This is a genomic window from Wocania ichthyoenteri Th78 (genome assembly GCF_000789235.1).
In the GTDB taxonomy this organism is placed as follows: domain Bacteria; phylum Bacteroidota; class Bacteroidia; order Flavobacteriales; family Flavobacteriaceae; genus Wocania_A; species Wocania_A ichthyoenteri.
On the sequence record NZ_KN525716.1, the window covers coordinates 3849591 to 3907261 of the forward strand.

50 protein-coding genes (1 of these 50 only partly in view) are annotated in these 57671 nt (G+C 30.4%); 26 read left to right on the forward strand and 24 right to left on the reverse strand.

Features of this window, described 5'->3' with window-relative positions; all coding sequences use genetic code 11:
* The 3 genes from arsC to prfB form a co-directional block, all read right to left on the reverse strand.
* Window positions 1-338, reverse strand: a 338-nt coding sequence (gene arsC, locus RG22_RS16675) for an arsenate reductase (glutaredoxin) (protein ID WP_156113437.1), incomplete at its 3' end; no start/stop codon positions are given.
* A complete protein-coding gene (locus tag RG22_RS16680; RefSeq protein WP_034045383.1) occupies window positions 338-955 on the reverse strand; it encodes an HAD family hydrolase in 618 nt (205 codons plus the stop codon). The genes arsC and RG22_RS16680, both read right to left, overlap by 1 nt.
* Window positions 952-2062, reverse strand: a protein-coding gene (prfB, locus tag RG22_RS16685; RefSeq protein WP_156113415.1) for a peptide chain release factor 2 whose coding sequence is annotated in 2 segments (ribosomal slippage) — window positions 952-1998 and window positions 2000-2062 — 1110 coding nt in all. Because the reading frame shifts where the segments join, the coding sequence is not laid out codon by codon here. The genes RG22_RS16680 and prfB overlap by 4 nt, the downstream gene beginning before the upstream one ends.
* Window positions 2063-2329: 267 nt before the next feature.
* Between prfB and RG22_RS16690 the strand changes: the two genes are divergently transcribed.
* Genes RG22_RS16690 through RG22_RS16700 form a run of 3 tightly spaced genes read left to right on the forward strand, consistent with a single transcriptional unit; the run spans window position 2330 to window position 4997 of the window.
* A complete protein-coding gene (locus RG22_RS16690) occupies window positions 2330-3346 on the forward strand; it encodes a glycosyltransferase family 2 protein (RefSeq protein WP_034045387.1) in 1017 nt (338 codons plus the stop codon).
* A 24-nt stretch (window positions 3347-3370) separates the two neighbouring features.
* Complete coding sequence (locus RG22_RS16695; RefSeq protein WP_034045389.1) at window positions 3371-4339, forward strand: ATP-grasp domain-containing protein; 969 nt, start codon at window positions 3371-3373, stop codon at window positions 4337-4339.
* Entirely contained in the window at window positions 4329-4997 is a 669-nt protein-coding gene (locus tag RG22_RS16700) for an HAD family hydrolase (protein ID WP_034045392.1), read from the forward strand. The genes RG22_RS16695 and RG22_RS16700 overlap by 11 nt, the downstream gene beginning before the upstream one ends.
* 6 nt (window positions 4998-5003) lie before the next feature.
* Here the strand turns inward: RG22_RS16700 and RG22_RS17430 are convergent, their stop codons facing one another.
* Window positions 5004-6041: a glycosyltransferase family 2 protein gene (locus RG22_RS17430; RefSeq protein ID WP_052143805.1), complete on the reverse strand. Its 1038-nt coding sequence runs from the start codon at window positions 6039-6041 to the stop codon at window positions 5004-5006.
* 150 nt (window positions 6042-6191) lie between these two features.
* On the opposite strand from RG22_RS17430, the gene RG22_RS16710 reads away from it, so the two are divergent.
* Both RG22_RS16710 and RG22_RS16715 read left to right on the forward strand, forming a co-directional pair.
* Window positions 6192-6899: a hypothetical protein gene (locus tag RG22_RS16710; protein ID WP_034045393.1), complete on the forward strand. Its 708-nt coding sequence runs from the start codon at window positions 6192-6194 to the stop codon at window positions 6897-6899.
* 38 nt (window positions 6900-6937) lie between these two features.
* Window positions 6938-7654, forward strand: a complete 717-nt coding sequence (locus RG22_RS16715; protein WP_034045395.1) for a hypothetical protein — start codon at window positions 6938-6940, stop codon at window positions 7652-7654.
* 33 nt (window positions 7655-7687) lie between these two features.
* On the opposite strand, the gene RG22_RS16720 is transcribed toward RG22_RS16715, so the two are convergent.
* Entirely contained in the window at window positions 7688-8377 is a 690-nt protein-coding gene (locus tag RG22_RS16720; protein WP_052143806.1) for a hypothetical protein, read from the reverse strand.
* A gap of 194 nt (window positions 8378-8571) precedes the next feature.
* On the opposite strand from RG22_RS16720, the gene RG22_RS16725 reads away from it, so the two are divergent.
* Together RG22_RS16725 and RG22_RS16730 are read left to right on the forward strand one after the other, a co-directional pair.
* Window positions 8572-9588, forward strand: a complete 1017-nt coding sequence (locus RG22_RS16725; RefSeq protein WP_034045397.1) for a glycosyltransferase — start codon at window positions 8572-8574, stop codon at window positions 9586-9588.
* Window positions 9589-9797: 209 nt separating this feature from the next.
* Entirely contained in the window at window positions 9798-10814 is a 1017-nt protein-coding gene (locus tag RG22_RS16730; RefSeq protein ID WP_034045400.1) for a threonine aldolase family protein, read from the forward strand.
* 18 nt (window positions 10815-10832) lie between these two features.
* Here the strand turns inward: RG22_RS16730 and RG22_RS16735 are convergent, their stop codons facing one another.
* Entirely contained in the window at window positions 10833-11156 is a 324-nt protein-coding gene (locus tag RG22_RS16735; RefSeq protein ID WP_034045403.1) for a YbaB/EbfC family nucleoid-associated protein, read from the reverse strand.
* 85 nt (window positions 11157-11241) lie between these two features.
* On the opposite strand from RG22_RS16735, the gene RG22_RS16740 reads away from it, so the two are divergent.
* The 3 genes from RG22_RS16740 to capB all read left to right on the forward strand — a co-directional run bounded on the left by RG22_RS16740 (window position 11242) and on the right by capB (window position 16048).
* Window positions 11242-13302 (forward strand): S9 family peptidase, encoded by a 2061-nt coding sequence (locus tag RG22_RS16740; protein ID WP_156113417.1) that lies wholly within the window; start codon window positions 11242-11244, stop codon window positions 13300-13302.
* Window positions 13303-13381: 79 nt separating this feature from the next.
* The gene (gene capA, locus RG22_RS16745) at window positions 13382-14422 is read left to right on the forward strand and encodes a cysteate synthase (RefSeq protein ID WP_034045406.1); all 1041 of its coding nucleotides are present in this window, start codon (window positions 13382-13384) and stop codon (window positions 14420-14422) included.
* 366 nt (window positions 14423-14788) lie between these two features.
* The gene (capB, locus tag RG22_RS16750) at window positions 14789-16048 is read left to right on the forward strand and encodes a cysteate-C-fatty acyltransferase (protein ID WP_034045409.1); all 1260 of its coding nucleotides are present in this window, start codon (window positions 14789-14791) and stop codon (window positions 16046-16048) included.
* Between the two features lie 52 nt (window positions 16049-16100).
* On the opposite strand, the gene RG22_RS16755 is transcribed toward capB, so the two are convergent.
* Both RG22_RS16755 and RG22_RS16760 read right to left on the reverse strand, forming a co-directional pair.
* Window positions 16101-17222, reverse strand: coding sequence for a GNAT family N-acetyltransferase (locus RG22_RS16755; RefSeq protein ID WP_034045411.1), 1122 nt, complete (start codon window positions 17220-17222; stop codon window positions 16101-16103).
* Between the two features lie 24 nt (window positions 17223-17246).
* Window positions 17247-18257, reverse strand: a complete 1011-nt coding sequence (locus tag RG22_RS16760) for a transporter (protein WP_034045413.1) — start codon at window positions 18255-18257, stop codon at window positions 17247-17249.
* Window positions 18258-18427: 170 nt separating this feature from the next.
* On the opposite strand from RG22_RS16760, the gene RG22_RS16765 reads away from it, so the two are divergent.
* From RG22_RS16765 to RG22_RS16780, 4 genes are all read left to right on the forward strand, one after another.
* Window positions 18428-18682 (forward strand): DUF4834 family protein, encoded by a 255-nt coding sequence (locus RG22_RS16765; protein ID WP_034045415.1) that lies wholly within the window; start codon window positions 18428-18430, stop codon window positions 18680-18682.
* A gap of 114 nt (window positions 18683-18796) precedes the next feature.
* A complete protein-coding gene (locus tag RG22_RS16770; protein WP_034045416.1) occupies window positions 18797-21250 on the forward strand; it encodes a YfhO family protein in 2454 nt (817 codons plus the stop codon).
* Window positions 21216-22520, forward strand: a complete 1305-nt coding sequence (locus RG22_RS16775; RefSeq protein ID WP_034045417.1) for a glycosyltransferase — start codon at window positions 21216-21218, stop codon at window positions 22518-22520. The genes RG22_RS16770 and RG22_RS16775 overlap by 35 nt, the downstream gene beginning before the upstream one ends.
* Window positions 22520-23992 (forward strand): MATE family efflux transporter, encoded by a 1473-nt coding sequence (locus tag RG22_RS16780; RefSeq protein WP_034045421.1) that lies wholly within the window; start codon window positions 22520-22522, stop codon window positions 23990-23992. Before RG22_RS16775 ends, RG22_RS16780 begins: the two co-directional genes overlap by 1 nt.
* A gap of 224 nt (window positions 23993-24216) precedes the next feature.
* Here the strand turns inward: RG22_RS16780 and RG22_RS16785 are convergent, their stop codons facing one another.
* Window positions 24217-25410 (reverse strand): hypothetical protein, encoded by a 1194-nt coding sequence (locus RG22_RS16785; protein ID WP_034045424.1) that lies wholly within the window; start codon window positions 25408-25410, stop codon window positions 24217-24219.
* Between the two features lie 437 nt (window positions 25411-25847).
* On the opposite strand from RG22_RS16785, the gene RG22_RS16790 reads away from it, so the two are divergent.
* Window positions 25848-27248, forward strand: coding sequence for a Gfo/Idh/MocA family oxidoreductase (locus tag RG22_RS16790; RefSeq protein WP_034045426.1), 1401 nt, complete (start codon window positions 25848-25850; stop codon window positions 27246-27248).
* 331 nt (window positions 27249-27579) lie between these two features.
* Here the strand turns inward: RG22_RS16790 and RG22_RS16795 are convergent, their stop codons facing one another.
* Together RG22_RS16795 and RG22_RS16800 are read right to left on the reverse strand one after the other, a co-directional pair.
* Window positions 27580-28473, reverse strand: a complete 894-nt coding sequence (locus tag RG22_RS16795) for an IS982 family transposase (RefSeq protein WP_034041773.1) — start codon at window positions 28471-28473, stop codon at window positions 27580-27582.
* An 80-nt stretch (window positions 28474-28553) separates the two neighbouring features.
* A complete protein-coding gene (locus RG22_RS16800) occupies window positions 28554-29051 on the reverse strand; it encodes a hypothetical protein (RefSeq protein WP_156113418.1) in 498 nt (165 codons plus the stop codon).
* Window positions 29052-29217: 166 nt separating this feature from the next.
* Here RG22_RS16800 and RG22_RS16805 point away from each other — a divergent pair, with 166 nt between their 5' ends.
* Both RG22_RS16805 and RG22_RS16810 read left to right on the forward strand, forming a co-directional pair.
* Window positions 29218-30294, forward strand: coding sequence for a DUF3667 domain-containing protein (locus RG22_RS16805; RefSeq protein WP_034045431.1), 1077 nt, complete (start codon window positions 29218-29220; stop codon window positions 30292-30294).
* A gap of 249 nt (window positions 30295-30543) precedes the next feature.
* Window positions 30544-36168: an ATP-binding protein gene (locus RG22_RS16810; protein WP_034045433.1), complete on the forward strand. Its 5625-nt coding sequence runs from the start codon at window positions 30544-30546 to the stop codon at window positions 36166-36168.
* Between the two features lie 8 nt (window positions 36169-36176).
* Here the strand turns inward: RG22_RS16810 and uvrA are convergent, their stop codons facing one another.
* A complete protein-coding gene (gene uvrA / locus RG22_RS16815) occupies window positions 36177-38960 on the reverse strand; it encodes an excinuclease ABC subunit UvrA (protein ID WP_034045435.1) in 2784 nt (927 codons plus the stop codon).
* 234 nt (window positions 38961-39194) lie between these two features.
* On the opposite strand from uvrA, the gene RG22_RS16820 reads away from it, so the two are divergent.
* Entirely contained in the window at window positions 39195-39779 is a 585-nt protein-coding gene (locus RG22_RS16820; protein ID WP_034045437.1) for an RNA polymerase sigma factor, read from the forward strand.
* A 235-nt stretch (window positions 39780-40014) separates the two neighbouring features.
* On the opposite strand, the gene RG22_RS16825 is transcribed toward RG22_RS16820, so the two are convergent.
* A complete protein-coding gene (locus RG22_RS16825) occupies window positions 40015-40674 on the reverse strand; it encodes an endonuclease III domain-containing protein (RefSeq protein ID WP_034045438.1) in 660 nt (219 codons plus the stop codon).
* Between the two features lie 35 nt (window positions 40675-40709).
* Here RG22_RS16825 and bcp point away from each other — a divergent pair, with 35 nt between their 5' ends.
* A complete protein-coding gene (gene bcp, locus RG22_RS16830) occupies window positions 40710-41162 on the forward strand; it encodes a thioredoxin-dependent thiol peroxidase (protein ID WP_034045439.1) in 453 nt (150 codons plus the stop codon).
* A 47-nt stretch (window positions 41163-41209) separates the two neighbouring features.
* On the opposite strand, the gene RG22_RS16835 is transcribed toward bcp, so the two are convergent.
* Window positions 41210-42688, reverse strand: coding sequence for a nicotinate-nucleotide adenylyltransferase (locus RG22_RS16835; RefSeq protein ID WP_034045441.1), 1479 nt, complete (start codon window positions 42686-42688; stop codon window positions 41210-41212).
* A gap of 94 nt (window positions 42689-42782) precedes the next feature.
* Here RG22_RS16835 and RG22_RS16840 point away from each other — a divergent pair, with 94 nt between their 5' ends.
* Together RG22_RS16840 and RG22_RS16845 are read left to right on the forward strand one after the other, a co-directional pair.
* Entirely contained in the window at window positions 42783-43544 is a 762-nt protein-coding gene (locus tag RG22_RS16840) for an MBL fold metallo-hydrolase (protein ID WP_034045442.1), read from the forward strand.
* 10 nt (window positions 43545-43554) lie between these two features.
* The gene (locus RG22_RS16845; protein ID WP_034045444.1) at window positions 43555-44055 is read left to right on the forward strand and encodes a hypothetical protein; all 501 of its coding nucleotides are present in this window, start codon (window positions 43555-43557) and stop codon (window positions 44053-44055) included.
* Here the strand turns inward: RG22_RS16845 and RG22_RS16850 are convergent, their stop codons facing one another.
* Both RG22_RS16850 and RG22_RS16855 read right to left on the reverse strand, forming a co-directional pair.
* Window positions 44056-44427: a hypothetical protein gene (locus RG22_RS16850; protein WP_034045446.1), complete on the reverse strand. Its 372-nt coding sequence runs from the start codon at window positions 44425-44427 to the stop codon at window positions 44056-44058.
* 37 nt (window positions 44428-44464) lie between these two features.
* The gene (locus RG22_RS16855) at window positions 44465-44833 is read right to left on the reverse strand and encodes a helix-turn-helix domain-containing protein (protein WP_034045448.1); all 369 of its coding nucleotides are present in this window, start codon (window positions 44831-44833) and stop codon (window positions 44465-44467) included.
* A gap of 293 nt (window positions 44834-45126) precedes the next feature.
* On the opposite strand from RG22_RS16855, the gene RG22_RS16860 reads away from it, so the two are divergent.
* Window positions 45127-46272, forward strand: coding sequence for a M14 family zinc carboxypeptidase (locus tag RG22_RS16860; RefSeq protein ID WP_034045451.1), 1146 nt, complete (start codon window positions 45127-45129; stop codon window positions 46270-46272).
* 73 nt (window positions 46273-46345) lie between these two features.
* The gene (locus tag RG22_RS16865) at window positions 46346-46825 is read left to right on the forward strand and encodes an Lrp/AsnC family transcriptional regulator (protein ID WP_034045454.1); all 480 of its coding nucleotides are present in this window, start codon (window positions 46346-46348) and stop codon (window positions 46823-46825) included.
* 848 nt (window positions 46826-47673) lie between these two features.
* Here RG22_RS16865 and RG22_RS16875 read toward each other — a convergent pair.
* From RG22_RS16875 to RG22_RS16900, 6 genes are all read right to left on the reverse strand, one after another.
* Window positions 47674-48798 carry a TlpA family protein disulfide reductase gene (locus RG22_RS16875; protein ID WP_244462157.1) on the reverse strand — a complete coding sequence of 375 codons (1125 nt, stop codon included), beginning with the start codon at window positions 48796-48798 and terminating at the stop codon, window positions 47674-47676.
* Window positions 48795-49649: a substrate-binding domain-containing protein gene (locus RG22_RS16880; protein ID WP_034045459.1), complete on the reverse strand. Its 855-nt coding sequence runs from the start codon at window positions 49647-49649 to the stop codon at window positions 48795-48797. Before RG22_RS16880 ends, RG22_RS16875 begins: the two co-directional genes overlap by 4 nt.
* Window positions 49650-49664: 15 nt before the next feature.
* Window positions 49665-50528, reverse strand: a complete 864-nt coding sequence (locus tag RG22_RS16885; RefSeq protein WP_034045461.1) for a nucleoside phosphorylase — start codon at window positions 50526-50528, stop codon at window positions 49665-49667.
* Window positions 50518-51459 carry a DUF1835 domain-containing protein gene (locus tag RG22_RS16890; protein WP_034045462.1) on the reverse strand — a complete coding sequence of 314 codons (942 nt, stop codon included), beginning with the start codon at window positions 51457-51459 and terminating at the stop codon, window positions 50518-50520. The genes RG22_RS16885 and RG22_RS16890 overlap by 11 nt, the downstream gene beginning before the upstream one ends.
* 3 nt (window positions 51460-51462) lie before the next feature.
* Complete coding sequence (locus RG22_RS16895; protein ID WP_034045463.1) at window positions 51463-51792, reverse strand: translation initiation factor; 330 nt, start codon at window positions 51790-51792, stop codon at window positions 51463-51465.
* An 83-nt stretch (window positions 51793-51875) separates the two neighbouring features.
* Window positions 51876-52826 carry an isopenicillin N synthase family dioxygenase gene (locus RG22_RS16900; protein ID WP_034045464.1) on the reverse strand — a complete coding sequence of 317 codons (951 nt, stop codon included), beginning with the start codon at window positions 52824-52826 and terminating at the stop codon, window positions 51876-51878.
* A 134-nt stretch (window positions 52827-52960) separates the two neighbouring features.
* Between RG22_RS16900 and RG22_RS16905 the strand changes: the two genes are divergently transcribed.
* Together RG22_RS16905 and RG22_RS16910 are read left to right on the forward strand one after the other, a co-directional pair.
* Window positions 52961-54964 carry an alpha-ketoacid dehydrogenase subunit alpha/beta gene (locus RG22_RS16905; protein ID WP_034045467.1) on the forward strand — a complete coding sequence of 668 codons (2004 nt, stop codon included), beginning with the start codon at window positions 52961-52963 and terminating at the stop codon, window positions 54962-54964.
* 8 nt (window positions 54965-54972) lie between these two features.
* Window positions 54973-55845 (forward strand): sterol desaturase family protein, encoded by an 873-nt coding sequence (locus RG22_RS16910; RefSeq protein WP_420804786.1) that lies wholly within the window; start codon window positions 54973-54975, stop codon window positions 55843-55845.
* Here RG22_RS16910 and RG22_RS16915 read toward each other — a convergent pair.
* On the reverse strand, window positions 55842-57134 hold the full coding sequence (locus tag RG22_RS16915) for a dipeptidase (protein ID WP_034045471.1): 1293 nt from the start codon (window positions 57132-57134) through the stop codon (window positions 55842-55844). The two genes, RG22_RS16910 and RG22_RS16915, sit on opposite strands and share 4 nt — an antisense overlap.
* Window positions 57135-57229: 95 nt before the next feature.
* On the opposite strand from RG22_RS16915, the gene RG22_RS16920 reads away from it, so the two are divergent.
* Window positions 57230-57643, forward strand: coding sequence for a 3D domain-containing protein (locus RG22_RS16920; RefSeq protein ID WP_244462158.1), 414 nt, complete (start codon window positions 57230-57232; stop codon window positions 57641-57643).
* A 12-nt stretch (window positions 57644-57655) separates the two neighbouring features.
* Here the strand turns inward: RG22_RS16920 and RG22_RS16925 are convergent, their stop codons facing one another.
* Window positions 57656-57671, reverse strand: partial view of an ExbD/TolR family protein gene (locus tag RG22_RS16925; protein WP_034045476.1) — the final stretch only. The gene runs 536 nt beyond the window's last position; the window shows 16 of its 552 coding nt (coding positions 537-552); the start codon falls outside the window, past its right edge; it ends in the stop codon at window positions 57656-57658.

The following is a 57671-nucleotide window of genomic DNA, read 5'->3' on the forward strand; positions in this document are numbered from 1 at the left end:
ATAATATCTAATATTAATTCTGGAGGCCTTCCAATTACAGCCTTATCCCCGTTTATTACAATGGGGCGTTCAATAAGTTTCGGGTTTTCTACCATGGCTTGAATAATTTCGGCATCCGTTAATGTTTTTCCTTTAAAGTTTTCTTTCCAAATGGTTTCGTTTTTTCTAACTAAATCTATTGGATTTATTTTTAATAAGGCCATTATTTCTTTTAACGCTTTCGCGGAAAGGGTATCATCTAAATATTTAATAATTTCGAATTCTTTACCTGAATTTTCCAGTATTTCTAATCCGCAACGCGATTTACTACAGCGATTGTTATGGTATATTTTTATCATTATAATTTGATATTATAAGTTTTTAATTGTTGAATAAGTTGTTCTGCAGATTTAAAATGAATGCCATTAATACCCAAATTATTAGCAGCTTCAATATTCCGTAAATTATCATCTATAAAAATAGAATGTTCTGCTTTTATATTGAATCTATTTAGAGTTAAATGATAAATCTCGTCAAAAGGTTTTCTAGTTTTTTCTTCGCCTGAAACTATAATACCTTCAAACCAATGTAGAAAATCAAACTTTTTTAAAGCAATAGGAAAAGTTTCTGCACTCCAATTTGTAAGTGCTACAACTTTATAATTGTTAGATTTTATGAGCTTATCGAGAATCTCCACCGTTTCAGAAATAGCATCACCCAGCATATCTTCCCAACGCCCGTAAAACATTTTAATTTCGCTTTCCCATTCAGGAAAAAGCGCAATTCGTTCTTCTGTAGCTTTAGCCATTGGATAGCCTGCATCTTGATTTTCGTTCCAATCGTTAGTACAAATATTATCGAAAAACCATTGCATTTTTTCGCGATTACTATTAAACACGTCTAAATAAACATATTCTGGATTCCAATCGATTAATACACCGCCTAAATCAAAAATTATAGTATTTATTGTTTTCATAAAGTTGAAGTATCTTCTTCTTTTTGTCCCATCATCATTAAATACGCTTTTAAAAAGGCGTTGATATCGCCATCCATAACCGCATCTACATTTCCAGTTTCATGGGCTGTTCGTACATCTTTTACTAATTTATACGGATGCATCACATAATTTCGAATTTGACTTCCCCATTCAATTTTCATTTTACCTGCTTCAATATCATCACGCTGCGCTAATTGTTTTTGCAATTCAATTTCATATAGCTGAGATTTAAGCATTTGCATTGCACGAGAGCGATTATCGTGCTGTGAGCGTGTTTCTGAACATGATATTTGAATACCTGTTGGTTTGTGTGTTAGCTGTACTTTGGTTTCTACTTTATTTACGTTTTGTCCGCCAGCACCACTAGAACGTGCGGTTGTAATATCTAAATCTGCTGGGTTGATGTCAATTTCAATAGTATCATCAACAAGCGGATACACGTAAACCGATGCAAAACTGGTGTGGCGTTTCGCATTACTGTCAAAAGGAGAGATACGTACCAATCTGTGCACGCCATTTTCGCCTTTAAGCCAACCAAAAGCAAAGTCGCCTTCAATTTCTAAAGTTACCGTTTTTATGCCAGCAACATCACCTTCCTGAAAGTTGAGTTCTTTAACTTTAAACCCGCTTTTTTCGGCATACATTAAATACATACGCATAAGCATACTTGCCCAATCGCAACTTTCTGTTCCGCCAGCACCAGCAGTAATTTGCAATACAGCACTTAAGCTATCACCTTCTTCAGAAAGCATGTTTTTAAACTCAATATCTTCTAATAGAGTGGATGCTTTATCAAACCGTGTTTGAACTTCTTCTGCGGTAGCTTCATCTTCTTTGTAAAATTCATAAAGTACTTCTAAGTCTTCAACAAGTGTTTTGGCAGTATTATAGTCTTCTATCCACTTTTTCTTTACTCGAAGCGATTTCATAATCACTTCAGCAGCTTTTGAATCGTTCCAAAAATTGGGATCGAAAGTTTGTTCTTCTTCGTTTTGTATTTCTATAAGTTTTGCATCAACGTCAAAGATAGTGCCTTAGTTTGTCAAGGCGGGTATTTAGGTTTTTAATTTGATCGGAAGTAATCATTTGTTAATTTATTTTGAACAAAAATAGAATTAATAAATCTATATTAAAACACAAACTTTCGTTAATGGGAAAATTCTACATTTTAACGGATATTTTTATAGACCTACTATTTTATAAATTATATTTGGTTGCTATTAACTTATTAGACCAGCCAATAATTTATTAAAGCTTTCATTTTTGTTTTTCAAAATTCGAATACGTAAAAGTTTATATTACTTTATTAAATAAATGTATTTGCATACTTGGTCTTAATATAAAAACTATCTATTGAGGTTAAGTATTATAATTCCTGTATACAATGTTGAACAATATATTTCTGGTTGTATTCAAAGTCTTTTAAATCAAGGCTTAAGTGCAACCGATTACGAAATTATTGTTGTTAATGATGGCTCTGAGGATAATAGTATTCAAGTGGTTAAGCAGTTTCAGCTTAAAAACACGAACATTTTTGTTTATAACAAGGAAAATGGAGGCGTGGGAAGCGCCAGAAACTTTGGTTTAAACGTAGCCAAAGGAGCCTATGTTTATTTTATTGATCCAGACGATTATTTAGCAAACAACACTTTAAAACCTATATTAGACTGTGCAGAGACTAATGATTTACAGGTATTAACCTTTATATCAAAAGGCACTGAAAAAATAGATTTATATGAGTCTGCTACAGGAGTTAATGTAGATTATAACATTTCTAAAATAAAAGGAACAAAGTACATTGCTTGTAACGGCTACAAAAATGAGGTATGGTGGTATCTAGCAAAAAAGGAGTTTTTAAATACTATTGGTTTAAAATTTATAGAAGGGCGTTGGATGGAAGATGCCATTTTTACAGCCAATTTACTTATAAGAGCAGAAAAGGTTGGGTATTTACCGATTGATGCTCATAGGCATGTTAAAGTAGTTGGGTCTGCAATGACGAGCAAAGAACCCAGTCATTATTTAAAAGTTATTTATGATAATGCAAATGCAGCATTACTGTTTAAGCTACTTATAGATGGAATAAAAAAGAATAAAGAAAATGAAGCTTGTATTGAACGTTTAAAAGCACGTCAACAATCATTTGTTTTTTTTCTAATGATTAGAATATTAAAATCGACTATTAAATTAAAGGAGGTTAAAAAAATAATAACTAGTATGCAAGAAATTAGAGCATATCCATTAAATTCATTTTTAGGAAAAGATTACAATGGTTTTATTTACACATTGCTAGTTAAATTATTTAATATAAAAAGTATATATTATGTCTTATTTATAGCATTCAATCCCATATTAAGGTTAAAAAAGTAGAATTAAATTGATTATAGAATTTATATGAACAATGTTTTAATAACGTCTGGAGGTAGAAGAGTTTCATTGGTTAAAGCTTTTATGAAAGAATTAAAAGCCATTTTTCCATCAGCAAAAGTGTGTGTGGCTGATTTTAACCCAAATCTTTCTCCAGCGGCACAAATTGCTGATAAATCAATAAAAATATGTAGAGTTGATGATGCAGATTATTCAGATTATTTGTTAAAAGTATGCATTGAGAATAATGTAAAACTTGTTATACCAACAATAGATACTGAATTATTAATTTTATCACAAAACAAAGAAAAGTTTTTAAAAAACAATATAACTATAGTAATATCAAACGAAAATTTGATAGAAGCATGTATAGATAAAATAAAAACACATACTTTATTTAAAAAATTAAATGTTAGTGTTGCCAAAACATATTCTAAGAGTAATTATAAGCTTCCAATATTTATTAAACCATTAAATGGTAGTGGCAGTAATGATAATTTTATTGTAAAAAGTGAATCACAAATTTCTGAATATCAATTTAAAAATGATTCACTAAAGTTTTTTGAATATTTTGATGCCAAATTATATGACGAGTACACCTGTGATTTATATTATGATAGAAACAGCAATTTAAAATGTGTTATACCGCGTAGACGTATTGAAACTCGCGCTGGAGAGGTAAGTAAAGGTGTTACTAAAAAAAACAAACTAAAAACTTTTATAGACGAAAATTTTTCGTTTTTAGAAGATGCAATAGGATGTATTACTGCGCAATTCTTTCTACATAAAAAAAACAACGAAATAAAAGGAATAGAAATTAATCCAAGATTTGGAGGTGGTTTTCCTCTATCATATTTAGCAGGCGGAAACTACCCAAAATGGATTATTCAAGAATATATTTTGCATGAGGAATTAGTTTACTTTGATGGTTGGGAAGAGAATCTATTAATGCTACGATATGATGATGAAATTTTAATAAAAAATCATGAAGATTAATACAGTAGTTGTATTTGATTTAGACGATACACTCTACAATGAAATAGATTTTTTAAAATCTGCTTACACCGAAATTTCATTAAAAATAGGTAAAGTGGTTTCTGTTGAATCATCAGTTATTTATAATCAAATGCTTGCATGTTTTTATGATAAAGAGAATGCGTTTGAAGCTATAATTAAAATACATAATTTGTCTATTAGTATTAACGAATTGCTTGATATTTATAGAAATCATAATCCAAAATTAGAATTATCAAAAGATAGAGTAGAAGTATTAAATGAATTAAAAAGAAGAGGTATTGTAATTGGACTTATTACAGATGGGAGAAGCAAACAACAAAGGAGTAAAATAGACGCTTTAAAACTAAACAATTGGGTTTCAGAAGTGTTAATTTCAGAAGAATTTGGTAGCGAAAAACCTAATGTTAATAATTATAAGCACTTTGAAAATTTATTTGAGAATGCAAATTATTATTATATTGGCGATAATGTTAAAAAAGATTTTATAACGCCAAACAAACTAGGTTGGACAACTATATGTTTAAAGGATAGTGGTCAAAACATTCATAAGCAAAACTCTTCGCTTTTAGGTAAAGAATATTTAGCTAAATATACAGTTAGTAGCTTTAAAAATATTTTAGATTTAATTTTTTACTAAAATATTTTAAGGCGTACTTATAACACCTCTTCTTTCAAGAAACCTTAAGGGGTATAATAATAGATATAATAGATATTTATGGTTAAATATATACATTGCTAATCTAATTTTAGGATGGCTGAACTCTTCATTTAATAAATTTATATCCATGGGGTATGCATTAACAAGTTTTAATTTATTTATTACTTTATTAATGTCTTTAATTGTATAATTTGAAGAGACTATTTTAAAAAACATGTACATAGTATTAGCACTAGATCTATATTTTATGTTTTCTATAAATTTTGCGCTGTAAATCTCAGGTAAACTACTAATTTTATTAATCATTTGGTTTAAGTTAAGAATTAACTCAACGTAAGACTTAACTAGTTTATTTAGGTGCTTTTGGTTTTTACTTCTCATAGTTGAAGATGGACTTGTTATGTATCTATGAGCTTCTAAAGGAATATGAGCAAATCGTTTAGCATTTAAAAGAACATTTATAGTAAAAATGGCATCTTCTAAAAACACACCTTCTTCAAATAGAACTCCAATTTCTAATAAATATTCTCTTTTAGTAATATACCACCAAGGCTCTAAACGATGGTGTCTGTTTTCTGTAATATAGTCTATTCCATTGGTTATACTTATTTCAGAATTAAACGCTTTATTATTTAATTCAAAAAGATTGTAATTTTCAGTAATAATGGTGTTAAAACCAATTAAGTCTAAATCATATTTTTCAAGATAATTTAGCAACAAACTTAAAGAGTTGTCCGCAATGTAATCATCTACATCTAAAAAATATATATATTCTCCTTTTGCTAATTTTAAGCCATAATTTCTAGCAACACCTTGACCTTGATTTGGTTGTTTATAAAAGACAATATTTTTAGTAGATGCCTTTAAGTGTTCTATTATTTTTGCAGTGTCGTCTTTTGAACCATCATCAATTAGTATAACTTCATATTCTGAAACTTTTAGGTTTTGATTTGCTAAATTTATTAAACATCTTTCAATATGTTCTTGGGCATTATAGCAAGGTATTATAACACTTAACTTCATTAAATTATATTTAAAAAACTAAAATAGCAATATTAATTTTTGCAATGTTAATTTTTAGATTAAAAACATATTTTTAAATTAAAATATTGATTTTAATTAAGTGAATTTTTTAAAATTGGCTATATTGCTTTAAAATAAAAAACGTATATATTGTTAAGTTATATTTTTAAAACCGGCTCTCCTACATTACCTAAGAATTTAAAAATAATTATTTTTTGTTTCCCTATATTATTAGTTTGTTTTCAAGCATTTTTATTTGCGTATCCTCCAGCAAGAGATTTTGGTATATGGTTAGTTTTAGAAAATAATCCAATAGAGTTATTAACATTTATCGTATTCTTATTTGGTGGCATCTATGGCATTCGTTTGTCGTTTAAATTATCTAAATTTGAAAAAAGATACATCGTTTTATTTTATTCTTTTTTTTCTGTTTTCTTGGTATTAATAGCCATGGAAGAAATTTCTTGGGGGCAGTCTTTTTTTCATTTTGAGACTCCAGAGAAATGGAAAGCCATGAATTATCAAGGCGAAACCACTTTACATAATTTGAATTTTATGCAATCCAATAGAGATAACCTTTTATTGTTTTTTGGATTATCTGGATTTGTAGGGATCATTTTAAGAAATCATTCCAAATTCCAGAAAATTGGAGTTCCAATAATCTTATTGTCTTGGTTTTTAATGATAGTGTTTCTTGCATTCCTAGATGTTTTGGTGGATTTTGTAAAAATTAATAAACAGTTATCAAATGGTATTGAAAGATTTGCTGAAATCACAGAATTGCTTATTGCAGGAAGTTCGTTTTTGTATTTATGGTTAAAGCAAATTCAGTTAAAAAAACTTAGCGTGGTTGATTAAGTTATTTATATACTAAAACTATAACCTTTGTAATTAAAATGATAGATAAGTTTAATTTATTACTTTCAAGTAGCGATTATAAAATATCAAGAAAGCTAGCAACGATTTTGCTTTTTTTGCCAATTGTATTGACTTTTATAATGGCTTTACTTATAGTGCTACCAAGTTTTAGAAGTCTGTATTTTTGGTTGTTAGAGGAAAATAACCCCGTTGAGTTATTAACTTTTTTATTATTTTTTGTTGGAGGATGCTATGGAGTGTACTCTTCACTTAATATTTTCAAATCTGTAAAAAAGTACGTTTTTGGTTTTTATATTTTTTTCTCAATTTGCTTAATTATTCTAGCAATGGAAGAGGTTGCATGGGGGCAGTGGTTTTTCTTCTTTGAAACTCCTGAAGAATGGAAAAAAATAAATTATCAAGGGGAGACAACGCTTCATAATATTGGAGCACTACAATTTTATAATGATAATCTTCGACTCATCTTTGGAATATCAGGATTAATAGGAATATTTCTAAGAAGATTTTCCAGCTTCAGAGCTATCGGTGTACCAACTATTTTAATATTATGGTTCATTATAATTACTTTCCAATCTGTACTTGATGTGATTGTTGATTTGGCACAAATTAATAATAAGTACGGTTATATTGTAGAAAAATCTTCAGAGTTTATTGAAATGTTAATTGCAGGAAGTGCTTTTTTGTATTTATGGTTAAATTACCGATTATTAAAAATAACCACTACAACGCTGTAACTTTGGCATTAAATACAAGGTATTAAAAAGAGCTTAATTTAATTTGATGTGTAACGTGTTTTGGTCTGTTTTAATATGGCAAAGTAGCGCATAAATAAATAGATTAATACCAAACATTTCCATAAATTCTTCACAGCTAGCTAATAAATAGTATTCAGTATTTAATTGCCCAGTGGTAAAGTGTATGTTTGATTCAATTAACTCGAAACCAATGGCTCCAGCTACAAAAATAGTTCCAGATAAAATAAACATGTAGCGAATCCTTTTCTCTAAGCCCATTAAAAACCTAGCATATATTATAAAAACTAATACAGCACCCAAAAAATATGGAATTACCCAAGCAAACCAAAATATTCCTGTAGTATTTAAACGGTTTTGAACTACCCAACTTAATTTCTCGTGTATTTGTAATATTTCATCTATTGCTAAAAAAGCAAAAATTAAAGATAACCCTAGCCACATATAAGATTTAAGCTTATTGGTTTTACTATTAGTAAAAATAAAAAATAATAATAGGGCAGATGTAAATAATACAACAAACGAATAAAGTGTAGGTATACTAGCTTCTTCATTAAAGTTAAAATACACAGATAGTTTACTAATTATTCCACTAAACCCTAAGTAAATTCTTAATAAAATGTCAAGTAAATTAAATACCAATAGCAGAGAAATAAATAGGGTTAACTTTTTAAAGAAATCTTTCAGGTTAATATTTAGAGCCATATAAATTATAGTTAAAATTTAGTGTTTTGAAGCTAATAGCGAATAAACTTAAAATAAACATTTACTATAACACTAATTTTTAGACCAAATTCTTTTATTTTCGTTGGGGATGTCATTTTATATATGTTGTCTAAAAATTATATAGAACACTTTTATTTTTATTGTTTAGTAATTACCTAATTTATGTTTGAGTTATGAAGTTGAGTATTTTAATTCCAATGTATAATGCAGAAGCTTATATTGAAAGGTGTCTTAATAGTTTGATTATGCAGAATATTGATAAAAAAGAATATGAAATCGTAATAATTAATGATGGCTCTACAGATAAAAGTTTAGAGAAAGTAATCAATTTTTCTAAAAAGCATAATAATGTTTTTGTCCATTCTTATAAAAATCAAGGAGTCATTGCAACAAGAAACAAACTATTAAAATTAGCTAAAGGAGATTATATTTATTTTGTTGATGCTGATGACTATGTTTCTCATAATTCATTAGATGTTATCCTTAATGCTGCATTAAAAAATAAGCTAGATATAATGGGGTTTGGTGCACTAGTCACTTTTGATAATTTAGTATCTGATTCAAAATATGCATCTTTTGATTGTGGCTCTATTAAAATAACAGATGGGGCTCAATTTTTAAAAGAGGACATCAATTTACGTGTAGAAATTTGGTGGTATTTAGTTAGAAAAGAATTTATAGATGACTTAAAATTATCCTTCAAGGATAAAGGATATGACGATGATCTAGGTTTTACTCTAGCTTTATTTATAAGTGCGAAGCGTGTAGGTTATTGTAAATCAAATATTTATAGGTATTTTCAGTCTTCAGAATCCACAATGAGAAGTAGTGACTTAAAGCACAAAAAAAGAATCGCTAACTATTTTTTAGCATTAATTACAGACTTTACTAATATAATTAATGAATTAGATACTAAATCAATTAAACATAAAGAAGTTATTAAAAACAATTTTAAATATAGGAGAGATACATTTACTTTTTTTACCATAATTAAAATGATTAAAGCTCAATTTACTTTAAATGTTTTTAAGAATAAAATAAATTCGTTACAAGCAATAGGAGCATACCCAATAACAGATTTTGCGAAAGAAAACAAGGATTTTAAATTTAAAATATTAGCTAATATTTTTAATAATAAAAAAGTTTTGTTTGCTACAATTAGTTTATATAAATTTTTAGTTAAAAACTAGTAAAGAAAAAAGTAAGCTTTTATTAATAAGTGTATTTATGAATTTGGATTATTTGGATAAGATTATTAATTTTTTTTACTGAAACTACTTTTTATAAAATATTTACATATTTAACAAAAATTCAATTTATATAATGATAATACTGAAAATTCAAAATTATAAAATTTCTAATCTCAGTATTACAGATAGATTACTTAAGCATTGATGAAATGAATATAGACCTAAGAAGCGATACTATTACTAAACCGTCAAAAGGCATGTTAGATGCAATGATGCAAGCTCAAGTTGGCGACGATGTATTTAGAGAAGACCCAACCATGAATGAATTAGAAGTGCGTGTAGCAACTATGTTTGGAAAAGAACAAGCCTTGTTTTTTCCAAGTGGCACTATGGCAAATCAAACGGCTTTAAAATTACATACAAACCCAGGAGATCAAGTAATATGTGATAAATATGCACATATTTATAATTATGAATCTGGTGGTGCATCATTTAATAGCGGCGTGTCTTGTAAATTGCTTGATGGAAATCAGGGCATGTTTAAAGCTGCGCAAGTGTTAGAAGCTATAAATCCTGATGCCTATTATTACAGTAAAACAAGTTTAGTAGAAATTGAAAACACAACCAATAAAGGTGGTGGCGCATGTTGGGATTTTTCAGAAATTAAAAAAATAAGAAAAGTTTGTGATGATAATAATCTCGGACTTCATTTAGATGGTGCACGTTTATGGAATGCTTTAGTAGCTAGTAATGAAACGGCTAAGCAATACGGAGAAATGTTTGACACCATTTCGGTGTGTTTAAGTAAAGGTTTGGGGTGTCCAATAGGTTCTTTATTAATTGGAGATGAAGCGATTATGAAAAACGCAATTAGAATTCGTAAAATATTTGGTGGTAATATGCGTCAAGTAGGTTATTTAGCTGCAGCCGGATTGTATGCCTTAGATAACAATATTGAAAGACTAGCTGAAGACCATAAAAAAGCAAAAGAAATAGGAGTAGAGTTGCGCAAATTATCAATGGTTAAAATAGTTGAACCTATTGAGACTAATATTGTAATTTTCGAATTAAATAAAGGTGAAAACGAAAATAATTTTGTACAAAAACTAGCCGATAAAAACATCAAAATTATAGGTATGGGCGGAGGCAAATTACGTATGGTAACTCATTTGGATTATACTGATACTATGCATCAAAAATTAATAGCTGTCTTACGGAGTTTTTAATTTTCGCTAGTATCCAATCTACTTAAACATATCCATCCCAGGAATATTAGGCATACCTTCTTTAGCAACGGCAGCTAATTCTGCTTCGTTTACATTTGTTGCTTTTTCAATAGCTTTATTTAAAGTTAAAACAAGGTAATCTTCAAGTTGTTCTTTATCTTCAAGCAATTCGTCTGCAATTTCAATAGATTTTATAGTTCGGTTTGCAGTTAATGTTATGTTTAACAATCCGTCGCTACTTTTTTCATCAATAAAAACCGTGTCTAAACGTTTTTTAGTGGCTTCAACTTTTTGCTGGGTTTCTTTGAGTTTACCCATCATATTCATCATATCTCCAAACATAATTTTATAATTTTCGTTTTACAATACAAAACTATTTAATTTTTCTATTTTTGAAGCCTTAATTTAAGAATAAATATTGCTTCATTTGAAACATACAATTCACCCACCAATAGCTAAAAAAATATCAAAGGAATTAAAAATTCATAACGATAAAAGAATCGATAATTATTATTGGTTGAATGATAAAGAAAACCCAGAAGTAATCGAATATTTGAATGCTGAAAATGCCTATACAAAGCATGTTATGCAGCATACTGAAGGGTTTCAAAAGGATTTGTTTGAAGAAATGAAAGGGCGCATTAAAGAAGATGACACTAGCGTACCTTATAAGCTAAACGGTTACTGGTATATAACCCGTTTTGAAAAAGGAAATGATTACCCCATTTATTCAAGAAAAAAGGAAAGTTTAAAAGCAGCCGAAGAAATTTTGTTTGATTGTAACAAAATGGCTAAAGATTTCGCTTACTTTAATTTAGGAAGCATTGCAATTAGTCCAGATAATAAACTAGCTGCTTTTTCAATCGATACGGTAAGTAGGCGACAATACACTATTCAAATTAAAAATTTAGAAACAGGTGAAATTTACTCCGATAAAATATTAAATACCACCGGAAGTGTTACTTGGGCAAACGATAATAAAACCTTGTTTTATGCTATGAAAGATGAGGTTACATTACGTTCTTACAAGATATTTAAGCACAAACTACATACTGATACTAAAGAAGATGTTGAGGTATATCATGAAACCGATGAAACCTTTAACACTTTTGTTTACAAATCAAAATCTAGAAAATATATTATTATTGGTTCTTCGAGTACTTTGAGTTCAGAATATCGAATTTTAAATGTCAACACACCTAATGGTGAGTTTAAAATATTTCAAAAAAGACAGCAAGATTTAGAGTATAGTATTGCGCATTATAAAGATTCTTTTTATATCATTTCTAATGGTGATAAAGCTACTAATTTCAAATTATCAAAAACTAAAGAAACATCACTAGAAAAAGAAAATTGGGTAGATGTTATATCACATAGAAAAGATGTTCTATTAGAAGATATTGAGATTTTTAAAGATTATTTAGTTGTGAACGAACGCGAAAACGGATTGAATAGACTTCGGGTAATAAAATGGGATAAAACTGAAGATTACTATTTACCGTTTAATTCTGAAACTTATACTGCTTTTATTGGTAATAATCCCGATTTTAATAGTTGTATTTTGCGCTACGGTTATAGTTCTTTAACATCTCCTAATGCCGTTATTGATTATAATTTACAAACTAAGCAAAGCGAAATAAAAAAAGAACAAGCTATTTTAGGGGGTAATTTTAATAAAACTAACTACCAGTCTAAGCGTATTTGGGCAACTGCCAGCGATGGTGTAAAGATTCCTATATCCTTAGTTTATAAGAAAGGTATATCGTTAAATGGAAAAAAACCATTGTTGCAGTATGCCTATGGTTCATATGGCTCTACTATCGATCCGTCTTTTTCAACCATAAGGTTAAGTTTGTTGGATAGAGGTTTTGTTTATGCTATTGCTCATATTCGGGGTGGTGAATATTTAGGGCGACATTGGTATGAAAACGGAAAGCTTTTAACCAAAAAGAACACGTTTACTGATTTTATTGACTGCTCTAAATATTTAATCGAACAAAAATACACATCACCACAGCATTTATACGCTTACGGCGGATCAGCTGGAGGTTTATTAATGGGAGCAATTATTAACATGAATCCTGAGTTATACAACGGAATTTTGGCTGCAGTTCCTTTTGTAGATGTAGTAACTACAATGCTTGATGACACTATTCCTTTAACAACTGGAGAATATGATGAATGGGGGAATCCTAATGAGAAAGGGTATTATGATTATATGAAATCCTATTCTCCATACGATAACGTTAAAGCTAAGCCCTGTCCAAATATGCTAGTTACAGCAGGTTTGCACGATTCTCAAGTACAGTATTGGGAACCAGCAAAATGGGTTGCGAAATTACGAGAATTAAAAACTGACAATAATAAATTATTGCTACATACCGATATGGATTCTGGTCATGGAGGCGCATCTGGGCGTTTTGAAAGTTTAAAAGAAGTCGCTCTAGAATATGCTTTTATATTAGACCTTGAAGGAATTAGTGCATAATAAAAAATTTACTTATTTTTGCCAAGTTTTAAGTTACAATTATTTTTAGTAATATTACAGTAGCTTATAAAAAGCATTTATGAAACACAACAATCAGGTTTTTGATAATGTATTAGACTTAGTAGGCAACACTCCGCTTATTAGACTTAATAAAATAGCTTCAAAATTTAAAGGTAACTTTTTTGCAAAAGTAGAATCCTTTAATCCAGGACATTCTTCAAAAGATAGAATCGCTTTACACATTATAGAAGAAGCAGAAAGAAAAGGTATTCTTAACCCAGGAGACACTATTATAGAAACCACATCTGGCAACACGGGTTTTAGTATTGCAATGGTTAGTATAATAAAAGGATACGATTGTGTTTTGGCAGTAAGTTCTAAATCTTCGGCAGATAAGATAGACATGCTTAAAACCATGGGAGCAAAGGTTTACGTTTGTCCTGCACACGTTAGTGCAGACGATTCGAGGTCTTACTATCAAGTAGCAAAGCGTTTACATGAAGAAATTAATGGTTCAGTTTATATTAATCAATATTTTAATGAGTTAAATATTGATGCACATTACCAATCAACGGGTCCTGAAATTTGGAATCAAACAGAAGGTGAAATCACGCACTTAGTAGCTTGTAGTGGTACAGGAGGAACTATTTCTGGAACTGCAAAATATTTAAAAGAGCAAAACCCTAATATTAAAGTTATTGGCGTTGATGCTTTTGGATCTGTTATAAAAAAATACCACGAAACAAGAGAGTTTGACGAAAAAGAAATTTATCCTTATAGAATTGAAGGTTTAGGCAAGAATTTAATACCAACCGCAACAGATTTTGATACTATAGATGAATTTGTTAAAGTAACAGATGAAGAAAGTGCACATACTGCAAGATTAATAGCGAAAACAGAAGGTTTATTTGTAGGTTATACCTCTGGAGCAGCGATGCAAGCTGTAAATCAATTAGCAGAACAAGGTGAGTTTAAAGAAACGGATAATGTTGTTATTATATTCCCAGACCACGGATCGCGTTATATGAGTAAAATATATAGTGATAAATGGATGAATGAACAAGGCTTTTTTGATAGTATTAATAAAGCTGCTTCTGAAACCATACAGTACATAAAATAGTACGATTAAAATATATATGAAAGAGCTTTATTTTAAAATAAAGCTCTTTTTTTGTTTTACACCATTTCTTGTTTAAAATTTTTGAAAATAAAAATGATTGTTTTTGTTTTAAATAATAATAAAAAAAAATGAAGCATAGTCATAGTTACGGTTTCTTTTTTATTGAATAAGAAAGAGAAAAAGAGCATTTTATTATGATTATTTTGAATGAGAAATGGTATTGCAAATAATTGAACCCTAAAAATTATGTACAAACAATATAAATATTTAATTTTGCAACATCTAACTAAAGAGTTAAGAATGGTCATTATATACTTTTAAAGTGAAGAAATGGTTGTTTTTTGATAGCAAAAAGATTTATAATAAATGAAAGATTTATTCGAAAAAATTTATAAAGATAAAGGTCCATTAGGTAAATGGGCTTCTCAAGCTGAAGGTTATTTTGTGTTTCCAAAATTAGAAGGAGAGATTTCTAACCGCATGAAGTTTCAGGGAAAAGATGTTATTACTTGGAGCATTAATGACTATTTAGGTTTAGCTAATCATCCAGAAGTTCGTAAAGTAGATGCTCAAGCAGCTGCTGATTATGGTTCTGCTTACCCTATGGGAGCCAGAATGATGTCTGGTCATACAGATTTACACGAAAAACTTCAAAATGAATTAGCTTCTTTTGTTAGTAAAGAAGCAGCTTATCTTTTAAATTTTGGTTATCAAGGTATGGTGTCTACCATAGATGCTTTAGTTTCTAAAGATGACATTATAGTTTATGATGTTGATGCACATGCCTGTATTATTGATGGCGTACGTTTGCATCATGGTAAACGTTTTACATATAAGCACAATGATATTGAGAGTTTAGAAAAAAACTTAGAACGCGCTACTAAAATGGCTGAACAAACAGGAGGCGGTATTTTAGTTATTTCTGAGGGTGTGTTTGGTATGCGAGGAGAACAAGGTCGTTTAAAAGAAATAGTAGAATTAAAAAAGAAATTTAATTTCAGGCTTTTTGTTGACGATGCACATGGTTTTGGTACCTTAGGAGCTACTGGTGCTGGTGCAGGAGAAGAGCAAGGTGTTCAAGATGATATTGACGTGTATTTTGCAACGTTTGCTAAATCTATGGCAAGTACAGGTGCTTTTGTTGCTGCAGATCAAGAAATTATAGATTATTTAAAATATAATCTTCGTTCTCAAATGTTTGCTAAATCTCTACAAATGCAACTTGTTGTTGGAGCATTAAAGCGTTTAGATATGTTGCGTACAATGCCAGAATTAAAACAAAATCTTTGGACTATTGTTGATGCCTTACAATCTGGATTAAAAAAACGTGGTTTCGATATTGGCACAACACAAAGTTGTGTTACTCCTGTGTATTTAAAAGGCAGTATTCCTGAAGCTATGGCTTTAGTTAGAGACTTAAGAGAAAATTACGGAATATTCTGTTCTATAGTTGTTTACCCTGTAATACCTAAAGGGTTAATTTTACTTAGAATGATTCCTACTGCAACACATACATTAAAAGATGTTGAAGAAACTTTAGATGCTTTTGATGCGATTAGAGACCGATTAGAAAACGGAACATATAAGCGCTTATCTGCTGCTGTAATGGCTGCAATGGGTGAATAGTTATAAAAAAAACATTTAACTAAAAAATCCGATTCATGTGAATCGGTTTTTTTTATGTAATATCTTTTCTAAATGTACAGCGCCTTTTGTGAGTAACTGGTTTAAAGTTTTTCCATAGTTTATGGATAGCTTCATTATCATCTAACTCTGGGCCTCTAATACATAACTCTATACCTTTTTCAGAAAAAGTTTTATGAAATTCATTGAAAATAATAGCTGTAATGCCTTTGTTTTGATATTCTGGTAAAACTCCAATCAAATAGAAGGTTACAGTTTTAGCATGCTTTTTAGCGTGTAACAAGTGTCTTATACCAAAAGGAAATAATTTGCCTTTCATTTTTTGTAAAGCTTCAGCATAAGATGGTGTAACAATTCCAAACCCGATAAGCTTATCATCTTTATCTAATACAAACTTTACGTATTCAGGATTTAAAAAACCAATAAATTTCTTTTTAAAATAGGCTTTTTGTTCATCATTTATTTCTACAAAAGAAGAAAGCATAGCATGCGATTTTGAGAAAACCTCAAACATTTCATCAGTATAAGGCATTATATCCTTATTTTTAGTGAAATTTAAAGCTTTTAGGTGGTACCGCCGTTTTATTAAATCTTGAATTTTAGAGAAGTATTCTGGAAGAATATTTTTAAACTCCATTTTATTCTCTGAATATGTTTTAGCGACTGTGTAACCAAGTTTTTTAAAATGTGTTGCATAATATGGGTGATTGTGCCATGTAATCATGCTGCCAATTTGATCAAACCCATGAGTTAATATGCCGACCTTGTCTAAATTAGAAAACCCAACAGGTCCTTCAATAAATTCTAAATTATTGGCTTTACCAATTTCATTAACCTTTTCTAGCAATACTTTAGTAACATCTACATCATCAATAACATCAAACCAACCAAAACGCATTTTTTTTTGGTTTTGATTGGTTACTTCAATCCAATTAATAACACAGGCAATTCTACCAACAATCTCATTGTTTTTGTAAGCTAAAAAAAAACGAGCATCTGCATCGTTAAAAGCAGGATTCACTTTTTTGTCTAATGATCTTATTTCTTCAGAAATAATAGGAGGAACCCAATATTTAGAGTTCTTGTAAAGTTTAAAAGGAAACTTTACAAATGCCTTCAGTCCCTTTTTGGTGGTTACTTCTTTAAGTTTAATCATATGTAAATGATGGATTTTGATTTGTTAGTTATCAAAATCTGTGTCTTTTCGTTTTTGTTTTTTCTTTGAATCTTCAGCATCTTTTTTCTTATTCTTTTCACCTTTATTTCTCCTCGATTTTCTTTCCAATTCTTCTTCTGCTGAATTTCCATTATCAATTTCTTTATCTTTATGAAAATCTAATCTGTACGATGCTCCAAAATTCACACTAAAAACAGATGGTGTGTCTTTTGTGTTGAATGTAAGTGCAGTATCTAGCTGAAAGTCTTTTCCCCATAAATAAGCGCCTCCAAATCTAAAAAGGTTATCTGCATAAAAATCACTTTTTATGCCTTGTGTTTCACCAAATATTACCCATTTTGGATTGAAAGAATGTGTTAGTGTTAAAATATACTGAAAATCGGATTGGTCTGTACCAATTCTATCTTTAATTAAATTAATAACCATAACCCAGCCGCCAGCAAAATTATTTTGTGTGGCTACCATAACTTTTGGGCTAAAACCTTCAATTTCTGGAGCTGTATAAGGATTTTGCTTTGTATCGTAATTTGCTCCTAAATAAACTGATACAGCAGGAATTAACGATTTCCACTTAAAGCGATGGTTTGCTTTCCAACTGTATAGGTTAGGTTTGTCATCTTCAGAATTTTTATAAGGATCATAGACTAAATATTTTGCACCAACGCTTATAAATTTGAAATTTGAACGTGAATCTTCAGCAGCAAAATTTGAGGTATATGCTTTAGTGTCGTTTTGATAAGTACCTTCAATATTTAATTCTAATTCTTCCCAAAGCAAACCGTATCGTGCTGCAAAATCTACTCCAAAGCCAGAAACTTCAAAAGCCGTGGCTGGTGTTCTTTTTTCTTTTATAATGTATGGACCAATTTCAAATTGTGCAACGTTTGTTCCTACAGAAAACGCGCTACGCGAAACACCTGGTCTGTTTGAGTTTATAACATCTGTGTATTGACTATAAACTTGTGTGGTAATCAAGCTAAGTAATAATATTAAGGTAGATTTGATTGGGCTCATAATGAATATTTTAGAGTGTATCTATAATTTATAGTTATGTATTACTTTTACTAAGTATTATTTATACGATGCTCAAATATAGATATTTTATACTTTTTTTATCATTTTTGAACGTTTTTTAAATGTTTAGAATTGTATTTTTGTTTAAATTTTTAAAATAAAAGTCTATAATGGGTTTATTAAGGACTATACTGATAATTGTATTAGTATATTATGGTATAAAAGTGCTTTCAAGGATTTTTGCGCCTTTTTTGATTAAATATGCAGCTAAAAAAGCCGAACAACGTTTTGGTGGGCAATTCCAAGGGAGGCAGCAACAAGAAGCACCAAAGCGAGAGGGTGAAGTAACTATTGATAAAATGCCAAACACTAAAACTTCAAGTAAAGATGTTGGCGATTATGTAGATTACGAAGAAGTTGAATAAACTTCCTTTGTTGTTTCTTTGGAAACAGAAAAGAATAAATTTTGATTGTTTCCTAGTTGAGTATATCTCGAAAATAATAGTTAATTTCACAATCATTGTTTTTAATACATTTTCATGCAATTTTCATTTAAAAAAATACTTCCACATTTACTAGTTTTATTAGGGTTTGTGGTACTTTCTTTAGCGTATTTTAGTCCGGTTTTAAAAGGAAAACAAATTTTGCAAAGTGATATCGTGCAGTATATTGGTATGAGTAAGCAGCAAAAAGATTTTCGCGCAAATACAGGCGAAGAAACTTATTGGACTAACAGTGCGTTTAGTGGTATGCCAACCTATCAATTAGGTGCAAAATATCCACATAACTATATTAAAAAATTGGATTTGGCACTGCGGTTTTTACCACGACCAGCCGATTATCTTTTTCTTTATCTATTAGGTTTTTATATATTATTACTCGTTTTAAAAGTCGATTTTAAACTCGCTGCTATTGGTGCTATTGCTTTTGGGTTTTCAACATATTTAATAATTATTCTGGGTGTCGGTCATAATAGTAAAGCCCATGCTATTGCCTATATGCCACTGGTTTTAAGCGGAATTCTACTCACGTTTCAGCGAAAATATATAGTTGGGTTTCTGCTTACTGTCGTAGCGATGGGTTTAGAAATTGTAGCAAATCATTTTCAAATGACTTACTATTTAATGCTACTGGTTATTGTTTTAGGAATCGTTTATTTAATTGATGCCTATAAGAAGAAGGTATTCCCGCATTATTTTAAGTCGGTCGGTATTTTGTTTGCAGCAGTTTTTCTTTCGATAGCCTTAAATGCGACTGGAATTCTAGCCACAAAAGAATACGTTAAAGAAAGCACACGTGGTAAAAGCGAATTAACCATTAACCCCGATGGCTCGCCAAAAGAGGTGACTTCGGGTTTAGATAGAGATTATATTACCCAATTTAGCTACGGGGTTTTAGAAACGTTTAATCTTTACATTCCGCGTTTTATGGGTGGTGGAAATGGAGAGGATGTTGGTAAGAATTCTGCTACTTTTGAAGCTTTTAGGAGGTTGGGAGCGTCACCAAGTCAAGCTTTGCAGGAATCTAAACGAGCACCAATGTATTGGGGCGACCAACCTATTGTTGAAGCACCAGCTTATATAGGAGCAGTTGTTTTGTTTTTATTTGTTTTCGCTTTGTTTTTAGTAAAAGGTCGTTTAAAATGGTGGCTCGTTGGCGGAACAATATTGTCTTTAATATTGTCTTATGGAAAGAATCAACCATTTGCATTTATAACCGACTTTTTTATTGATTATGTGCCGCTTTACAACAAGTTTAGAGCTGTTAGTTCCATACAGGTTGTTTTAGAGTTGTGTATTCCTGTTTTAGCAATTTTTGGATTGGTAAGATTGTTTAATGATTTTGAAAAGAACGAAGAGAAATTAAAAGCCTTAAAGTTTACAGCGATAATTACTGGAGGTATAGCCATGTTGTTTTTATTATTTAAATCGTCATTTGATTTTTCTGGTGTTAACGATGGGTTTTACAGACAAAATTATGGACAAGCTTTTATTGATGCTATAAAAGAAGACAGAAAAACGATTTTCATCCAAGATACTGTTCGTACACTAATATTGGTACTGCTTTCGGCTGGTATAATTTGGGCTTTTTTAAAAGAAAAGTTGAAAGAAAAATGGGTGATGATTGCTTTTGCGGGTCTTATTCTTTTTGATTTAGTTGGTGTAGATAGACGTTATGTTAATAATGATAATTTTGTATCGGCATTACAAGTTAATCAGCCATTTCAAAAAAATGAAGCTGATAAAGAAATATTAAAAGACACCACGCACTTTAGAGTGTTCGATTTGGTTTCGGGTCCATCTAAACCTTCATATTATCACAATTCCTTAAACGGTTATAATGCAGCAGAATTGAAGCGTTACAGAGAGGTTTTTGATTGGTATATTTCTAAAAATAACATTAATGTGCTTAATATGTTAAATACAAAGTATATTATTATTATTCAAGATGATAATGGAAACTTAGTTCCGTACACCAACGAAGATGCTAATGGTAATGCTTGGTTTGTTGAATCTTTAGAGAAAGTAGATTCAGCAAATGAAGAAATAAAAGGTTTGGATAGTTTGGATAATAAAAATAAAGCGATTTATACTTATGTTAACAAACCTAAACATTTATTAAAAGAAAGCAGAGGCTTTAAATCGTTTGAAGTTGATTCTTTGGCTTCAATCAAATTGATAGATTATCAACCAAATTATTTAAAATACGAATCAAACAATTCAAACGAAGGATTTGCTGTGTTTTCCGAAGTTTACTACAGAAATGGATGGAAAACGCTTATTGATGGAAAACAAAGTAATCATATGCGTGTAAATTATATATTACGGGGTATGGAAATTCCAGCAGGAAAGCATGTTGTTGAGTTTAGATTTGATCCAGATGTTGTTAAAACCGGGAGTAAAATCGCATTGGCAAGTTCCATCTTTTTCGGATTATTGCTTTTGGCTGGTTTGTTTTATGAGTTTAAGAAAAAAAGAAACGAAAGTGCGTAAAAAGGCACTCATTATAACTTATTATTGGCCACCAGCAGGTGGTCCTGGTGTACAACGTTGGTTAAAGTTTGTTAAATATTTGCCGGAATTTAATGTAGAGCCTATTATCTATATTCCGGAAAACCCTAATTATCCTTTAATTGATAAAAGTTTAATATCTGAAGTTTCAGATGATTTAATCGTTATAAAGCAACCTATAAAAGAACCTTATAAATTAGCTAGATTATTTTCTAAAAAGTCATCTAAAACTATCAGTAAAGGTGTTATTACAGAAAAAAGTAAACAGAGTTTTATTGAAAAATTTATGCTTTATATTCGTGGAAACTTTTTTATTCCAGATGCTCGCAAAAATTGGGTAAAACCTTCGGTAGTATTTCTTTCAAAATATATTTCAGAAAATAACATAAATACCATTATTACTACGGGGCCGCCACACAGTTTGCATCTTATTGGGTTGCAATTAAAAGAAAGGTTGGGAGTGAAGTGGGTGGCAGATTTTAGAGACCCTTGGACTACAATTGGATATCACAAACAACTGAAATTAACTAAAAGTACGCAACAAAAACATAAAACACTTGAAAAAGAGGTTTTAAATGCAGCTGATCAAATTATTGTAACTAGTTCTGTCACTAAAAAAGAGTTTGAAGACATTACAAAAAAACCAATAGAGGTTATTACAAATGGATATGATTATGAATCTGTTGGTAAAGTTGAATTGGATACTAAGTTTTCAATAGCGCATATTGGGTCGTTATTATCAAAAAGAAATCCAGAAATTTTATGGCAAGTTTTAGGTGATTTAATTAAAACTAATGAAGATTTTGCTAAAGATTTTCAACTGAATTTTGTTGGTGTTGTTAGTGAAGATGTGCTTTATTCAATTAAAAAATATAAATTAAGTGATTATGTAAATAATGTGGGTTATGTTCCGCATAATAAATCTATTGAGTATCAAAAAAAATCACAAGCATTGTTGTTAATTGAAATAGATTCCGAAGAAACAAAATGCATTATTCCTGGGAAACTATTTGAGTATATGGTTTCAAATAGACCAATTTTAGCATTAGGTTCAAAAGGTTCGGATGTCGAAAAAATCTTAAAAGAAACCAATACTGGAAACTACTTTTATTATGATGATTACGACTCGTTAAAAACAACTATATTAACACATTATAAAGCATATCAAAACAACACATTACAGTCGCATGCCATTGGTTTGCAAAGATATAGTAGAAAATCGTTAACCGCATTTTTATCTAAATTAATATAATGGGTATTGTTGCAACGCAATCATTTAAAAACATAATATCCACGTATTTGGGTTTTTTTATTGGTGCAATAAATACCTTATTTTTATACACAGAATTTTTAAGCGACGAATACTACGGTATGGTGGGGTATATGCTGTCTTTGGCGTATGTTATTATGCCTTTAATGGCTTTTGGAGTACATAATACTTTAGTAAAATTTTACTCATCTTTTAAAACACGTGTGTCGTTAAATAGCTTTTTAACATTGATGCTGTTTTTGCCAATAGCTATTATAATTCCGCTAGTTTTGGTTAATTATATCTGTTATGATGCTATTGGAGACTTTCTAATTGGAGATTTTCAATCTAATAAAAACACCATGATTAAGAATTATTTATGGCATACGGTTATTGTTGCCATTGCTCTTGCTTATTTTGAAGTATTTTTTGCGTGGACAAAAGTACATATGCAAACGGTGTTTGGTAACTTTATGAAAGAAGTATTTCATAGGGTGGGCACTATGATGTTACTGTTTTCTCTGTACTTTGAAGTGATTGATGTTGAACAATTTATGATAGGGTTAGTAGCTGTTTATGTTTTAAGAATGCTAGTGATGAAGTTTTACGCATTCAGTATCAAACTCCCAGTTATCATCTTTAAGAGAGTTACTAATTTAAGTCCTATTTTAAAATATTCGTTTTTAATAATTATAGCTGGCTCAATTGCTACTGTTCTTTTAGATATAGACAAAGTGATGTTGGGACATTATATTCCTATTGAGCAAATTGCGTATTACAATGTGGCTATTTTTATTGCTGCAGTTATTGCGGTGCCACAACGCTCGATGCATCAAATCTTGTTACCATTATCGGCTAAATATTTGAATGAAAGAGATATTGATTCTTTAAAGGATTTATACAAACGAAGCTCGCTAAACTTGTTTATTGTTAGTGGTTTTATCTTTCTGTTGATTGTGCTTAACATTAATCAACTTTACAACATCATTCCAGAAGAATTTAACGGCGGACTTTTTGTAGTTTTTATAATTAGTGTTGCTAAATTATATGATGCCATTTTAGGTAGTAATAACGCTATTTTGTTTAATAGCGATTATTATAGAATGGTGTTGTTTTTTGGAGTAATTCTGGTGATTGTAATGGTTTTTCTAAACATTGTTTTTATACCGCTTTACGGAATAAACGGAGCAGCTTTAGCTACTTTTTTAGCGATTTTTTTATACAACTCTATCAAGTTATATTTTGTTTATAGAAAATTCAAAATGCTGCCTTTTAGTGCGAATACATTAAAAATAGCAGGATGCATAACATTAGGGGTAGTTCTATTTTATTTCTGGGATTTTTCTTTTCATCCCATTATAAATATCATTTTAAAAACGGCGATTATTACAATTTTATACGGACTCGTTATTTATGCCTTTAAGTTTTCAGAAAATATTACGGAGCTTATTGATAGAATTATTAAGCGTAAATAACTATTAAGTTTTCTGTATAAGCAATGTTCTTTTATGTTAGTTGTTCAAAAAGTGGCAATTTATTGTCAGGCTGAGCGCAGTCGAAACCAATAAAATGATATAATTATAAAACCTTTCGACTGCGCTCAAGGTGACAAACGTTAATTTCGTTAAAAAAGAAAACCCCACGAATTTGCTTTGAGGCAAACTTATCGCGGGGCTTTCCAACTAACCAACCAAAATTGTTATGATCTTCTTCTTGAAGTCGATCTTGTGTTTTTATTACTAGAAGCACTTCTACTTTGTGTCGCTCTTGCTTTACTTTGTGTAGACCTCGAAACTGTTCTTTGAGTCGCTCTCGGTTTACTCGTTCTATTTACTGTACGTTGCACAGTTCTAGGCTTGTTTTGAGTACTTCTTGTGGCTACACGCTGTGTATTTCTAGTTTTATTATCTCTTTTAGTATATGTACGAGTATTAGCGTTATTTGGTTTTCTAGTAACCGAAGTATTTCTATTTCTAGTTACTGTTCTCGTATTATTTACATTTGGTCTTGTAGTTCTAGTAACGCTTTCTCTCGTTCTTTTAGTATCATTTTCATGATTAGAAGTATTTCTTCTGTTAATGTTTTCAGAATTTCCTCTAGCGCTTCTATTTACAGTCGAACTATTACGTCTTGTTGTGTTTGCTTGCGCCATATCTCTTCTAGAACTAGTACGTCTGTTTATTTGTGTTTTATTTTTCGTACTTCTGTTAACAGTTGCATAACTTCTGTTTCTGTTAATTTTATGTCCGCGTCTTGTAGCAATAGCAGTTCTTGGTCTGTAATTGTTGTAAAACGGTCTGCTATAAGTATAACGAATTGGGTTATAATATTGTCTGTAAGGTCTGTTGTAAACTACACAGTAATCGTATGTAGGAATACTATAATATCTGTGCCAAGGTCTATAAACATAATGTCTGTTATAAATGTTTATAAATCCAGAAAAGTGTGAGTAACGGTTGTAACGGTTATAATGTACATATAAACCACCTACACGCGATATGTTACCATAACTGTTATAGTTAATATTTACATTACCAACTTGACTTACACGTCCGTAATAATCATAATAAATAGGTGTGTTTTCAATTTGAATAATAGCGCCATATTCATCGTATTGCACATAAGCGTTATAATCGTAACCCGAATTAAAACTGATGTTTACGTTTGGCGAACCAATAGATACACCTAAACGCGAGTTACCTCTTAAAATATTAAAATCGAATTGCCCATCGCGGAACACCGAAAACTCAATACCATCTTCTACAAAAATGAAAGAATTACCATAACCTCTAATAAATGTAGATGTTGTTGTGTTATTTACTTCGGTTGTGGTTGCGGTAGCAGTAAACCCTGTTAGAACTAAACCTGCTAATAAGAATATAAAATTTTTCATAATTGTGTGTTTTAATTGTGTTACTATTAGATAATTACAAACAACGTGCCAAAAAGCGAAAGCATGGTTTAAACTATTGTAAATCAACAAACAATCATTAATAACTTTTTTTAAGTTAGAACAGATAAAGTTGTTTTTATAGGAAAAACCAACTATTTTAGTTTTGCTAAGTCTAAAGCTTACAACTGAGTAATAAAATGCATTGTGGGTAGTAATGCAAATGCTAAATTGAAAATGTGGATGCCGAAGAATTAAAATCTATAATTGAAACAGTAGAAAATGAAGCGCAACATAAATAATAGGATAGGAACCTTAATCCATCAATCCCCACAAAAACATACTAACAAATGTCAAAAAAGTATTTGTACTTAAAAGCTAAAATTAAGTAACTTTCAAAATTCAATTTCGCTAAAATCATAAACGCATAAATTATATCAATGAAAAATTTAGACAGAAGAAGTTTTATTAAAAAAACATCACTTACTGGTGTAGCCTTGGGCTTAGGCAGTATGTTACCAGCTTATTCAACTAACCACCCAATTTTTGACCATGAAGGTAAATATATGGGCGGATTTGCTGCGCCAAAATTAAATAAAGTACGTATTGCAATAATAGGCGTTGGTGCTCGCGGTAGTGGACATGCAAGACAATTAGCATCCATTGAAGGTACAGAAATAGTGGCAATAAGCGATTTGTATGAAGATTATGCTAATAGATCTGCCAATAAATGTAAAGAAATAGGGAAAGAGTCGCGTCATAAAAATATTGCTGTGTACCATGGTGCAGAAGATAAGTGGAAATTGATGCTAGATGAAGTAAAACCAGATGCTGTTTTTATTGCTACAAACTGGAAAAACCACGCGCCAATGGCTATTGAAGCTATGAAAAAAGGTGCGCATGCTTTTGTTGAAGTACCTTTGGCGTTAACTTTAGAAGAAATGTGGGATATTGCATTTACTTCAGAGCAGACCCAAAAACATTGTATGATGATGGAAAATGTGAATTACGGAAGAGACGAACTTTTGTATTTAAACATGTGTAGACAGGGTGTTATTGGTGATATTTTACATGGAGAAGCGTCTTACATACACGAATTAAGAGGGCAAATGAATCAACAAGAAAGAGGCACAGGTTCTTGGAGAACGCCTCATTATGCTAAAAGAAACGGAAACCTTTATCCAACGCACGGTTTAGGACCAGTAGCTCAATATATGAATCTGGCAAGGGGCGAAGATAATTTTAATAGTTTGGTATCGTTTTCAACCCCTTCTTTGGGTAGAAAACAGTATGCTGAAAAAAATTATCCAGCAGACCATAAATGGAATAAGCTGGATTATAAAGGTGGCGATTTAAATACATCGATTATAAAAACCACTTTAGGCAGAACAATCATGGTTCAATGGGACGAAACCAGTCCGAGACCCTATTCGCGTCATAATTTGGTACAAGGTACAACCGGCACTTTAGCAGGTTTTCCAACACGAGTAGCTTTAGAAGGTGGCGTAGAAGGTATCACCAAAGACCATCACAGTTGGGCACAAGGTGAGCAATTGGAAAAAATATATGAAAAATACGAGCATCCTTTGTACAAACGCGTAGGTGAGTTAGCCAAAAAAATGGGTGGTCACGGCGGCATGGATTTTATGATGCTTTTTAGAATAGTGGAATGTTTACGCAATGGCGAACCATTAGACCAAAATGTTTACGAAGGTTGCCATTGGAGTGCTGTAGCGCCTTTAAGTGAAAAATCAGTTGCACAAGGTGGTTCACCACAAGCCTTTCCAGATTTTACTAGAGGTAAATGGAAAAGTACTGAGCCGCTTGCTATATTAAAATAATGCATTTTAAGTATTTATAAAAAATCCCCTTAACTATTATTGTTAAGGGGGTTTTGTTTTAAGGACAAAAAAAGATTAGTGCTTTTTCTTTTTATGCTTTTTCACTTTACCATTATGTTTGTAATAGTAATGGTTGTTGTCATCATTATTGTAAATGTCATCATACCAGTCATTGTCGTAATCATCATAGTATCTATCTCTTTGGTTATGATCTATTTCACAAAAACTAACGCCGCAAATATTACAACTGTTGCTAAAGCGGTTTACTTGTCCGCGTGTATTTACAATTTCTCCCCAATGGTTATACCTTACACTTAAAACCTGAGTTCGATTAATAAAGAGTCAACTGATTAGACTTTACAGTCTGATATTTTATAGAAGGTTTCTTAGGCAAAAAGCTATATGCGATAAGGCCTGCAACTATATTTGATAAGAAATTAGTAAAGCTTCTATGTCTAGAGTGTTCAATTTGACAAATATTTTTGAGTTCATCATTTACCGTTTCAATAACAGAACGTTTTCTGAGTAAAATTTTATCACTCATTGTCATTAAATAATTTTTCATATTGTTTTTGATATGCGTAATTAAATGCAATCCATCGGCAAAAAGCAATTGCATTAAATCTTTTCCGACATAACCTTTGTCTGCGTATAATTTACCATAAATTTTATCTAAAAAAGACTTCTTTTTTAGTGGCGTTCTATCATCAACATTAGCTTGGGTTATTGTAAAGTTTAGAATCTCGCCTTTATCATTTATAACGATGTGCAATTTAAAGCCATGGAACCATCCCATAGTGGATTTCCCGGTAGTTGCAATGCCTTTGAATACTTTGTTGTTCTTGATTCGTTTAGGTTTACAAACTCTAACAGGCGTAGAATCCACAAAAGAAATACCAGTAGAATCGCCTAAACAGCACGTCTTTAAAAACAAAGTCATTGGCATGAGATTTTGCTGCATGAGTTCTGTAAATCTATTGTATGAAACTGTAGCTGGAAAATCATCTCGCATATGCTTTTGCAGGTAATAAATGTAGAAGTGCTTAAAGGTTCTAAAACCACTGAGCTGAAACAAAATGGTAATAGTGATCACCTCGCTATTTGACATAACAGATGGACGTTTTGGAGGATTTCCCAAAAGATGTTTATCGACTATTTGGTCATATTCTTTACAAAATTCATCAACAAGACAGAAAATTTCAGTAATTTTAGAGTAGATTATCATAGATAGATTTTTAGATTAATAAATTGAAAATCAGAACTTTAATTTACTGAAAATCTATCTTTTTCACTAATAAAAAATGCCTAAATATTAATCGAACTCAGGTTTAAACCACCAACTTGGGTTAATGTACCGTTACGTTTGTAACTCATGTATATTGAACCTACGCGTTTAAGTTTTCCGTATCTATCGTAGTTTAAAAACAGATTACCAATGCGTCTTACTTTGCCATCTCTATCATGCGAAATTGAAACACCTCCGCTTCGGTGCCTGTACGATGTGTGCTTAACACGTTTACCTGGAGCACCATAAGTTTTGTTTATGTTATGTCTTTTAGAAGTTCTTTTTTTATAATACGAATCGTTGTAAAAAGTATCTTCATAATTTGTATTAAAATCGAAGCTTCCGTCAGGAAAAACTAAAAACTCAACACCACGTTCTGCAAACATAATAGGTTGTGCGTAACGGTAACGTTTTGTTTTATTTAACTTGGTTTTTTGATCTTGGTGGTTTAGTTCTGTTGCTGATACTGTTGTTAACCCTATTAACAAGCCTGTAAATAATAGTAATAATCTTTTCATAATCATATAGGATTTAATTTTGCCTACTCTTTAGCTTTTCGGCTTACGCTATTGTTTTGTAGTTTTCAATTAATGTGCCAAAATTGTAAATGGTTAATTGTTAGGTTTTTACTAATATAAAATTTGTAATTACTTTTTTTTACTTTTATAGAAACCAATCTTTTTAATGGAAAAACAATATGAAACTTGTAAAAATTGCGAAGAGGATTTTGAAAAAGACTTTAGGTTTTGTCCGCATTGTGGTCAAAAATCAAAAGATGAGCTTACTATAGGCGTTTTATTTTACAATACGATAACCAACTATTTTTCGTTTGATGCACGCTTTTTTAAAAGCTTTTTTCCTTTACTATTTAAACCAGGGTATTTAGCTAGTCGTTTTATTGAAGGAAAACGCTTGTTGTATTTACATCCTGCGCAACTCTACTTATTTATTTCGGTTATGTTTTTCTTTTTATTAACCGTTGTTGTAGTTAGGGATAAGGTTGAAGAAATAGATATAGCGTTAAAGAAAACATTAGAAAAACCAATAATTTCTGATAGTACGCGAGTAAAAGCAGAAAAGGCAATAGACTCCATAAAGCTGGATAGTATTTTAAGGCCTTTAAAAGAAAAAGGACTAGTTGGAATAGACAAAAAACAAGTAAAAGTATTAGACTCATTAATTAAAAAAGAGACTAGTAAAAATAAGAACTACGGAACAACATTTGATTTTAACATAAAAAAGGTAGACTCACTTATACTTATAAACGCGCAAAATGAAGCTGTTTTTAAGGCTATGGGAATGCGCGATGACGCAGGATCGCTTAAAAGAAAGTTTTACGAACAAAGTTTAAAGTTTTATAAACAACGAAATGGCGGGCAAATAATGCAGGCTGCCATAGATACAATACCAATATCTTTATTTATTCTTTTACCAATTTTTGCATTAATTTTAAAATTATTATTTTATAAACGAGGTACATATTCGCATCATTTAGTCTTTAGTTTTTATTACTTTTCATTTTTATTTACAGTATTTAGCTTAATACTTATTGTAAATTATTTTTGGGATATATCAGATTGGTTAGATTTTTTAATAGTAATCTCAACCTATTTTTATCTGTTAATAGCTATAAAACGTTTTTACAAACAGGGTTGGTTTTTAAGCTTTTTTAAATCTGGATTAGCATCCTTTGTTTATTTAATGTTGGTAATTCCTATTGCTATAGTTATTATTGGACTTGTTGGGTTTTTGTTTTATTAATCTGAAAATCATAGTATCACCTTTTAGTACTTTCTTGTTTTTGAAAATCTTGATTTTATAATGTCTTTTAATGTTGCTAATTTTTATTGATTAGCTAAAACCTTTTCTAAGACTAATATTATTCATTTATAAATAAATATATTCTGTATTTATTAATGTAATATAAAGATTAAAAATGCTTATGGTAGGTTTTTTACGATAATAAAAAATATTTTTCTTACATTTATAAAATCCAACCATTCAGATTACATGAGTAAAGAGAACACTAATTCCCTCAGAGATTCCCTAAATAAAAATTCTTTTAAAATAAAACCAATTCTTTTAGAGTTAAAAAATTACAATTTTTTTCATTCTGTACAAAAAAGAAATGGGGACGATACTAATAATAGATTCTTAGGTAGAAAAGCTATTATTGATCGGATTAAAAGTTTTATATACGAAACAAACAAGAATACAGGAACATATTTAGTAAGTGGATTTAGAGGTATGGGCAAGACCTCTGTTGTAAATAAAGCCATTTCTTCTTTAAGTCCTAAATCGAAATTTACCAGTTTTTTTGTATTAATAATATCCTTACTTCCTTTAATTATTTTTATAAGCCCAATACTGGATGTTTATAAGTATTTTTATGATGAATTTGTACCTTCATTCTTGTTACTTGGAATATTATTTTTATTCTTAATAGTAATTTTTTATTTGGGTCACCGTTCCCCAAGACTTCGTCATAATAAAAACAAGATAATTATTTTTTGGAAAAAGATAGAAAGGGGAGTAGAGGCTCTTTTTAATCCAAAGTTTTATAGACATAAATATATGTTTCATCGTTTACTGAGACTAAGTTTAATCTATACTCTTACAGTTCTCTTTTTTGTTATTTATTATTCGCTTTTTGATGCTAAAAATCCAAATATAGAAACTAAAGATTTTGAATTTTTTTGGTTTGTTATACACATAGTTATTCTTTGGTACCTTTTAATAGATTTGCATATAGAAGTTGTAACTTTTACAAAAAAAAATGATAATTATAAGGATTGGATAAAAGTAATTTCAATAATTGCTTTTTCAGTCCTGTTTTTTATGATTTTAATATGCCACTATTATGATAATTCCATCACATCTAGTATTTTATTTAAAATAACAATTATTTCAATATACTTTATTGCAAAAACCAGCCTAAAACTTTCCAATAAGCAAGCTAATAGTAAAAACTATAATGTATCCCTTAATAGAATAATAACTTTGTTTGATTTTCAACATTACATTTCTGTAAAAATTAATTTAGGAAAAGACAATCTAACAGAAAAAGATGTTTTGAAATATATCACTAATGAACTTTATAAAAAATATAGAAAATGGTATTATGACATAAAAAGCTTTAAACGGTTAGTGAATTTAATTGTTCTTTTATTAATTATTTATCTGTCTAGCACAATTATTTATAGAACCTTTTTAGGGAATCAGTTTACAAATTTTAGTATAGATAAGTATAAGATTGCCTATTTTTTTCCAAGTCAAGGCCTATTAGAGATTGAAGATAAACTCGATAATTTTAAAATTAAGTCACTATTTAATAATGATGATATTACAATAGACCAATATAACAATAAGATTAAGTTTTTTTTGGACTCTAATAAGGTTAAAAACAAAATTGGTTATACAGCCTTAATCAGTAAAAAAGTTATAGTTGCAGAGAGACAGAAAATAATTCCTAATAAAGATACTGTTTTTATATATGATATTGAACAACAATCAATATTTAATAAAACATTAGTTTCCATTGGAATGGTGAGTAACCAAATAGATTATTTATCATTTAAGTTTTGGTATAAAATAAGACACACGCTAATTGGAGAAAATGCATATTTACCAATATTTAATAGCGTTTTAAACAAAAAAAGTAAAATTAGTGTAGCAAAGTTGTATCCTGAGATACCGATTTTATCAGTGTTTCTGATGATGTTATTATTCTTATTTTCATATCGATTTGTACCAAATAGACTTTTGATTATTAAAACGCATTATTATGCCTTAAGAGAATTAAAAAAGCTTAAAAATGAAATAGATGCCTCTATAATTGTCGAACAAGGTGGAAGTGCTAGTAGTATGAAGAATTCTTTTTTCAATTATTTAAAACGCTCAAGTTATTCTCCTTTAGAATCAAAAGATATTACGCAAAGACTAATACACATTTTAGATGATGTTTCAACAATCTATTCAGTGTTTACAAAAGTTAGGCTTATTTTCGTTTTTGATGAACTAGATAAAATTAATAGTAATGACAATACAGTTATTACTAATTTAGAAGATGAATTTGAAGGAGATAACAATAGTAATGAGGTTAGATATCAGGCTCGTCGTAAAGAACGTATAGGTAGGATACTCTCGAGTATGAAACATTTTTTAAATTCTGCTCATGCTAAATTTATTTTTATTGCAGGAAGAGAAATGTATGATGCCGCTTTAGCAGGAATTTCAGATAGGGAGTCTAGTTTAGATAGTATTTTTAATGATAATAAAATATATGTCAATAGCTTTTATACAGAAGGAGAAGATAATAACCCAGCCGATATCACTAGTATAACAGAACAGTATCTTTGCCAATTTTTAATTCCTGATTATTACTTATCTACAAAACAAAGAAATAATCCATCTATTAAGATGTATAATATTTATTTGAATGATAAAAAGGAAATGCTTCAGATTGATGACGAGGAAAGGGTGAAAATTATTTCTACACTAAAGAATTTTGTGGTCTATTTAGCTTATAGAAGTAATGGTGCTCCAAGAAAACTATCTAGTTTAATAGAGCAATATATTTTGCCTGTTCCAAAATCTGAAATTTCTGGTGATGAATATAAAAGAAACATTATAGTTGGCTCCAATAATGAAAATATGTTCTTGCAGTTAGGTTTCTATGATCAATATAAATTTAATTTAATCTCCTATTTAACATCACCTATTTTTCTTGGTTTGGGTAATTATATTCACGAGTATAGTGATAAGCTTTTGGTGTCAATAAGTTACATGTTAGACCATATTTTTAAACATCATAAGTTTGGTTTATCCTACAGGAGTTTATCATTAACACCAGAAATTGTAGACATTAATAAAGAGCCTCAATTTAGAGAATTTCTTGACAAACTAATTAGTTACTTAACAAAAAGTCATTTACGACCTATAGTTAGTGGAATATACGATTTCAAGTTTCATGGAAAAATAGAATCAGAAATTAAATTCTTATCTAAAATTAATGAACAAGAAGCTGCAGCTTTTAATTTTACTTTAGATGAGTCTATTGAACTAAAAAGGCATTTTAATAAAAGGCTAGAATTACTTAAACAAAAAGAGGCAGATATTATTGTACACAATACGAATGGTTATATTGAAGATTACATAAACAATATATCTCTACTTCATGTTATGATTGGAGACCTTCATTTTAATGACGAAGAATTCCATGAGGCCATTGTACATTATATGGATGCTATACAAGTTTTACGTCAAAAACCTGTTAAAGATATGACCCTATACGAATTTGTTTTATTTGTTAGAAACCAACTCAAATTAGGGTTATCTTTTGAAAAAAACAAAATGTTTGATAGTGCATTAATGACATTTTCCGAATTAACTGATTTAGTGATTAGAAAACGAAATATTCCCATATATAAATTAGGACTTGCAAGATTTATAATTAAAAAAAGTGATATTAATTCTGCTTTTTGGCGTAAATATTTTGGAATATCAGACAAGCCTACCGAAGAACAAAGAAAAATAATAGACAAAAAAAAATTAGCAAAAATTGACAATATCTTAAATTTTATTGAAAATGATAGTAAACAAGAATTAATTGTAGTAGGACGATTAAATGAAAACATTATTAAATCATTCCAAAATAATGGAAATATAGATAATTGGAAGATTCTTTATCCAGTTATTGATATGAAAACATTCTATAGTGTTAAATTATCTGATGTAATGAAAAATTTAGATACTTTAGATACTAACTATAAGCCATTAAAAAACTATTTCTTACAGTCTACAGGAGAGAATGTAAGACTTCTATATCAACCAATTATTGCAAAATTGCATTTAATTGAAAAAGCTAGCCCAGATAAATTAAAAGATATTGATGTTGTAAGGGCGATAGAAGAGTTCAACTTTTTAAAGTTCCCGCTGAAGACTACAGAAAAGCGATTGATAGTAGCTGAGTTTTACAACAAAATAGGAGATTTGTTGTATTTTAAAAACGGTACATTAAATAAATGTTTAAAAAAGAAGTTGTATGACAATATTGATGACTATGATAAAATTATAAGTGATGATTTAAAGGATAAGTCCCAAGTTTTGTTAAGAACTCCAATAGACGCTACTCTGTTTTACATCAAGTCATTAGTAATATTGTTAAGGCCTAATCATGATGTATCTAACGATTGTGAAGAAAGAGAAAATTTACCAGTTATAAACTTTATCGATTATTACAAAATAAAAAATTTAGCCGAGGTTGAAGGTTCTGAATCTTTAGAAAGTTTTTTCTTAAATCAAATTAAAGAAAATTTAAAAAAAATAGAGAATAAAATTGATATAATGGTGTCTACTTTTATTCCTACAAATAAAAAAACGTCTTTTAAAGATAGGTATGCTGTGGATTATTTGTTTTCTATAGCTAATGGTATAATTGATTTAGTTGAGTGTCTAACTAGTTATATTAATGATGAACAAAATAGTAAAGAAGCGATACTATATAAAAAGTGCTATTTAAATCCAAATTTCATTTTCTCTGTTCTAGGTGTTCCAATAGAGCGTATATTAAACCTGTATCATTTTGCAGGAGAAATATACAAAGAGATTGGAGAATTTAGATTAGCGAGGTCTCAAAAGCTTAAAATACTGTATACATTGAACCAATGTAGTTTTGAAACTTTAAAGCGTATTAAAACATGTAAACTAGAGTTTGTAGTGGGAATATATAATGAGAAATTTTTATTAGAGCTGCAGTCTTTTTTAAATGCTATGATTAAATTATCATATGCTGCTAATAATGAAACTAGTTTTATGGAACAAAATAAATTAAAGAGTATCCTTTCGTGTAAGAATATTTCTGAAATATGTCAAAACAGCATTATTGGAATGGAAGTTATGGAATCTATAACAATATATTGGCATTTCGTACATAAAGTGATTCAGATTAATAAAAATTCTGATATAATTTTTAATGAAGGAATTTCGGATTTAGAAACTAAGCTTAACTCTTTTTTGAAAAATAATATAAATCCTAATTCTATAATTCTTGGTAAGAATAATAGAATTCTTTTACTTTCATTGATGGCTGAAAACAATAAATGTCTTTATATAAAAAATCAGATCTCAAATGATATGAATACCAATGCTTCTTTAATTTTAAATTCTATTGGTGCTTGTAACGAGATAATTAAGACTCATGATATATTTAGTCTAAATTATGTAACAACTAGCAATATAGGTTTTGCCAGAGCTCATTATCAAATGGGGTATTGGTGTGGTGAGTATGAAAAACTAAAGAAATCATCTGTTCTTGTATTTGGTGAAGATAAACTTGAGCAGGTTCTTAAAGATGAAATCCTTAATTCTGAAAACTTAGATTATATAGATTCTCATTATCATTTTAGATTATCATTAGATTATAATCATAAGGTGAAAGATTTCCATACTCGCGGAGCTTCTCTCTATTCCTTTATTCAATCTGCTTCATATTTAGATGATTTTTATAATGATAATTTAATACATTTTTCTATATCTATTGAAAGAAACATGCTTCAAAAAGGTTATGTTGATGATAAAATAGAAGAATTAAGTAAAATAGCGGTTCCTATAAAATTTGATAGTTTTTGTAAATAAAAACAAGCTTACAGCTTGATTTTTAAAAACTTTCCAGTTTCTGAAGCTTTAATTTTTATAATAGCTTCTGGTATGCCCGTAGCGACTAGATTCCCACCGGTTTCTCCACCTTTTGGACCTAAGTCAATAATATAATCGGCACATTTAATAAGTTCTAAATTATGCTCAACTACAATAATTGAGTGTCCTTTTTCAATTAGTGCATTAAAGGATTTTAAAAGCTTTTGAATATCATGAAAATGTAATCCAGTAGTAGGTTCATCAAAAATAAAAAGTGCTTTGTCTTTATTATTGCTTTTACCTAAAAACGATGCTAATTTTATACGTTGCGCTTCACCACCAGAAAGGGTAGAAGAGCTTTGTCCTAAAGTGACATAACCCAAACCTACATCTTGCAAGGGTTTTAATTTTGTTTTAATTTTTGTTTGATTATTAGCTTCAAAAAAAGCAACAGCATCATCAATGGTTAAGTTTAAAATATCATCAATACTTTTGTCAGCAAAAGTTACTTCTAAAACTTCCTTTTTAAAACGTTTGCCTTTGCAGGTTTCACATTCTAAATGTACATCTGCCATAAACTGCATTTCAATAGTTACCTCACCTTCGCCTTTACAAGTCTCACAGCGTCCGCCATCTACATTAAAAGAAAAGTGTTTTGCCTGGTAATTTCTAATAGCACTTAATTTCTGTTTTGAAAATAAGGCGCGAATATCATCATAAGCTTTAATGTATGTTACTGGGTTTGAGCGAGACGAACGACCAATTGGGTTTTGGTCTACAAATTCAATATGCTTAATATTACTGAAATTACCTTCCAACGCTGTAAACTGACCAGCCTTGTCTCCAAAATCAGTTAATTTTTTTTGTAACGCTGGGTATAAAATCTTTTTAACTAAAGTACTTTTTCCACTACCAGAAACACCAGTAATAACGGTTAACATATCTAATGGAAAACGAACATCGATATTTTTTAAGTTGTTTTCTCGGGCCCCAATAATATCAACATAATATTTTGATGTTCTTCGTGTTTTAGGAACTTCAATTTTTAAGGTTTCGTTTAAATATTGTGCTGTTAAAGAATCTGAAACTAAAATATCATTATAAGTACCATTTGCTACAACATGACCTCCAAAAGTACCAGCTTCTGGACCAATATCAATAATGTTATCAGAAGCTTTCATAATATCCTCGTCGTGTTCTACTACAATAACGGTATTTCCTAAATCGCGCAATTGTTTTAAAACCAAAATTAAACGTTCTGTGTCTTTTGGATGTAGGCCAATACTAGGTTCGTCTAAAATATACATCGACCCAACTAAGCTGCTTCCTAACGATGTTGCAAGATTGATGCGCTGACTTTCCCCGCCAGAAAGCGTATTCGATTTTCTATTCAAAGTCAAATAATCTAAACCAACATTTGATAGAAACAAAAGACGATTGTTAATCTCTTTTAAAAGTCTATTAGCTATTTGCGTATCATAATCGTTTAATTCTAATTGCTCAAAAAAGCTTGCTAATTTATCTAGAGGCATTTCTACTAAATCTGTAATCGTAGCTCCAGCAATTTTCACATAATTAGCTTCAATACGTAAACGTTTACCGTTACAGGTTTTACACTTAGTTTTTCCGCGATAACGAGATAGCATTACACGGTTTTGTATTTTATAAGCTTTAGATTCTAATTCGGCAAAAAAAGAATTTAAACCTTCAAAGTGTTTGTTTCCTGTCCAAATGAGTTGTTTTTGAGCATCACTTAACTCGAAATAGGGTTTGTGAATAGGAAAATCGAATTTATGCGAATTATTAACCAATTGATCTCTATACCAACTCATGCTCTCTCCGCGCCAAGGGAAAATAGCATTTTCGTAAACCGATAATCCTGTATTTGGGATTGCTAAATCATCATCTATTCCAATTATATCGCCATAGCCTTCACATTTAGGGCATGCTCCGTATGGGTTGTTAAAACTAAATAAATGTACATTGGGCTCTAAATAAGTAATGCCGTCTAATTCAAATTTATTACTAAAAACACGTTGTCTACTATTAGAAAGCGTTTCAATAATGCATTTTCCTTTGCCTTCAAAAAAAGCAGTTTGTACGGCATCTGCTAAACGATTGAAAAAGTCTTCTTCATCTCTTAGAATAATTCTATCAACAACTAAAAAAATGTCTTTCTTATCTGAGATGTCTTTCGCTTCATCAATTCTGATAATTTTGTCATTTGCTTTAACCCTTGCATAACCCTGCTGATTTAAGGCTTTGAGTTTGTCGCTCATACTTCGATTTTCTTCTAAATGAATAGGAGCGAGGAGCAATAATTTTTCGCCTTCAGGAAATGTCTTTAAGTATTTAATAACGTCAGTAACTGTATCTTTTTTTACTTCAGTACCAGATTTTGGAGAATACGTTTTGCCAATTCTTGCAAACAATAGCTTTAAATAATCATAAATCTCAGTAGTTGTACCAACGGTTGATCGCGGATTGGTTGAATTTACTTTTTGTTCAATAGCTATTGCTGGAGCAATCCCCTTTATATAATCTACTTTTGGTTTATTAAGACGACCTAAAAATTGACGTGCATAGCTCGATAAGCTTTCAACATAGCGTCTTTGTCCTTCAGCATAAAGCGTATCAAAAGCCAAACTAGATTTTCCAGAACCAGATAATCCTGTAATAACTACTAATTTATTTCTTGGGATAACGACATCAATATTTTTTAAGTTATGCAATTTTGCACCTTTAATAATGATGTTTTGTTTCGGGTTTACTTCAGAAATGTTAGTAATCATAAGCTTTTAAAAGAATAATTTCGCAAAGATACTATAAGTAAATCAGCTTAAAAAATAGATTATTGTTTAATGAAATGTTAAAAAAAATAGATTTTTTTTGTTTTATAGGAATGATTGTTGTTATATTTGATTTCTCAATCAAAAAACAACTCTCGCTTATAGCATAACATTACTTTAAAAAAAATTAACCCCAAGCAATGAGGCATTTCGCTTCGATGCATTAAAGTAATGATTATGAAATACAAACTTGTTTCTGATGCTATTTTAGTTAGCAACTATATTAAAGGTGATGAAAGTGCTTTAGAAATTCTTATAACAAGGCACAAACAAAAAATTTACAGTTTTATTTATTCTAAAGTTTACGACAGAGATGTTGCTGAAGATATTTTTCAAGACACATTCATTAAAGTTATTCGTACACTTAAACGTGGTGCATACAATGAAGAAGGGAAGTTTTTACCATGGGTAATGCGTATTTCTCATAATTTAGTTATTGACTTTTTTAGAAAAAATAATAGAATGCCAAAATTTGATAATAGTGGCGATTTTAGTATTTTTTCTGTACTTAGTGATAATAGTTTGAATGCTGAAAAAGCCATTATTAAAGAACAAGTAGAAAATGATGTGAGGCGTTTAGTTGATGAACTGCCTGAAGACCAAAAAGAGGTGCTAATGATGCGAATTTATAATGATATGAGCTTTAAAGAAATCTCAGATCGAACAGGTGTTAGTATCAATACAGCTCTAGGACGCATGAGATATGCATTAATAAATTTAAGAAAGATAATAGATAAGCATAATATAGTTTTAACAAACTAGCACAATAAAGTAAATTTTGCTGCGTTACTTAATAAATAACCCATAATTTGTTAAAATGGCAAAACTTTACTCTGAAAATTCTATTAAAAATTTAAACGATCTAAAACCGAAGGAAGAAACGGTTAATTTTCTTCTAAATTATTCTAAGGCTTTAAGTGTTATAAATTGTAATAAAATGAAGTTTGAAGCGCTTCTAAACTAAATTTTGGAAAAGTCCTGAGATGTTTGTTAATCATCAGGACTTTTTTAGTTTATAGTATTCGTTTAAAACGGACTTTCTTCCCACAGTTTTGGTTATAATGTCTTTTTCTAAATCCCAGCCTCTAGCCGGAGAATACTCTCGTCCATACCAAATAATTTGTAAATGTAAATCGTTCCATAATTCTTTTGGAAATAGGCGTTTTGCATCTTTTTCAGTCTGTACCACGTTTTTACCATTACTTAAATTCCACCTATACATTAGTCGATGGATATGTGTGTCTACCGGAAAAGCAGGTATACCAAAAGCTTGAGACATAACTACGCTAGCTGTTTTATGACCAACAGCAGGCAGTTCTTCAAGGGATTCAAAACTTTGAGGCACTTTACCATTATGTTTTTCAATAAGAATTTTAGATAACCCGTAAATACCTTTACTTTTCATGGGAGACAAGCCAACAGGCTTTATAATCTCTCTTATTTCTTCAGCAGAAAGCTTAACCATATCATACGGATTATCTGCTTTTTCAAAAAGTAAAGGGGTTATTTTGTTAACACGAACATCGGTACTTTGTGCAGACATTAAAACTGCTATAAGTAGTGTATATGGATCTTTATGATCTAATGGAATGGGGATTTCTGGATATAGTTTATATAGTGTATTAATAATAAAGTTAACTTTCTCTGTTTTAGTCATAAGTTGTATTTTTGATAAAAATCAAAGTTATAACTATGAACACACTAAAACAAGGTGATGCCGTTCCTAATTTTACGGCTAAAGATGAACAAGGAAATATAATTTCATTAAGTGGTTACAAAGGAAAAAAGTTAGTGGTCTTTTTTTACCCTAAAGCAAACACACCGGGTTGTACCGTAGAAGCTTGTAATTTGCGAGACAATTATGATGTTTTAAAAGAAAAAGGTTATGAGTTGTTAGGTGTAAGTGCAGATTCTGCTAAAAAACAATCTAATTTTAAAAATAAATTTAATTTCCCTTTTCCCTTATTAGCAGATGAAGATAAAACGGTAATTAACGCTTTTGGTGTTTGGGGGCTAAAAAAGTTTATGGGTAGAGAGTATGATGGCATTCACAGAAAAACATTTATTATTGATGAAAATGGGATAGTAGAGCGCGTTATTGATAAAGTAAAAACTAAAGATCATGCCGCTCAAATATTAGAGTAGGTGCTAAAAAAAGGCTTTGTTTAACAAAGCCTTTTTTTAGCACACAATTATTTTTTTACTGTCCTTTTCTTAATAGTTATAGATTTTAAAGGCTTACGGGTGTAACCAAATAATCTGTAGTCTTTAATTAAATCTGCTGTGCCTTCTGGTAACATATCTTCCCAACCACGATCTCCGTTTTCAATTTTCTGAAGAATTTCTCTGGAAAAAATGCTCATAATGCTAGTGTCGTAATCTTCAATATCTATTACTTTTCCATTGTATTTAAAGAATTTATAAAGTTCTTTCATGCGCGGATAAACCTTCAAGTTTTTACTGTTAATTAATTCTCCAGTTTCTGGGTCAAGCATAGGGTATAAGTATACTTTTAAATCTTTAAAAAATAATTTACCAAATGCTTCAAGAATACCACCACTTAAATGGCGATAGTATTTTTCGTCAAAAATATCAATCAAATTATTAACACCCATTGCAAGTCCCATTCTAGCTTTGGTATATGAAGAGAAATATTCAACGACTTTATAGTATTCTTGGAAATTGGAAATCATTACAGATTGTCCGAGCGAGCATAATAAATCTGCTCTATCCATAAAATCTTGCTCGTCTATTTCGCCTTCTGCCCGCAAGTTAGATAAGGTTATTTCAAATACTACTTCGGTTTTATCAGCATTTACCTTATTTTCTTTAATAAACATTTCGTATGATTTCTCATACATAGCCATATTCACCTTAGTTACAGGTCTAAAACTACCTCGTAACGCTAGAATGTTTTTTTTATATAAAACTTTTGCAGGAAGTACATTGTTCCCATCTGGACCAAACATAACGGCATCTGTCATACCGTTTTTAACTAACTGTAAACTCATTAGTCTATTATCTACATCTTTAAAAACTGGACCAGAAAAGTTAATGGTGTCAATTTCTAATTGATCTTTATCTAAATGATCATATAAATAACGTAGTAATTTTTTTGGTTCGTTATACTTGTAAAAAGCTCCATAGATAAGGTTTGTTCCTAAAGCACCTAAGGTTTCTTGCTGTAAACGAGCATCTGTTTCTTTAAAACGAACATGTAATATTATTTCATTGTACCCACCACCAGATTCAACTTGATATTTAATTCCTACCCAACCGTGACCTTTAAATTTTTTTGCAAAATCTATAGTAGCAACGGTATTGGCGTATGTAAAAAATATTTTATTTGGATGTTTATCGCGCGTAATACGCTTCTCCATAAGACTCATTTCATGAGAAAGCATTTTACGCAAACGTGCTTCGGTTACATAGCGCCTGTCATCTTCAATTCCATAGATAGCATCACTAAAATCTTTATCGTAAGCAGACATTGCTTTTGCTATAGTTCCCGATGCGCCACCAGCTCTAAAAAAATGACGACATGTTTCTTGACCTGCACCAATTTCAGCAAATGTTCCGTAAATATTTTCGTTTAAATTTATACGTAGTGCTTTAGATTTTAATGACGGAATATCATCAAATTCTTTATCCCCCTTTATGGTAATTTCCATATCTTTTTTGAGTTAGTAGTAATAGTTACAAAGGTATTAAATAACTATAGCAAACAAAAAAATAAGCTTATTTTTGTGATTTAATATTAGTTTTTTGAAAATTACATTTCTTGGTACGGGCACATCTCAAGGTATTCCAGTTATTGGGAGTAAACACCCAGTATGCTTAAGTAAAAACCCCAAAGATAAACGATTAAGAGTATCTGTTTTGGTAGAGTGGGATGATTTTGCTTATGTGATAGATTGCGGGCCAGATTTTAGGCAGCAAATGTTGCGGAGTAAATGTGAAAAAATCAATGGTATTCTATTTACGCATGAACATTCTGATCATGTTGCAGGTTTAGATGATATTAGACCTTTGTGTTACATGAATGGTGACATGAATATTTATGCTCACGAACGTGTGATTAAATCTATAAAAAATAGGTTTGATTACATTTTTAAAACTGAAAACAAATACCCTGGCGCACCAACTGTAATAACAAATGTTATTAATAATAAGCCGTTTAATTTATCTGGACTTGAAGTTATACCAATAAATGCAAATCATTATTTTGTCCAGGTTTTTGGTTTTAGATTTAATGATTTCGCCTATTTAACTGATATAAAAACAGTTGATGATAATGAACTTGAGAAGCTTAAAAAGCTTAAGATTTTGGTGATTAATGCGTTACGCATAGAGCCTCATATTTCTCATTTTAATTTAGATGAAGCTTTGCAATTCGTTGATAAAGTGAAGCCGAAAAAAGCTTATTTTACACATATAAGCCATTTGTTAGGCTTTCATGATGAAGTGCAACGCAGGCTTCCAGAAAATATTTTTCTTGCCTACGACGGCTTGCAATTAACTCTATAAAAAGCAAAAGATGAAACAAAGAATTTTTATGTATTTATTTGTGTTTTCGGCATTATTAGTGCTGTTTCAGTATGTGAATTCTAAACGTGTGTTTGAAGATTTGAATAACAAATTAGAAGAACATAAATTGAAATCTGAAAAATATAAAGATTCCTTGAAGACAATACAAGATGAAGTTTTAAATCTATCATATTTTAATTTAGATAGAAATGAAGATGCTATAAGTTATTTTGAAAATGATGGCTATAATGTAGACGAATTAATTCCTTTTATTAAAGATGAACTTTATAAGCTAAACGAAATCAAAGGAGAACACCCCATAGTGCCGTATGCAGCAAGCGAAGGCAGAAAAATGCTGATTAACACAGTTAAAATGCTAAACCACAAATGGATTATTGCTGATTTTTCTGATGGTGAATTTTGGGGGGAATTATTTTTAACTTACGAAATAACAGAGGATAAACAGCTAAAATTCAATTTAGTAGAATCATTTTTATATCCTTTCGATTAACTATTTAGTAGCCTTATAAGCGATTCCTTTTTGCTTTTTTGTTTCACCAACATAAGAGTATTCAAAAGTATACGACGAATCTGTTGTCGTTAAAATTTTTAGGTGAACATCTTTCCTTTCAGCCATATTTTTGGGGTTAATAGTCTTAAAAATAACTTCACAATCGTTTATCCATCGTAATTTTGATGAATCTATTTTCTTGTTATAGGTTTCAATTTGTAAATTTTCAGTTCTTCTAAAAGAGGATTTGTATAACACATCATTTATTAATACCTCGCTATAAAACTTCCCCGTTTTATAATCTTTACAATTTCTTGAAGTTTCGTAACAACTTAAAACGCTAAACAATAAAAGAAAACATAGTAAACGCATAAAAAATATTTTTGAGCAAAGCTACTAAAGAAAGCTGTTAATTCTGAAAATTTTTAAAACTTCCGTCTGAATAAAAAATAATAATGCGCTCAATCTCTTTTTCATTATTGATTTCAGATTTTATAGTGTCTTTAATTTTTAACTCTGGAGCATTAGTTTTATCACTTGCCAGGTTTTTATTTGAAGGAAATTCACCTTTGCCGTTTAAAAGCCAATACAATTCAACTTCTGGAAAGGAGTAAAGTACTTTTAAAACAAAGTCTAAACTTGGTTTGTTTCTTCCCGATAAAATATGCGAAATACTAGAACGTTGTACGCCAATTTTTTCAGCGAAAGACGAAGCCGATTCACCGTAGTAATCTATTACTTTTTGAAGTCGTTTTACAAAAGCTTCATTGTTTATCATTGTAAACTTGTGATTAAGTCTAAATTAGGTTACAAATGTAACGTTATATTTTGAATAATAGTATTTATAATCTAAAACAAATAAAAAATAATTAATTTATAAGTCTATATAAAGTTATTTAAGATGCTGAAATAAAACCACTTAAGCATTGATTAATTAATAGATCTTGTTATTGTTGATTTTGTAGAGTTCTATATAACTATTTTGTTTAATTATGTAAACAAATGTACTTAAAACGATTGTTTACATTTGTAAATTAGTAAATGTTTACATTTGTATATTAAATAATTTCGATGAACATAGAACATATTAAGTTGCTGTTTTTAAAACATAAAGAAAGCAGTCTAAATCATAGATATATTACTAACAATAATATTGAGCCTTTACTAGATAAGTTAAAGAAAAAATTAGTCGTAAATACGATAGGGAAATCTGTTTTGGGTAACCCCATTTATTCAATAAAAATTGGTAGCGGTAGTAAAAAAATATTAATGTGGTCGCAAATGCACGGAAACGAATCGACCACAACAAAAGCAATATTCGATCTTTTAAACACACTTTTAGATAAAGATTCTGCTCTTACTCATATTTTAGATACCAGTACTATATACATTGTTCCTATTTTAAACCCAGATGGAGCTTTAGCGTACACTAGAGTTAATGCAAATCAAATAGATTTGAATAGAGATGCGCAAAACTTATCACAGCCAGAAAGTAAAGTTTTAAGAGCTGCCTTCAATGAGTTTAAGCCTCATTATTGCTATAATCTTCATGGGCAACGCACTATTTTTAGTGTAGGAAACACAAATAAATCTGCTACAGTGTCGTTTTTAGCACCAGCACAAGATAAAGATTGCACACTTACGGCAAATCGTAAAATAGCTATGGAGATTATTGGAGTTATGAATACTTTATTACAAAAGATAATACCAAATCAAGTAGGTGTTTATGATGATGCGTTTAATTTGAATTGTGTAGGAGATACGTTTCAAAGCGAAAATATACCAACTATTTTGTTTGAAGCTGGCCATTTTCATAATGATTATGGCAGAGAAAAAACGCGCGAATATATTTATATGTCTATGTTAGAATCTTTAAATTATTTAGCGAATAATAATATTGATGGAAATAGATATGAAGCATATTTTAACATTCCCGAAAATGAAAAATGCTTTTTTGATATTATAATACGCAATGCAAAAACTGCCGATAATAGAGTAGAAGATATAGCTATAATGTATCAAGAAAAATTAATGAATGGCAAAATAGAATTTATACCAAAAATTGAAAAAATTGAAAAAATTGTAAACTTTTATGGACACAAAGAGTTTGATGCTCGTGGAGCAAAAGTGCTCGATGCTAACGGCGATGGTGTAAAAGTTAATAACGAAAACGATTTCGTAATAGTAAATAATAAGAAAATACCATTATTTCCATAATAAAAGCTAAAAATAATATCTATTTTTTATTGAAAATGTAGTAATTTTGATTTTTAATTAAGAATAATTAATTATGGGGAAAATTAAATTAGACGAAATCGATCACCAAATTCTTGACATGTTAATCGATAACACAAGGATTCCATTTACAGACATTGCTAAAAAACTATTAATTTCTGCAGGTACTGTTCATGTACGTGTAAAAAAAATGGAGGAGTCTGGTATAATAAGAGGCTCATCTTTAACATTGGACTATAAAAAATTAGGCTATTCATTTATAGCTTATGTAGGTGTATTTTTAAATAACACCTCTCAAACAAAATTTGTATTAGAACGTATCAGTAACATTCCTTTTGTAACTGTAGCTCATATAACAACTGGGAAGTTCAATATATTTTGCAAAATTAGAGCAAGAAGCACCGAACATGCAAAAGAAGTTATTTTTATGCTAGATGATATTGAAGGTGTTTACAGAACAGAAACAATGATATCTCTTGAAGAAAGTATAAATGACAAAAAACGATTGATGCACTCTATTTTCAATGAGTTGTAACTCGTATTATTTCAAATAGAAAAGAATTAAAAAGCCCTTTTTTAAAGGGCTTTTTAATTTCTTGTTATTGTCCCGTCCTGAAATAGCGATACACTAAAACTTTAGTGTAATGAAAACATCAGAAAACACAGGTTACATTAAGCGTACCCAAAGCGATTACAATTTGGTACTTTGTTAGGGATAAGCAAACAAGCCGTTTATCAAGCTCAAAAGTGTAAAGACGCACGAACAGAAGTATTACCCAAGATAAAACCTTTAGTACTGGCCTTGCGAAGCGAGATGCCAAGACTCGGCACTCGTAAGCTCTATTATTTACTAAAACCAGAATTTGATAAACGTCAAATAAAAATAGGGAGAGATGCTTTATTTGCTTATTAAAAACAGAACACTTACTAGTAAGACTAAAGAAGAATTACACTAAAACCACCAACTCATAACATTGGTTAAAGAGGCTAACATGGCAATAAAACAATAAAGAACTTATACATTATTCAAGATCTTGGACTATGGCATTGTGCTTCTGTTTATCAAAAAGTATTAAATAAACACGGTGTGAAACCATCTATGATAGATAGCTACGATTGTTACCAAAAACGCACTAGCGGAACGTATAAATGGCATTTTAAAACAAGAATTCTTAATACATAAACGTAATAATAATAATAATAAACAAATCAAGTAATCAATAAAAGAATCTATAGAAACTTATAACAATAAAAGACCTCATTTGAACCTTAATATGAAAACACCTAACTTTGTATACAACAAAAAACCGTTGAAGCTAGCTTCAACGGTTTAATCTAATTTTATTAAACCTGTCAACCTATTTTAGGACGACTCATTGAGAATTAAATATTTAATTCAGTAAATAATTCCTTAATTGAATCGCTTGATGGTCTAGGCGCATCTGGTGAAACAACGTTTCCGTTTGGATCTATTAATAAAAACCTTGGAATACCTTTAATTTTATAGTCTTGTACAAATTGAGATTGCCAACCTTTTGGTGCAAATAATTGAATGCCACCTAATTCTTTATCGGTAACCATAGCTTTCCAGTTTTCTCTAGCTTTATCCCAAGAACCACCATGACTTCTATCGTCATCAATAGACAAGCTCACAAATTGGATGTTTTTTCCATGATATTCTTTCTCTAAAGCTTTTAACGATGGAATTTCTGCTTTACACGGTCCGCACCAAGTAGCCCAAACATCAACATAAGTAAATTTTCCTTTTAAATCTGAAAGCGAAGTTGTTGTGCCGTCTATATTTTCATAATTTTCAAATACAGGAGAAGGTGATCCTTTTGGCAACTCTTCTTTTAAAGCAATAGATTCGCCTAAATATTTATTATAAAAATTCAGCATAGGTTCAATCTCATTTTTTCCTTTATTTGTGATTGAAGTATCTATGTTAGAATTAGTATCGTAAAACTTAGTCAATTCATTTTTTATATTATCCATTTTAGTTTCTAAACCAACTTTATCTAGTTTAGATAATTCATCCATGTTTAATAATTTTTCTTGAAGTAATGCTTTTTCAGCTAAAAAATTACTGTGTTCTGCACCTTCACCTGAGTATTTTACAGATTCATCAAATGATTTAGTATCTACTGTAACGTTTAAATCGAATCCATTTTTTAAGAAAATAGGTGTAGATTCGCTTCCGTCATAAAGAAAATATTGACCCGTTTCAACTTTTAAAGTATCCTTAAAGATGCCATCATTATTAACTGTAATAGCTTTTGAGTATCCTCTAGTTCTTACAACCAAAGAGTCACTATTTTTATCAGTAATTTTTCCTGATAAAGTAACATAATCTTTAGGCTCTTCTTTACAAGCGACTGTTATAACAAAAGCGCAGCATAAAATAAGTAGTTTTTTCATTTTTATAGTTTTATAAGGTGTAAAAATAGCTATTAGTATAGCTTTTACTGGTAGTATTAACATTTGTTTAAGAAATTGAAAATGATTCATAATTTGAGAGTTAACTTTTTATAATCGACAATTTCTGGAATAATATTTAATGCATATAATTGTTTCTGAACATTATCAAGTGTTTTTTTATCAATGAGTTCTTGCGACCACTCGGTTAGGCTCAGCCATTCTCGAACATCTTCAAGTTTTTGCTCATATCGATTTGCAATGGTTTTATCTATACTTGGAATGTCTTTAAATTCTGCTGTGGTGCTGTTAATTATATTTAATATGGCTTGAAGGTCTTTTTTATTAGATTCAATAAAATCTTCTCGTGCGGCAATTACAAAACATGGCCATGGTGATGGACAATTACCAATACGTCTAAATTTACCATCATCTACTATGGGTTTTGTGGTAAATTTTTCCCATAAAAAATAATCTGCTTTACCGTTTGATAAACCTTCAACTGCGCCATCAAGATTTTTTATTACTTCAAAATTCAAATCTTTATCTAAATCCCAATTGTTATTTTGAGCATTTATATAAGCCATTAAATGAGAACCCGAGCCATATCTGCTTATCGCAGCTTTTTTTCCTTTTAAATCATCAATGGTTTTATAAGGGGAATCGTGTGCTACATGTATACCCCAAATTAAAGGCGTTTCTACAAAGGTTTGAATAATTTTACTTGGGTTTTCGTTAATAATATCTTTTACAATACCTTCAGTAAGAATAACAGCAATATCAATTTCTTTTTCTCTTAACGCTTTACACATGGCTCCAGTACCACCGTAATAATCGTGCCAACGCAAATTAATATTTTTGTCTTTATATTCGCCTTCTTTTAGAGTTAAATACCATGCTAAATTAAAGTGTTCTGGGACACCGCCAATGTTTATTTGCTTCATTAATGTCAATCTTTTCTATATGCGTTCTAAAGTATAAATGATTAGTTCTTCTATTACTTTTCTAGGGTTTTTGCTAAAAGTTCCGTTAGCTCTATTAGCAATTATGGCATTTAGCGAAAGTGCATGATGTCCTAATAATTTAGACAGCCCATAAATTGCCGATGTTTCCATTTCGAAATTTGAAATATTAGCACCATTAAAATTAAAAGCATCGATTTTGCTATTCAAATTAGCATCTTGTAATGGCAAGCGCAAAACTCGCCCTTGTGGACCATAAAATCCGCCAGCAGTTGCTGTTAAACCAGAATAAGTCTGTTCGCTTTTAAATCGTTTTTCTAATTCTTCACTATTTTTAACTACAATAGGCCTCGCTTTTAGAGAGGACCAATTGGTTTGCTGTATAAAAGCATCTTCTATTTCTGAATCGCTAATGGGTTGAATTTGATAGGCGTGAAGCATACCGTTAATATCTAAGCCATGAGTACTTAATACAAATGAATCTACAGGAATATTGCTTTGTAACGAGCCAGATGTCCCAATTCTAATAATATCAAGACTTATAAGTTCTTCTTTTGGTTTTCTGGTTTCTAAATCGATATTAACAAGTGCGTCTAATTCATTCAAAACAATATCAATGTTATCTGGACCAATACCAGTAGAAAGAACAGTTATGCGCTTGCCTTTATATGTTCCCGTTTGAGTTTTAAATTCGCGCTTTTGAGTTTTAAATTCAATATTATCAAAATGTTTGGTCACTTTTTCTACACGATCTTGATCACCAACAAATATGATGGTATTCGAAATATTTTCAGGTTTTAAATTAAGATGATAAATACTGCCATCTGGATTTAAAATGAGTTCAGAGTTTTTAATGCTCATTTACAATTGTTTTTACTAATCTATTTAGTTTTTTGTTGAATTGGAAATCTAATTTATTTACACCTCCAAAATCTATATTGTTATTTAATTCTGCTGAAAAATTATGAGTCCCCAAAAGTGCCTCGTGTCCTTTACGATTAAGGTTTATACTATCTTCTTTGACAGTAAAAAAAATATTTAATTTATCGATTATTCTATTTAATTGAAGGTCGCCATATCCATAATAGCCTTGGTAATTAAGCGCATATCCTAATAAATGATGCTTCGATTTAATATCATAATCTTTAACAATACTTAAAATATTTTGCTCCAATACATTTAGCCCGCTTTTATAATCTGAAAATCGTTTTAAATGTGCTTTTAAGCAATTGCTTAAATATTTAAACGTGGAGCTTTTTACAATAAAAGGTTTAAATAGGTTATGATCTTTACCACAGTAAATGCCCCAAAGTGTTTTAGCTAATTGAATATCTTCCGACTTTAATTTTACTTTATTTTTGTAATGTTTTAGAAGTTGTTCTGCGGAAAGTTCAGCTAAACCTTTTAAGTTTTTTTCTCCAGAAATTCTGCCACTACAAACCAAATAGATAGGGAGATTTATTTTTTTTTGCTGAAGTAAACTAATAACCGCCATCATATTTATATGACAAAACAAATCGTATTCAAACCAAAGAATAATTTCTGAATAATTTTCTAAATCATCTAATTTATTTAACTCTTGTTTTAACTCAGAAACATCTAAATCAATGTCATAAAAGTCTTTTAAAAAAGTAGCACGGAGGTTTAAAAAGTTGTCGGAATCAATAGTTGGTAATGTAGGGCCTTCGCAAAGCATTTCCTGCCACGTTAGCTTTTCTCCAACGATATCTAACTCATTCAAATAATTTGTTAAACTATTTCCGTTTGTAATATGCAATGGTTGTTTAGCCATAAATTATCCGCCAACGCGTTTTACATTAAAACCTTTATCTTTTAGTATTTGCATGATTTTATCGCGATAATCGCCTTGTATGATAATTTTATCATCCTTAAAGCTGCCACCAACACTTAGTGTTTTTTTTATGTCTTTGGCAAGTGCTTTAAAATCTTCGGTAGCGCCTGTGTAGCCTTCTAAAATGGTTATGGGTTTGCCTTTTCGTTTTTCGTATTTGCAAAGTATAGGGTCATCTTGTATCCACAAATTGTTTGTTTCTTTTGATTCTGTCGGAATCTCTTCAGAAACATGCTCTGGAAATAAGTTTTTTAATTGATCTTGTAAATCCATTTTTTTTAGTCTTCAGTTGGCAGTCTTCAATTGGCAGACAAAAAATAACAAAAGTAAGCAACTGCCAACTTTGAACTGCTTACTTATTTTTTAATCAGTCCAAGTTCAATTAAACGTTCGTTTAAAAATTCGCCAGCAGTAATATCATCAAAAGCCTTAGGGTTTTCTTTATCAATACAACCCTCTAAAACATTTAACTTCATTTCGCTAATAGGATGCATAAAAAATGGAATGGAATAGCGAGACGTTCCCCAAAGTTCTTTTGGAGGATTTATAACGCGATGTATGGTAGATTTTAATTTATTGTTGGTGTGTCTCGAAAGCATATCGCCTACATTAATCATAAGCTCATCAGATTCTGCAATAGCATCAATCCATTCTCCATTGTGGTTTTGTACTTGTAATCCACGACCTTGAGCCCCCATTAAAAGTGTTATTAAATTAATGTCACCATGTGCAGCAGCACGAACAGCTTCTTTAGGCTCTTCGGTAATTGGCGGATAATGAATTGGTCTTAGTATAGAGTTTCCGTTAAAAATATAAAAATCAAAATAAGTTTCTTCTAACCCTAAATGCAACGCCAAAGCGCGTAAGACATACTTAGCAGTTTTTTCTAGCATTTTATAAGCTTCTTTACCAACGGCATTAAAGTTTGGTAATTCGTTAACGGTTACATTATCTGGATATTCAGCTTCTAATTTAGGGTTATTTTCAACATATTGACCAAAGTGCCAAAATTCCTTTAAATCGCCTTCTTCCTTCCCTTTAGCGCTTTCCTTCCCAAAAGATACATAACCACGCTGACCACCAATTCCTGGTATTTCATATTTCTGTTTCGTTTCTGTAGGTAAACTAAAAAAGCTTTTAATTTCTGTATATAAATTGTCAACTAATTTATCATCTAAAAAATGACCTTTAAGTGCTACAAAACCAATGTCTTCATAAGCCTTTCCAATAGCGTCTACAAAGTTTTGTTTTCTAACAGAATCGCTAGAAATAAAATCATTTAAATTAACACTTGGTATAATATTCATAAGAATAATTTTAAATTGAATGTATTACAAATGTACAAAAACATTGTAAGTTTTTTGATTTACAATTTCATATAACTTTTCAATAGATATATCCATTTTATACTATATTTGATAAAATTTGAAACATCAGTTTTATGAGTGAAACCAAGTCTTTATTTAATATTGATTACAATATTAAAGATTTAGATTCAAGTGAGTTAGTTCAGCTCTACAAGAACATGTTAAAACCAAGAATGATTGAAGAAAAAATGCTTATTTTACTTCGACAAGGCAAGATAAGTAAGTGGTTTTCTGGTATTGGACAAGAAGCAATTTCGGTAGGTGTAACTATGTCAATGCGTAAAAATGAATACATGTTGCCCATGCACAGAAACCTTGGTGTGTTTACGACTAGAGAGATTCCATTGCACCGATTATTTGCGCAATGGCAAGGTAAGGCGTCGGGTTTTACCAAAGGACGCGACCGTTCGTTTCACTTCGGGACACAAGAGTATAAAATTGTTGGTATGATTTCGCATTTGGGTCCGCAATTAGGTGTTGCAGATGGTATCGCATTAGCTAGTAATTTAAAGAGTAAAAATGAAGTTACTGCTGTTTTTACAGGTGAAGGCGGAACAAGCGAAGGCGATTTTCATGAGGCTTTAAACGTAGCTTCGGTTTGGAATTTACCCGTTATGTTTTGTGTTGAAAATAATGGTTATGGTTTATCAACGCCAACAAGCGAGCAGTATAACTGCAAAGATATAGCAGATAGAGCTTTGGGTTACGGTATGGAATCGCATATTATTGATGGCAATAATATTATTGAAGTTTACACCAAAGTTAGAGACATTGCCGAAAGTATTCGAAATATGCCTAGACCTGTTTTAATAGAATTTAAAACGTTTAGAATGCGCGGACACGAAGAGGCTAGTGGTACAAAATATGTTCCGCAAGATTTAATAGATACTTGGGCAAAGAAAGATCCTGTTGTAAATTTTCAATCCTTTTTAAAAGAAGAGAGTTTATTGACTGAAGAAGAAGAGGTTGTGATTAAAGAGGGTATTTTAAAAGAAATTAATGAGAGTTTAGATATTGCCTATAACGAAGAAGTTATTGTTTCAAGTGTAACTGAAGAGTTAAATGATGTATATCAAACATTTAAATATAAAGAAGTTAAATCAAATAATAAAACTGAAGAAGTTCGGTTAATTGATGCCATTTCCGATGGCTTAAAACAAAGCATGCAACGTCATAGCGATTTGGTCATTATGGGACAAGATGTTGCTGAATATGGTGGCGTTTTTAAAATCACTGATGGTTTTGTTGAGGCTTTTGGAAAAGATAGAGTACGAAATACACCGATTTGTGAATCGGCAATTGTTGAAGCTGCAATGGGACTTTCCATTGCTGGGGTTAAAAGTGTGGTAGAAATGCAATTTGCAGATTTTGTGACTTCAGGGTTTAATCCTGTGGTTAATTATTTAGCAAAATCGCATTACAGATGGAATCAAAATGCAGATGTGGTTTTAAGAATGCCTTGCGGTGGAGGCGTTGCTGCTGGTCCGTTTCACTCGCAAACCAACGAAGCTTGGTTTACCAAAACACCAGGTTTAAAAGTGGTTTATCCAGCATTTCCGTATGACGCCAAAGGGTTGTTGGCAACAGCAATAAACGATCCGAATCCTGTATTGTTTTTTGAACATAAAGGTTTGTATAGAAGTATTCGTCAAAATGTTCCTGTTGATTATTATACGCTTCCGTTTGGTAAAGCTTCAGTTTTAAGAGAAGGGAAAGATGTTACCATTATTGCTTATGGTGCTGCGGTACATTGGGCTTTAGAAACTTTAGAAAACAACGAGAATATTCAAGCTGATGTAATCGATTTAAGAACTCTTCAGCCTTTAGATACTGAAGCTATTTATGCTTCGGTAAGAAAGACAGGTAAAGCCATTATTTTACATGAAGATTCTTTGTTTGGTGGTATTGCTAGTGATATTTCTGCACTAATAATGGAACATTGTTTTGAGTATTTAGACGCACCTGTAAAACGTGTGGCGAGTATGGAAACTCCTATTCCTTTTATTAACCAATTAGAAGAGCAATACCTTGCAAAAGGTAAGTTTGAAGTTGCTTTAAAAGATCTTTTAGCTTATTAAATTTAATAATGAAATACCTTGATTATTTTTATGATGCTGTACTAGGAACATTAAATTGGACATGGGATTCCATTCTTTTTAACGTGCCTTGGTATACCAACTATTTTTGGGGATTAATTGTTATTTCGTTATTTGTTTGGTTGTTAGAAATTGTTTTTCCATGGCGCAAAAATCAATCTATTTTTAGAAAAGATTTTTGGCTTGATGGATTTTATATGTTTTTTAATTTCTTCATTTTCTCCATTGTTATTAGTGGCGTTTATAAATGTTTGGAAGTTTTGCTTTTGGAGTTTAATATTACCGTTAAATCTTTGGCGGTTGTTGACATAGCAACCATTCCCATTTGGAGTCAGCTCTTAATTTTTTTTGTGTTCCAAGATTTTGTGCAATGGTTTACGCATGTTTTATTGCATCGTTTTAATGTACTATGGAAATTTCATAAAGTACATCATTCTGTAAAAGAAATGGGATTTGCGGCACATTTGCGTTACCATTGGATGGAGAATATTTTCTACAAACCTTTAAAGATTTTAGTGGTAATGCTTTTAGGTGGTTTCGAGCCCGAACAAGCTTTTATTGTCCATTTTATAGCCATAACCATTGGACACTTAAATCACGCCAACATAAAACTAACTTACGGTCCTTTAAAGTATGTTTTCAATAATCCGGTGATGCATTTATATCATCATGCGTACAGCTTACCAAAAGGTAGAAAATATGGTGTTAACTTTGGTATTAGTTTAAGTTTATGGGATTATATTTTTAAAACCAATTACATTCCTGAAAAAAGCGGAACGATTGAATTGGGTTACTCAGACGATTCAAACATGCCTAAAAACTTTTTTAAGCAACTCTTTTATGGTTTTAAAAAGGGTGACTAATTAATTGTTTTTGCAACCGCTTCAACTTCATCTAAAACTCTTAATAGATTACCGCTCCAAAGCATTTCTATTTCACTTTCAGTATAACCACGTTTTACTAATTCTAAAGTTACATTAAAGGTTTCAGAAGCATCGCTCCAACCTTCAATTCCGCCGCCACCGTCAAAATCACTACTAATGCCAACATGTTTTAATCCCATTTTTTTAACTAAATAATCAATGTGATCTACAAAATCTGTAACATCAACATTTGGTGGAAGATTTTCTATTTTTTCTAATTTTTGCTTTCGGATTGATACCATCAAATCATAATATTCATAATATGTTTCTCGTTCTTCAGCACTAATTTTTCTCATGTCTTTGCGGTCTATCCACTGTACTTGCATCGAGTCTAATATTTCTTTAGCCAATTTTGTTTCAATGGCTGAACGCTTTTCTACTTTTTCAGTATTTAAATACGATTTAAAAGCAACAGTTTGAACAACACCACCGTTTTGTTTCATCCATTCTAGCTGCTCATCATCTAAATTCCTGCTATGATTACATAAAGCTCTAGCTGAAGAATGCGACGCAATAATAGGTGCTTTACTTAGTTGAATCATTTGTCGCATAGATTCTTTTGATGGGTGCGAAACATCTATCATCATCCCTAAACGATTCATTTCTTTAATCACTTCTTTACCTAAATCGCTTAATCCGTTGTGCAACCAAACATCGTCTGCTTCACCTGTATTGCTATCGGATAATTGACTATGTCCGTTATGTGATAAAGACATATATCGAGCACCAAGATTATAAAATCTTTCAACATTTTTAATATCTAATCCAACAGGATATCCGTTTTCAATCCCAATCATAGCTACTTTTTTACCAGATTTATAGATGCGTCGTACATCATCAGAAGTTGTTGCCAATTCAATATCATTTGGAGCAATATCACTTACCAATTTATGGATGGCATTAAATTTAGACATCGCATTTTCATAAGCCATTTTATAGCCTTCATCTGTTAAAGTATCTTGCCCAGTGTAAACAATAAACCAAGCCACATCTAAACCACCAACTTTCATTTTTGGAAGGTTTACTTGAGATGATAAATTTTGAGTGTAGTTTATAGAGTCGGTAAAATTCTTAACATTAATATCGCAATGTGTATCTAATGTAATAACGCGTTCGTGAATTGCTTTTACGCGATCCTCTAAGGATAGCACTTCACTGGTTTTTTCAGTGTTGTTTTTGCAAGCCATAAGCATAAATAATGCACAGAATAATAAATTATTTTTTTTCATTTTTTAGTTGTCTGTTATAAAAAGTGAAAGTACAAAAACTAGAACACTTTTATAAATATCTTATAATCAGTATATTTAATAAAGTTTTGATGTATATGAATTATAGAATTTTGATTGGTATTGCAGTTATACTGTTGGTTTTTAATTGTAAAGAAGAAGCAAAACTGAAAGATATTTATGAATGGAAAACCATAGAAGTTACTGCTACAGCATATAATTCGTTAGCTTACCAAACAAATTCTAACCCGAATATAACGGCATTTGGTGATAGTTTAAAACCTGGTTTAAAGTATATAGCTGTATCTCGTGATCTTTTAAAAATGGGATTAAAGCATAATACGCCTGTTAAAATTGAAGGGTTTGATAGTATTTATCTAGTTAAAGATAAAATGAATAAACGCTGGAAACACCGAATAGATATTTATATGGGTGTTGATGTAAAGGCAGCAAGAAAATGGGGCAAAAAAAAGATTTCTATTACCTATGGTATTCCTAAAAAACAGGATTAATTTATATTATAATTACTTTGTTAAAGCT

Bases quoted from the DNA above. Each gene is read 5' to 3' on its own strand.
- RG22_RS16680 (WP_034045383.1), bottom strand. From the start codon at position 955: ATGAAAACAATAAATACTATAATTTTTGATTTAGGCGGTGTATTAATC.
- RG22_RS16695 (WP_034045389.1), top strand. From the start codon at position 3,371: ATGAACAATGTTTTAATAACGTCTGGAGGTAGAAGAGTTTCATTGGTT.
- RG22_RS16700 (WP_034045392.1), top strand. From the start codon at position 4,329: ATGAAGATTAATACAGTAGTTGTATTTGATTTAGACGATACACTCTAC.
- RG22_RS17430 (WP_052143805.1), bottom strand. From the start codon at position 6,041: ATGAAGTTAAGTGTTATAATACCTTGCTATAATGCCCAAGAACATATT.
- RG22_RS16715 (WP_034045395.1), top strand. From the start codon at position 6,938: ATGATAGATAAGTTTAATTTATTACTTTCAAGTAGCGATTATAAAATA.
- RG22_RS16720 (WP_052143806.1), bottom strand. From the start codon at position 8,377: ATGGCTCTAAATATTAACCTGAAAGATTTCTTTAAAAAGTTAACCCTA.
- RG22_RS16725 (WP_034045397.1), top strand. From the start codon at position 8,572: ATGAAGTTGAGTATTTTAATTCCAATGTATAATGCAGAAGCTTATATT.
- RG22_RS16730 (WP_034045400.1), top strand. From the start codon at position 9,798: ATGAATATAGACCTAAGAAGCGATACTATTACTAAACCGTCAAAAGGC.
- RG22_RS16735 (WP_034045403.1), bottom strand. From the start codon at position 11,156: ATGTTTGGAGATATGATGAATATGATGGGTAAACTCAAAGAAACCCAG.
- capA (WP_034045406.1), top strand. From the start codon at position 13,382: ATGAAACACAACAATCAGGTTTTTGATAATGTATTAGACTTAGTAGGC.
- capB (WP_034045409.1), top strand. From the start codon at position 14,789: ATGAAAGATTTATTCGAAAAAATTTATAAAGATAAAGGTCCATTAGGT.
- RG22_RS16755 (WP_034045411.1), bottom strand. From the start codon at position 17,222: ATGATTAAACTTAAAGAAGTAACCACCAAAAAGGGACTGAAGGCATTT.
- RG22_RS16760 (WP_034045413.1), bottom strand. From the start codon at position 18,257: ATGAGCCCAATCAAATCTACCTTAATATTATTACTTAGCTTGATTACC.
- RG22_RS16765 (WP_034045415.1), top strand. From the start codon at position 18,428: ATGGGTTTATTAAGGACTATACTGATAATTGTATTAGTATATTATGGT.
- RG22_RS16770 (WP_034045416.1), top strand. From the start codon at position 18,797: ATGCAATTTTCATTTAAAAAAATACTTCCACATTTACTAGTTTTATTA.
- RG22_RS16775 (WP_034045417.1), top strand. From the start codon at position 21,216: ATGAGTTTAAGAAAAAAAGAAACGAAAGTGCGTAAAAAGGCACTCATT.
- RG22_RS16780 (WP_034045421.1), top strand. From the start codon at position 22,520: ATGGGTATTGTTGCAACGCAATCATTTAAAAACATAATATCCACGTAT.
- RG22_RS16785 (WP_034045424.1), bottom strand. From the start codon at position 25,410: ATGAAAAATTTTATATTCTTATTAGCAGGTTTAGTTCTAACAGGGTTT.
- RG22_RS16790 (WP_034045426.1), top strand. From the start codon at position 25,848: ATGAAAAATTTAGACAGAAGAAGTTTTATTAAAAAAACATCACTTACT.
- RG22_RS16795 (WP_034041773.1), bottom strand. From the start codon at position 28,473: ATGATAATCTACTCTAAAATTACTGAAATTTTCTGTCTTGTTGATGAA.
- RG22_RS16800 (WP_156113418.1), bottom strand. From the start codon at position 29,051: ATGAAAAGATTATTACTATTATTTACAGGCTTGTTAATAGGGTTAACA.
- RG22_RS16805 (WP_034045431.1), top strand. From the start codon at position 29,218: ATGGAAAAACAATATGAAACTTGTAAAAATTGCGAAGAGGATTTTGAA.
- RG22_RS16810 (WP_034045433.1), top strand. From the start codon at position 30,544: ATGAGTAAAGAGAACACTAATTCCCTCAGAGATTCCCTAAATAAAAAT.
- uvrA (WP_034045435.1), bottom strand. From the start codon at position 38,960: ATGATTACTAACATTTCTGAAGTAAACCCGAAACAAAACATCATTATT.
- RG22_RS16820 (WP_034045437.1), top strand. From the start codon at position 39,195: ATGAAATACAAACTTGTTTCTGATGCTATTTTAGTTAGCAACTATATT.
- RG22_RS16825 (WP_034045438.1), bottom strand. From the start codon at position 40,674: ATGACTAAAACAGAGAAAGTTAACTTTATTATTAATACACTATATAAA.
- bcp (WP_034045439.1), top strand. From the start codon at position 40,710: ATGAACACACTAAAACAAGGTGATGCCGTTCCTAATTTTACGGCTAAA.
- RG22_RS16835 (WP_034045441.1), bottom strand. From the start codon at position 42,688: ATGGAAATTACCATAAAGGGGGATAAAGAATTTGATGATATTCCGTCA.
- RG22_RS16845 (WP_034045444.1), top strand. From the start codon at position 43,555: ATGAAACAAAGAATTTTTATGTATTTATTTGTGTTTTCGGCATTATTA.
- RG22_RS16850 (WP_034045446.1), bottom strand. From the start codon at position 44,427: ATGCGTTTACTATGTTTTCTTTTATTGTTTAGCGTTTTAAGTTGTTAC.
- RG22_RS16855 (WP_034045448.1), bottom strand. From the start codon at position 44,833: ATGATAAACAATGAAGCTTTTGTAAAACGACTTCAAAAAGTAATAGAT.
- RG22_RS16860 (WP_034045451.1), top strand. From the start codon at position 45,127: ATGAACATAGAACATATTAAGTTGCTGTTTTTAAAACATAAAGAAAGC.
- RG22_RS16865 (WP_034045454.1), top strand. From the start codon at position 46,346: ATGGGGAAAATTAAATTAGACGAAATCGATCACCAAATTCTTGACATG.
- RG22_RS16875 (WP_244462157.1), bottom strand. From the start codon at position 48,798: ATGAATCATTTTCAATTTCTTAAACAAATGTTAATACTACCAGTAAAA.
- RG22_RS16880 (WP_034045459.1), bottom strand. From the start codon at position 49,649: ATGAAGCAAATAAACATTGGCGGTGTCCCAGAACACTTTAATTTAGCA.
- RG22_RS16885 (WP_034045461.1), bottom strand. From the start codon at position 50,528: ATGAGCATTAAAAACTCTGAACTCATTTTAAATCCAGATGGCAGTATT.
- RG22_RS16890 (WP_034045462.1), bottom strand. From the start codon at position 51,459: ATGGCTAAACAACCATTGCATATTACAAACGGAAATAGTTTAACAAAT.
- RG22_RS16895 (WP_034045463.1), bottom strand. From the start codon at position 51,792: ATGGATTTACAAGATCAATTAAAAAACTTATTTCCAGAGCATGTTTCT.
- RG22_RS16900 (WP_034045464.1), bottom strand. From the start codon at position 52,826: ATGAATATTATACCAAGTGTTAATTTAAATGATTTTATTTCTAGCGAT.
- RG22_RS16905 (WP_034045467.1), top strand. From the start codon at position 52,961: ATGAGTGAAACCAAGTCTTTATTTAATATTGATTACAATATTAAAGAT.
- RG22_RS16910 (WP_420804786.1), top strand. From the start codon at position 54,973: ATGAAATACCTTGATTATTTTTATGATGCTGTACTAGGAACATTAAAT.
- RG22_RS16915 (WP_034045471.1), bottom strand. From the start codon at position 57,134: ATGAAAAAAAATAATTTATTATTCTGTGCATTATTTATGCTTATGGCT.
- RG22_RS16920 (WP_244462158.1), top strand. From the start codon at position 57,230: ATGAATTATAGAATTTTGATTGGTATTGCAGTTATACTGTTGGTTTTT.